The organism is Paraburkholderia phenoliruptrix (assembly GCF_902859825.1).
GTDB classification, from domain to species: domain Bacteria; phylum Pseudomonadota; class Gammaproteobacteria; order Burkholderiales; family Burkholderiaceae; genus Paraburkholderia; species Paraburkholderia phenoliruptrix.
This window is the reverse complement of record NZ_CADIKB010000003.1, coordinates 284,427-340,917: the sequence shown is the minus strand read 5'-3', so window position 1 is coordinate 340,917 and position 56,491 is coordinate 284,427. Positions and strand designations below refer to the sequence as shown.

Sequence of the window (56,491 nt, the reverse complement as noted above, 5' to 3'; positions counted from 1 at the left end):
GGCGATGTCGTCAACTGGCTTGGCGACGCCGCTGCGACCCTGCCGTCACGATCGGTCGTCATCACTGTCGACGACGGCCACCGCTCCGTTTTCGATCAGCTGCTGCCCATTGCCCAGCGCGAGCACCTGGCGGTTACGCTCTTCGTCTATCCGTCCGCGATTTCGAACGCGCAGTACGCTCTCACCTGGAACCAGTTGCGCACGCTCAGGGAATCCGGCCTGTTCGACGTTCAATCGCACACCTACTGGCATCCGAACTTCAATATCGAGCGGCGTCGCCGGACATCCGCGGATTTTCGGCAGTTCGTGCGTATGCAATTGGAGACGTCGCGCCGGCGCATCGAGACGCAATTGGGTGGCAAGGTCACGATGCTCGCGTGGCCGTTCGGCATCTACGACGAGGAATTGATGACGCTCGCCGCCGAAGAGGGCTACGTGGCTGGCTTTTCTCTGGAAGCGCGAAGCGTTGACCGGCATTCCCGTATGCTGGCGCTGCCGCGCTTTCTGATCGTCGATTCACATGGCGTAGCCGGCCTCGCCGCCCTGCTCGGCGAACCCGCGCCGCCCCCCAACGGCAACCCAGGCGGCAACTGATCATGGGCCATATTCCGCTTCCGGCTGCTCTCGCGCTCGCGTTGACCGCTCTGCTGACGAGCCTGCCGTGCAGCGCGGCGACCGGCAGGGTCGTCGACGAGCTTTCGGGAAAGCCGGTTCCGCATGCGCTCGTGACGAGTACCGCTGGCGTGCAACATGCAGACGAAAACGGCAACTTTGAGTTCGAGCCGTCCGGCGCCGGCATCGCCGCGCGCGCACCCGGCTACCTGCGCACGAGCACGCGCACGAGCGGCGAGACGCCGCTCAGGCTCAAACTCACGCCGTTTCGGCCGAAAGCCGTGTATCTGTCGGTCTACGGCGTCACGAGCCCCATGTTGCGAGACGAAGCGCTCGCGCTCACGCAGACCACGGCGATTAACGCGTTAGTGATCGACATGAAAGGCGACCGCGGTCTCACGCCCTATCGCAGCCCGGCGCGCGAGGCGGCTGGCGCGTTCGCGCAGATCAAGGACAAAACCCCCATGGAGCGCGATTTGCCGGCGCTGCTCGCGAGCCTGCATCGCCGCCACCTTTATCTGATCGCGCGAATCGTCGTGTTCAAGGACGACCCGCTGGCCGACGCACACCCCGGCTGGACCGTACGCGATGCAAACGGCGCACCCTGGCGCGACCGCGAGCATCTGCAGTGGATGGATCCGTTTTCGCGCGACGTCTGGGCACACAACCTCGATGTCGCCGAAGAGGCCGCGCAAATGGGCTTCGACGAGATCCAGTTCGACTACGTGCGCTTCCCGGATGCAAGCGGCCTGCGCTTCTCGCAGGCCAACACGCGGGCCAATCGCACCGCCGCCATCGTGGGCTTCCTGCAGGCCGCGCGTGCGCGCCTTGCGCCCTACAACGTGTTCGTTGCGGCGGACATTTTCGGCTATGTCTGCTGGAACCTCGACGACACGGCCATTGGCCAGCAGATCGAACTGCTCGGCGCGTCGCTCGATTACATTTCGCCCATGCTGTATCCGTCCGGGTTCACCTGGGGCTTGCCGGGCTGCACGAACCCGGTTTCCGACCCGGGCCAGATCGTGCGCCGTTCGCTTGCGGAGGCGGCCGAGCGGACAGGCCTGCCGGGCGTGCGGTTTCGCCCCTGGCTGCAGGCGTTTCGCGACTATGCGTTCGATCATCGCGAATTCGATGCCGCCGAGATTCGCGCCCAGACTGCCGCGGCCGAAGCCGCCGGCAGCGACGGCTGGATGCTCTGGAATCCGCGCAATCGCTACGACCCCACGGACCTGCCGCGATGAGACCGCCGCTCGCGCGAAGCGTCTTTGCGCTCGGACTAGCGGTGGTGCTCATGCACACACCGTTGCGCGCGCAGGCTGCTCCGCTCGACACCGCCATAGAGACCGAGCTGCGCCATATCGTTCTCGGACAGATCGAGGCCGGCCGTCTGCCGGGCGCAGTCGTGATCGCCGGCACCGCACACGAGGTGCAGTATCGCGAAGCGTTCGGCCTACGCATGACAGAACCGCACGAAGAAGCGATGACCGTCGACACGGTTTTCGATCTCGCTTCGTTGACGAAGGTAATCGCGACCACAACCGCCGTTCTCCAACTCTCCGAAGCGGGCCGCATCGACCTCGACGCGCCTGTCATGCGCTACTGGCCGCAATTCGCCGCGAACGGTAAAGAGACGGTGACCGTGCGCCAATTGCTCGCGCACACGTCGGGCCTGCAGGCGGATCTCGCCGCGCGTCCCGCGCGCGGGGGCCGCGCGGGCGTACTGCGCGCAATCGCCCAGCAGCGTTTGCAGGCGGCGCCCGGCGAACGGGTGATCTACAGCGACCTGAACTTTGCCGCGCTCGGCGAGCTGGTCGAACGGATAACCGGGGAGCAGCTCGACGAATACTGCCGCGCGCATATTTTCGGCCCGCTGCGCATGCACGACACGGGTTTCCTACCCGACGCCCGGCATGCGGCTCGCAGCGCGGCCACGACGGCGGGGCGTGCGGGCATGCGCCAAGGCAACGTGCACGATCCGTTGGCGAGCTGGATGCAAGGCGTGGCCGGCAATGCGGGGCTTTTTTCCACCGCCGGCGATCTGGCGCGGTTCGCGCAGATGCTGCTCGACGGCGGCGCCGCCCCGGCCGCACCCGACGCGCCGGCCGTTCGCGTGCTCTCGCCTGCCAGCATCGAGGCGCTGACCGCCCCCGCCTCTCCTCTCGCGACGCCGCCATGGCGAAGCCTCGGCTGGGCGCTCGCCAGTCCGTTGACGGCGAACCGCGATCGGCTGCCGCCCATCGGCATGATCGAACACACGGGCTATACGGGCACGGGTATCTGGATCGATTTCGTCACGCGCCGTTTCGTCGTCATATTGACGAACCGCGTTCATCCGGACGATAGCGGCGACGCCCGGCCGCTGCGAGCGCAAATCATCGCCGCAATGGCAAGCCTGGCGCCGCCGATCGGCGCCGCCGGGATTGCCGGCGCGCTGCCCGGCGCGACGGCTGCGTTGGCCTCGGTCAGCCGCCTGCCGGTTGCCACGGGACCGGTCAGAAGCGGTCTCGACGTGCTCGAGGACCAGCAGTTCGCCCCGCTCGCCGGCCTGCGTATCGGTCTTGTGACCAACAGAACCGGTTTCGACGCAACCGGAACCCGCACCGTCGACGTGCTCGCGCACGCGCCACGCGTCACGCTCGTCGCGCTGTTTTCGCCGGAGCACGGTTTGAACGGCGATGTCGACGAACAGGTGAGCGATTCGCGCGACGCAGCCACCGGACTCATCGTGCACAGTCTCTATGGCAGCACGCAGCGCTTCCCGCCGGACGCGCTCGAGGACATCGACGCACTCGTGTACGACATCCAGGACGCGGGCGCGCGCTTCTTTACCTACGAAACGACGCTCGGCTACGCGCTGGAGGCCGCGGCCGCGCGTGGCATTCCGCTTTTCGTGCTCGACCGGCCTGATCCGCTTGGCGCCGACCGCTTCGGCGGTCCGGTGCTCGACTCCGGGCACGAGTCGTTCACCGGCTACTACCCGCTGCCGCTCGAGCCGGGCATGACGGTCGGCGAACTGGCGGCGCTCTTCAATCGCGAGCGGCATATCGGCGCGGACTTGCGCGTGATTCCCATGACCGGCTACCGGCGCTCGATGCGTTTCGCGGACACCGGTCTCGGCTTTGTGCCCCTGTCGCCCAATTTACGAACATTGGCGCAACTCGACCTGTACCCGGAAGTGGCGATGCTCGAAGGCGCGAATCTCAGTGTAGGACGCGGCACGGCCGCGCCGTTCGAGCTCATCGGCGCACCGTGGATCGACGGCGAACGTCTTGCTGCGGGCCTGAACGCACTCGATACCGGTGTGCGCTTCGCGGCAGCGGACTTCGTGCCGACCGAGTCGAGCTGGCACGGCCGCCTGTGTCACGGCGTCCAGATCGTGCCCGGGCCGCATGCGCCGGCGCCGCACGCGGGCCGCCTCGGGCTCGCGCTCGCCGCGACGTTGCGCGCGCTCTACCCGATGCACTTCGATGTCGCGGCGACACGCGACGCCATCGGCTCGCGCGCCGTCTGGCAGGCACTCCGCGACGGCGCTGGGCTCGATCAGCTGGACGCGCTGGCCGTCGAAGAAAGCCAGCGCTTCGCGCCGTTGCGCGACAAGTACCTGCGCTATTGATCAAGCTCAACGAGTCCCGCCTCCCTCCGCCCACAATGAATCGATAGACGGGCAGCGGCAGCCACGCTCCGTTTTCCGTTTTCTTCAACGAGCAGATGAGGAGAGACGACATGGCGGAGCACCTCTGCGAACTTTGCGGCGTCCGGCCGGCGACCATCCGCGTCGCGGTCATTCAAGGCGGCCGCAAAAAGCAACTCGACGTGTGCGATTACCACTACGCGCAACTCACACGCCATCAGCGGCAGATATCGCCGCTCGAATCGCTGTTCCGCGGCGGATTGTTCGACGGTCTGCTCGATGCGGGCACGAACGGACGGTACACCGGACGCGCCGCCGTGCCACCCGAGGCACCTGTCAGTAAAGGGATCGACCTGCAACAGCATTTCAGCGAGCAGGCAAAAGAGATTCTGCAACGGGCCGCCGAGCGAGCCGTGCAATTCGGCCGCCGCGAAGTGGACACCGAGCACGTGCTGTACGAGCTCGCGGACACCGAAGCCGTTCAGCGGATTCTCGCGTCGCTCAAAATTTCGGCGGCCGACCTTCGTCGATATGTCGAGACCCATGCGCCCAGGGGCGATAGCGCGCAAAAGATTCCCGAGGGCGGCGACATCTCGGTTTCTCCGCGGCTGAAGAGCGCGCTGGAGCGCGCCGTCATCGCGTCGCGCGAATTCGGGCAGAACTACGTCGGCCCCGAACATATTTTGACCGGCCTGGCGGAGGTTATCGACAGCTTCGCCGGCGATCTGTTGATGAAGTATGGTCTGTCGCCGCACCAGCTGCGCCAGCAGACATTGCGCGCGGCAGGCCAGGAAGATGCCGTGCAGGCCCCGAGCGACACGCCGCAGCTCGACAAGTACAGCCGCGATGTCACGCGGCTCGCGCGCGAAGGCAAGCTCGATCCGGTCATTGGACGCTCGAAGGAAACCGAGACGCTGGCCGAAGTGCTCGCGCGGCGCAAGAAGAACAACCCCGTGCTGATCGGCGAACCTGGCGTGGGCAAGACCGCGATCGTCGAAGGCCTTGCGCTGCGCATGATCAGCGGCGATGTGCCCGAAACGTTGCGCGACAAACGCCTCATCGAGCTCAACGTGAATTCGCTCGTCGCGGGCTCGAAGTACCGCGGCGAGTTCGAGGAACGCGTGAAGCAGGTCATGGATGAAATCGCCGCGCATAGGGACGAGCTGGTTCTCTTCGTTGACGAGGTGCACACCATCGTGGGCGCGGGCCAGGGCGGCGGCGAAGGCGGGCTGGATATCGCCAATGTGTTCAAGCCGCCGATGGCGCGCGGCGAACTGAATCTGATCGGTGCGACCACGCTCGCCGAGTACCAGAAGTACATCGAAAAGGACGCCGCGCTGGAACGGCGCTTTCAGCCCGTGCTTGTCGGCGAGCCGAGCGTCGAGCAGACCATCGGCATTCTGCGCGGGCTTCGCGATCGCCTGGAGGCGCACCATAAGGTCACCATTCTCGACGAAGCCTGTGTCGCCGCCGCCGAACTGTCCGACCGCTATGTCACCGGGCGCTTCCTGCCCGACAAGGCGATCGACCTGATCGACCAGGCGGCCGCCCGCGAGCACCTGTCCTCGACTTCACGGCCTGCCGAGGTGCTCGAACTGGAAGCGGAAATCGCGCAGATGGGCCGCGAGCAGGAGTATGCGGCGTCGCACAAGCAGTTCGAACGCGCCAAGGCGCTGGGCGAACAGATGACGGGCAAGCAAAGCCGGCTAAACGACGCAACGCTTGAATGGAAGCGGCGCGTGAGCACCAGCAGCGCCGAAGTGACGCGGACCCTCGTCGCTGAGATCGTCGCGAAAATGACGGGCATTCCGGTCGCCGATCTCACTCAGGAAGAAAAGGAAAAGCTCCTGCATATGGAGGCTCGCCTGCACAAGCGCGTGATCGGTCAGGAAGAAGCAATCGGCGCGGTAAGCGACGCGGTGCGCCGCAGCCGCGCGGGCTTGCAGGGCGGCCACCAGCCGCTTGCGGTGTTCCTGTTCCTCGGTCCGACCGGCGTCGGCAAAACCGAACTGGCCAAGGCGCTCGCCGAAGTCGTGTTCGGCGACGAAGACGCCATTGTGCGCATCGACATGAGCGAATACATGGAGCGGCATGCGGTGGCGCGGCTCATCGGCGCGCCGCCCGGCTATGTAGGCTACGACGAAGGCGGCCAGCTGACCGAGCGCGTGCGGCGCCGCCCGCATAGCGTGATTCTGCTCGACGAGATCGAGAAGGCGCACCCGGACGTCTACAACGTGCTGCTGCAGGTATTCGACGACGGCCGCTTGACCGACGGCAAGGGCCGGGTGGTGGATTTCTCCAACACGCTGATCATCGCCACCAGCAATCTGGCCTCGGAGGTGATCATGGGAACCTCGCGCAGCCGGCCCGGCTTCATGTCGGCAGGCAACGGCGGCAAAGCCGGAAAAGCCGCCGCGAACCGGCAGCCGGACGCTATACGCGAAGGCGTCATGACGGTCTTGCGCTCGCACTTCCGGCCCGAATTTCTCAATCGCATCGACGAAATCATCATCTTCGAGTCGTTGAGCGCGGATCAGATCCGCTCGATCGTGCGTTTGCAACTAGACCAGGTGGCACGCGTCGCGAAGAGCCAGGACATCGAGATCGCGTTCGATCCGAGCATCGTCGAACATCTGGCGACCGAGGCCTACCGGCCCGAGTATGGCGCGCGCGAGTTGCGGCGCCGCATCCGCCAGGTCATCGAAAATCCGCTCGCCAGGCAGATGCTCGACGGCGCGGTCCGCGAGGGAAACCGGGTCGAGTGCCGTTTCGACGGCGACGCAAACGCCGCAGTGTTCGAGCTTCGCGAAGCGTCGCAGCACGAAGCGACCGATCCATCGCGATCGCAAGAGGGTGCACGAGACAACGGCGCGGACGACGCGAGGCCCGCTGCCAGGCCTGCCCGCAAGCGTGCAGGCCCGCCACGCAAACGTCCGGAGTCCGGGGGCCACGGCGGAAGTCGAGCCGCTGGTTGACGCCCGATGATCCAGATCAACTCCAGCGTCCCTCGCGGGTGAGCTAATCGACGTATTCGCACGAGTGGTGAGGTCCGTCATGAAAAATCTGGCCGATTCATTTCCGGCATCGTCCGTACCCAAGCCGGCCGAGCAGCCAAGTCATGTTGCGGCAAAACCGCTGCGGCTCGGCTTGCTGACGGCGCTCGTCATCGGCTCGATGATCGGCAGCGGGGTGTTTTCCCTTCCGCAAAACATGGCCTCGGGCGCGGGCGCCGCCGCGGTGCTGATCGGCTGGCTGATCACCGGCGTGGGCATGCTGATGCTTGCCTTCGTCTACCAAACGCTGACTACGCGCAAGCCGCAACTCGACAACGGCATCTACGCCTACGCGCAGGCGAGCGCCGGTGACTTCGTCGGCTTCAATTCGGCGTGGGGCTACTGGGTCAGCGCGTGGATCGGCAACGTCGGCTATCTGGTGATCGTATTCGGCACGCTTGGCTACTTCTTCCCTGTATTCGGCGACGGCAATACGCGTGCTGCGGTGCTGGGAGCGTCGATCGTGCTGTGGACCATGCACGCGGTGATTCTGCGCGGCGTGCGCAGCGCAGCCGTGCTGAACGCCATCACGACGATCGCCAAGGTCATCCCGCTCCTGCTGTTCGTCGCACTCGCTGCGTTGGCATTCCGGAGCCATGTCATCGCGCAGGATTTCTGGGGCAATGCCAGGCTCGGCAGTGTGTTTGCGCAGGTCCGGAGCACGATGCTCATCACGGTGTGGGTGTTCATCGGTATCGAAGGGGCGAATGTGTTCTCGGCCCGCGCGCAGCGGCGCGAAGATGTCGGGCGCGCAACCCTGCTCGGTTTCAGCGTCGTTCTGCTTCTCCTGATGGCCGTTTCTCTGCTCTCGCTCGGCATCGTCTCGCAAGGCGAACTCGCCGCGATGAAAAATCCGTCGATGGCCGGCGTACTGCAAAAGGCGGTCGGCGCCTGGGGCGCGGTGCTCATCAGCCTCGGTCTGCTGGTGTCGGTGGGCGGGGCATTGCTCGCGTGGACGCTGCTCGCCGCCGAAACGCTCTTCACGCCGGCAAGCGGCGGCGTGATGCCCAGGTTCCTCGCCCGTTCGAACAGCCGTGGCGTACCTGCTAACGCGCTGTGGGTCACAAATGGACTGGTGCAGCTGTTCCTCGTCATCACGCTCGTCTCCAACGCGACCTATCAGGCGCTGATCTCGCTCGCCACCTCGATGATCCTCGTGCCGTATCTGTTCTCCGCGGTGTACGCGACGCGCATCGCGATGCGTGGCGAAGGCTACGCGCCAACCGATGGTGCGCGATCGCGCGACATGGCGATCGGCGCCGCGGCAACCGTTTATTGCTGCTGGCTGCTGTATGCGGCCGGGCCCAAATATCTGCTGCTCTCGGCACTGCTGTATGCACCGGGCGTGCTGCTGTACGGCTGGGCCAAACGCGAGCGCGGCGCGCGAATGTTCAAGCCGTTCGAAATAGCCATCCTCGTCGCACTGGTTGCGCTCGCCGCGACTGCCGGGTGGCTCCTCGCAACCGGCGCGCTCGCTATCTGATGCGCCGACTTTCCGGAGAACCACAATGACACCCGGCGTCTATTCGGAAATCGGCACGCTGCGCAAGGTGATGGTGTGCCGCCCAGGTCTTGCGCAGTCCCGGCTGACACCGGGAAATTGCCGCGAATTGCTGTTCGACGACGTGCTGTGGGTGTCGCAGGCCAAGACGGATCACTACGCATTTGTGAACACGATGCAGGAACACGGCGTCGAGGTATTCGACATGCACGACCTGCTCGCCGACATCCTGCACTCGCGGGAAGCGCGGCATTGGGTGCTGGCGCGAAAGCTGGCGGCCGGCGCCGTGGATGCCGAACTCGCCTTGCAACTGAAAGTCTGGCTCGACCAGATACCCGCCGCGGAGCTGGCCGAGCGGCTGATCGGCGGAATCGTGCGCGCCGAACTGCCTTTCGAGCCAGACGGGCTGCTCGCGCAATGCACGCCGCCGTCGGGCTTCATCCTCGCGCCGCTACCGAACACGCTATTTACCCGCGACAGCAGTTGCTGGATCAACGACGGCCTCGTGCTCGGCTCCATGTACTGGCCGGCAAGGCGCGGGGAGACGCTGCTCGCCGCCGCCATCTACCGGTTCCACCCGCTTTTTAGCGGCGGCGTGCGCATCTGGTGGGGCGGTCCCGACGTGGACCACGGCGGAGCGACGCTCGAAGGCGGCGATGTAATGCCGCTGTCTCGCGACGTCGTGCTGATCGGCATGGGCGAACGAACGTCGCCGCAAGGCGTTGCACAACTTGCGCGTACGTTGCTCGCGCGTGAATCGGTCAAGCAGGTGATCGCCGCGCAACTTCCGCGCTCTCGCGGCGCAATGCATCTGGACACCGTATTGACGTTCTGCGATCGCGACCTGGTGACGATCTTCCCCGAAGTCGTCGACGCGATCCGCTGTACGAGTCTGCGCCCCGGCCGGTTGCCCGGCGAACTCGACGTGCGGTTCGAAAAGGCCCCTTTTCTCGAGGTCGTGGCAAGGGCGCTCGGCATTGCGAAGCTGCGCACGGTGGCCACCGGCGGAGACGCCTGGGAGTCCGAACGCGAGCAATGGGACGACGGCAACAACGTGATCGCACTCGCACCGGGCGTCGTGGCCGCTTATAACCGCAATGTGTACACCAACACGCTTTTGCGCAAGGCCGGCGTGGAAGTCATCACGATCCCGAGTGCGGAACTCGGCCGCGGGCGCGGCGGCGGCCACTGCATGACCTGTCCCATCGAACGTGGCCCCGTGTGACGCACCACAGGCGTAACACCGCCGCTAACCTCAGGAGAATTCGCGCATGGCATTCAATCTACGCAACCGCAGCCTGCTGAACATGCAGGACTTCACACCGCGCGACATCCGTTTTCTGCTCGATCTGGCCGCGGAACTCAAGCGTGCGAAGTACGCGGGCAACGAAGTGCCACGACTGCGCGGCAAGAACGTCGCATTGATTTTCGAAAAGACCTCGACGCGCACGCGCTGCGCCTTCGAGGTCGCGGTGCACGACCAGGGCGGGCACGTCACGTACATCGATTCCTCGAGCTCGCAGCTCGGCCGCAAGGAGTCGCTCAAGGACACCGCGCGCGTGCTCGGACGCCTCTACGACGGCATCGAATACCGCGGCTTTCATCAAAGCGTGGTGGAAGACCTCGCGGCCTATTCGCACGTGCCGGTCTGGAACGGCCTGACAGACGAATTTCACCCTACCCAGGTGCTCGCCGATCTGCTGACGATGCAGGAATTCGGCGAAAAGCCGCTGCATGAGCTGTCGTTCTGCTATCTCGGCGATGCGCGTTTCAATATGGGCAACTCGCTCCTTGTGGGCGGCGCGCAAATGGGCATGGATGTGCGCATCGCGGCGCCGCGCGAATTGTGGCCGCACGACGAACTCGTGGAAGAAATGCGCCACCTCGCCGAACGCACCGGCGCGAGACTCACGCTCACCGACGAACCTTATGAAGCCGTGAGCGGCGCGGATTTCGTCTATACCGACGTTTGGGTGTCGATGGGCGAGCCCGTCGACACATGGCGGCAACGCATCGATCTACTGCTGCCCTATCAGGCCAATGCGAGGCTGATGCAGGCGACCGGCAAGCCGCGCACACGCTTCATGCATTGCCTGCCCGCCTATCACAACCTCGAGACGGAAACGGCGCGCATGATTCACGAACGTTTCGACCTGTCCGAACTCGAGGTGAGCGACGAAGTGTTCGAATCGAACGCGTCGATCGTTTTCTCCCAGGCAGAAAACCGCATGCACACGATCAAGGCCGTGCTGGTGGCCACCCTTGCTTAGGCGGTACCGATGCGCGTGCTGATTGCGCTCGGTGGCAACGCACTGCTTCGCCGAGGCGAGCCCCTGACGATGGCGCGCCAGATCGCCAATGTTCGCCGCGCCGCCCTCCAGATTTCCAAGCTCGCGGACCGCAACGAGCTGGTCGTCGCGCATGGCAATGGGCCGCAGGTCGGGCTGCTTGCGATGCAGGCCGCCGCAGCACATCCGCAAGACACAGCGCCGCTCGACGTGCTCGACGCCGAGTCGGAAGGCATGATCGGCTACCTGCTCGAGCAGGAACTGGCGAATGCTTTGCCGGCGACGCGCCAGGTAGCGACATTGCTGACGCGTGTGGAAGTGGATGCCCACGATCCGGCTTTCGCTCATCCCACGAAGCCGATCGGTCCGGTGTATACGCAGGCGCAAGCGGAAGCGCTCGCGAGGCGCCACGGCTGGTCGATCGCGCCGGACGGAGCGGGCTACAGGCGGGTCGTCGCGTCGCCGAAACCCCTGGCGATCGAGGCGCTGAAGCCGATTCAATGGCTGCTGGAGCACGACGCGATTGTCATCGCAGCCGGAGGCGGCGGCATTCCCGTGCTACGCGGGCCGGACGGGCAAAAGCGCAGCGGCGTGGAAGCGGTGATCGACAAGGACCTGTGCAGCGCGCTACTGGCCGCGAGGCTCGGCGCCGACCTGCTGCTGATCGCGACCGATGTAGAGGCCGTCTATGTGGACTGGCATACGCCGCGTGAACACGCGCTGTGCAGGACTTCGGCCGCCGCGCTGCGACGGCTCGAATTTCCCGCCGGCTCGATGGGCCCCAAGGTCGAAGCTGCGTGTGATTTTGTCGAGCGCACGGGCCAGCGCGCCGTGATCGGCTCACTGGAACAGATCGAGGCCATGGCAGGCGGCTCGGCCGGCACGCAGATCACACCCTGAAGATTACGCCCTGACGCGCCCGGCACTGTTCTGCCTTCCCTTGGCATGCGAGAGCGGGTGCGTCAATTGCGCGGCGCGCTTACCTTCGACAGTTCGCCTCGCAACTCGCCCGTAACGCCCGGCGCCTGACGGCGCTTCAATATTGAACCTGGGAGTGCTCAGCACTGAACCGGACATGGCGGCGCCTGCCCGGGACAACTCCCTGCATTCGCTGCGGTGGCGGACGCCTTTCGGTAGAATCTCTTTTCGATTCACACATTCGTCCATTTCCGGAGGCAGATGTGCCAGGCTTACTTCCTGATGTCGACCGCGAGGGACTCCTCGAATATTCGGTCGTGTACACCGACCGTTCGATCAACCATATGTCGCAACTCTTTCAAGGAGTCGTACGCGATATTTCCGGCGCACTGAAAACCGTCTACAACGCGAAGTCGGCCGTTATCGTGCCGGGCAGCGGCACTTTCGGCATGGAAGCCGTTGCCCGTCAGTTTGCGACGGGCAGAAAGTGTCTCGTGATCCGCAATGGCTGGTTCAGCTTCCGCTGGTCGCAGATTTTCGACATGGGTGGCATTCCGTCGGAATCCATTGTATTGAAGGCGCGCCCGGTAGAAGCTGGAAGGCAGGCCGCGTATGCACCGGCGCCGATCGAAGAAGTGGTCGCGGCGATCAGGGAAAACAAGCCGGATCTGGTTTTTGCGCCACATGTCGAAACGGCATCCGGAATGATGCTGCCTGATGCCTACTTGCGCGCAGTGGCCGACGCGGTGCATGCCGTCGGCGGCATGTTTGTGCTGGATTGCATCGCCTCCGGCACGGTGTGGGTCGACATGCAGGCCACCGGTGTCGATGTCCTGATCAGTGCGCCGCAAAAGGGTTGGAGTGCGTCGCCCTGCTGCGCGCTGGTCATGCTGAGCCCGCTCGCCCGTGAAAGAATCGACGCAACGACCAGCACCAGTTTCGCCTGCGACCTTCGCAAATGGCTGCAGATCGTGGAAGCCTACGAGAACGGCGGCTTTGCCTACCACGCCACGATGCCCACGGACAGCCTCGCGACATTGCGCGACGTCATTAAGGAAACCGAATCATATGGCTTCGACAAAGTCAGACTGGAGCAGCTCGAACTCGGCAAGCGCGTTCGCTCGCTATTGACTGGAAAAGGCTTTAGAAGCGTGGCGGCCGAAGGTTTCCAGGCTCCCGGCGTCGTGGTCAGCTACACGGACGACGACGGCATACGAACCGGCAAGAAGTTCGCCGATGCCGGCTTGCAGATTGCGCCTGGCGTTCCGCTCGAATGCGACGAACCTGAGGACTTCAAAACTTTCCGCATCGGCCTTTTCGGCCTCGACAAACTGCATGACATCGACGGCGCGGTGGCGAGGTTGGCCAAGGCGTTGGAGAGGATCGTCTAGCGCGACGACAGTCATGCCCCGCTCCGCCCATCAGCAAGACGGGCGAGCGGGCATGCGCCTCATTCGGGACGGATCATTCCAAGCGCGTCGTCGCGCGACAAGGGCGCATCGGCTGAGAGCAGCCGCATCGTCGTGCCCTTGAACAGTTCAGCCACGCCGCCGACATCGCTCTTATGGGTAATCGTGTTCAACAGCAGTTTCAGCACGACCTAAAAGAACCGGCAGGTGGGCGGCGCTCATTTCTCACCTGAAAACGCCGGCGGCGTCGGCTGTGCTCGAAAAGACGGGACTGGATCCCGTCCAGCCCACGAAGTGAAACCTGACCGGGCCGCAAGCCCGCGCGGCGCAAAAGCTTAGCTAGCCGAAGTTGTCCGGATAGAGTTCCGCGCTCATGTCGAGATTGCCGGTTCGCGCGTAGATCAGCGGCTCGCCACGGGCGTCCACTATCGCGCCATCCACGACCCGGCCTGTCACCAGGCGGTGGTCTCCCGCCTCGAATTCGTTCACCACCTCGCATTCGAAGTGAGCGAGCGCATCGGGCAGGAGTGGCGCTCCGGTCTTGCCGGCTCGCCACGGTACGGTCGCGAGTTTGTCGACGCTACGCCCCGACTGCGTGCCGAAGTGCTTCGCAAGCGGCTGTTGGTCCGCTCGCAACACATTAATGGCGAACACGCGACCGTTCCGCAGGAGTTTGTACGACTCGTGCTCCGGGCCGATCGCGATCGCCACGAGCAACGGCGAGAACGAAACCTGCATGATCGAACTGGCGGTAAACGCATTACGGCGTTCGCCGTCCGCCACGCCGACCACATAAACGCCAGCCGTCAGGTGCCTGAAAAGATCTGCGATGCGCTTGCTCATCGTGAGTCCTGGGTGAGTCATGCCATGAATCCCGCCGTGAATCCTTGTGTCGGCGCAAAGCCTGTTTCATCATAGCGCCGCCGATCGTGCCGCGCCACGCACTCGTCGGGAACGGGACTTGCGGCGCGGACAGGTTCAAATCACTTTCGGCTCTTCATCATGAAAGACTCCAATCTCAGCAACCGGTTTCACTCGAAAGTAGTCGTTGTCACAGGCGCCGGCTCGGGTATCGGCGAAGGCACGGCGCGTCGCTTCGCGGCAGAAGGCGCATCTGTCGTGCTGGCCGGGCGCACTCGCGAGAAGCTCGAGCGGGTCGCGCGCGATCTGGACGGTGAGCGCACGCTCGTCCATCCTTGCGACGTCTCCAGTTACGAGGCGGCCGCGCAACTTATGGACGCAACGCTCGCGCGTTTCGGTCATCTCGATGTGCTCGTGAACAACGCGGGCGTTGCACCGACGGGCCGCATCGACGAAGCCTCGCTCGACGACTGGCGTGCGATCATGTCGACCGACCTCGACGGCGTTTTCTATTGCAGCCGTGCGGCCATTCGCCATTTGATCCAGACGCGCGGCTCCATTGTGAATGTTTCGTCGGTGTCCGGACTGGGCGGCGATTGGGGCATGAGCTTCTACAACGCGGCCAAGGGCGCGGTCACCAATTTCACGCGCGCGCTGGCCCTCGACCACGGCCGCGACGGCGTGCGTGTCAACGCGGTCTGCCCGAGCCTCACGGCGACCGACCTGACGCAAGACATGTTGAGCGACGAGAAACTCATGGCCAAATTTCGTGAGCGCATTCCGCTCGGTCGCGCAGCCGAGCCCGACGACATTGCAGCGGTCATCGCGTTTCTCGCGAGCGACGACGCGCGTTTCGTGACCGGCGTGAATCTTCCCGTCGACGGAGGCCTCAGCGCCTCCAACGGTCAACCGCCACAGGCATGAGGGCAACGCGTGCTCGGCCCGCTCGATGAAACGCTGAAGCGCGCCGCCCGGCGCTATCGCCTGCCAGCCGATGCCGGCGCATTTCCGCCGGCGCCCGGGGCCAGTCCGTCGACAGTGCTCGCGGTCGTCATCGAGCGGGCCCGCGAAGCGTTGGCTCGCGGCGAAGCACCCGAGCCAACGCTAAAGGGAATGTTCGTTGCAGCGCTCGCGCAGCTGATCCGCGAAGCGATGCGCAAAGAATCAGGCGACCCTGTGTTCCAGGCCATGGCGTATCGCCATCGCGCGGCCGAGGTGCGCGAGTATGCGTCGCTGTCCGCGCATGCCGAGCGGGACCGCCGGGCGATTCATGCCGCCGTGAATGCCGTCGCTCATCCGGCGAAACAGCAACGCATGCCACCGGGGCCGCAACGTGAGGCGTTGGCCCTACTGCATGCGAGCGCGGCCTCAGAAGCGTGGCCCGACTTTTATGCCGTGCTGCAGCGTCTTTCCGTGGCGCAATCCACGAGCCCGCTTTCCTTCGATCACACCGTGAGGCAATTACTCGACAGTGCGGAGCTGGCGCGTTTGCTGCGTCTCGTGACCCTCGCGTCCGATGCGCGCGTGCGCGAATATCAGTCGCTGTGGGACCGGCATGGTCCTCGTCCCCAAAGCGCCTCGGCGCTCGCTCACGGCGTTGCATCGAAACAGCGCGGCGCCGAAGTCGAAGCGTTAGCCGCAGAGGCGCTCGAGCGACTCGCGCAGCGACTGAATGAAGCCGAGGGCGCGCTTGCATCGTATCGTGTCGTCAACTCGATGCGTGTTCCCGCCGCGCTGCCTGCGAGTCACGAGCGCGCCAAAACCGAGTGGGACGCGGTGCTGCTCAGGCGTGCCAACACGGCCAAAGAAAACGCGTGGGACGTCTGCCTGCTGGTAGAGGCAAAAGCCTCCGTGGACGCGGCCTCAACTGACTTTCCGCGTCTTTTGCGCGGCCTCGAACTGCTCGCTCACGCCGACGCAAACACCGCCTATCCGTTTCGCACGCAGCAAGGCACGGTGAGTTTGCACGGCGCTTCGCTGCGCGCCCTGCGAACCGACGAAGCGCGTCTTGCGGGAACCGTCCTCTATTGCTGCGCCGCGCCTGCAGAAGCGACGCCGCGTCTGCTCAGTGCCGCTGGCCGCATGCAACTGTTGTCGGCAGAGGCCAGTCTCGTGTTCGCCAACGCGCTAGCCGCCGAGCACCACGCCGATTCCAGCGACCTCGAGCCGGTCTGGCAGCAACTGCTGGAATCGCCCAAATGGCGGGCTCTGCTGAAGCAGTATCCGACGCTGTGCCGGGTTCGCGAGCTAATGGTGCATGCCGACGATCTGCTGTCGGCGGTCACGACGACGACAGGTCACTGTTAGGCGCGTGCGCTGCCAACAGAGTTGCATTTGCTTACATCACAGGCAGCACATAGTATCCGTAACCGATAGCGGCAGTTCGGTGTTCGAGTTGCATGGCGAACCCCGTGCAATTCTTAGCATTCCAGATCACTGGCGAACTGTTTGCGTTGACCACACACATACCGCTTCGCGTGCATCGCGTGAAATGGGTAGATGCGAGCCGCGGTATCGGCCACATGAAGCTCAATGCGCCTCAGCACCAGCGCCTGAATGCCGGTGCGTGTGCCGGAAATGGTGCGACAGGTGCAACAGATGAGGACCCGTCGCGGATCTGCTGGAGGACCGACCATGCGTGCACTCGACATCATGACGACGGCCGTCGTCACCGCCACACCGGACATGACCATTTATGACGCGGCACGGCTATTCGTGGACAACCATATCAGCGGCATGCCCGTCCTCGACGCCAACGGTAAGGTAGTCGGCATCGTGAGCCAGGGCGATCTCCTGCATCGTGTCGAAAACGGCACTCGCCACGGCAAGCGCCGATGGTGGCTCGAATTCCTGCTTTCGTCGCCACGCGAGCAGGCCGCACGATATGTGAAAGAGCACGGGCATAACGTGGGCGACGTCATGTGCACTCAGGTCATCACGATTGCAGACGACATGCCGCTCGACCAGGTCGCGGACCTCATGGAGCGCCGCCATCTCAAGCGCGTGCCGGTGCTGAAAGACGGCAAGCTCGTCGGAATCGTGAGCCGCTCCAACCTGATCCGTGCGCTTGCCAGCGTGCCGCCTATGGCGGATACCGCTTCGCACGACGACGCGAGCTTGCGCGACGCAATCGTCCTCGAAATGCATGGGCAACGCTGGGGATTGACGAAGCACAGCGTGCTCGTCAAGGACGGCGTGGCGCATCTGTGGGGCGTGATCGAGTCAGAGGAAGAGCAGCGCGCGATCCGTATCGCCGCGGAGAGCGTGCCGGGCGTCAAGCGCGTGGAAAGTCACCTGGAGCTGCCGAGCGTCATTCCGACGATGTAGACCGTGTCGCGTACTGCTGCGCCAGGCAGCGCGATGCAGCTACCTGTCGCATCGCTCTCTAGCAGGCGGACCGGCGGCTGCGGCGTAGCAACCGCGCCGGCCGCCGGCTCACCTCAGATCGACCGTCACGAAGCTTCGTGCGTGACTGCGCTGCACCAGCAACGCCGCCTTCTTGCCCGCGTTTGCCGCAAGCGACGCGAGTTCGTCCTGCGACGCGACGAGCGTGCCGTTTAACGACAGCACGACGTCGCCGGGCTTGATACCGGCAGCGGCCGCTGTGCCGGACGCGTCGTCGACCATCAGACCTTGAGGCAGGTCCATGCTGCGCCGCTCTTCATCCGTCAAAGGATGCATGGCGAGACCGAGACGATCGAGCGCGTGGCGCTGGCGCGAGCCGGCGTCGGAGCGGGAGCCGGCAACCCCGCCCGTACCTGCGTTCACCAGCTGCGTATCCGGCCCGGCAGCCACCATCACCGTCATCGGCTTGCGATCGCGAATCAGCTTGAGCGGCACGCTCTTTCGGCTCTGCGACGCCGCGTCCGCCGCGCTCAGATCAGCCGCGTGGTCGACCGGTTTATCCGCGAACTGGACGATCACGTCACCCGTTTTCAGATTGCTCGTCGCGGCGGGACTGCCCGGATCCACCGAGGTGACGAGCGCGCCGGCCACGCGCGGCAAACCGAAGGCGCCGGCCAGATTCGCATCGACGTCCTGCACCCGGATGCCCAGATTGCTGTGCGCGACGTCTTGCGCGTTCTGTTGCTGAGCCTGCTGGTCCGGCCCGCTCTGCAACTGCGAACGCAGCTTATCCGCCAAATTGATCGGGATGGCGAACGTCAGGCTCTGCAGGCGATCACTGTCGACATACACCTGCACGTCGATGCCGACCACCTCGCCTGCGCGGTTGAACACGGGGCCGCCGGAATTGTCCGGGTTCAGCGACACGTCCGTCTGGAAGAACGGAAACGTGCTGCCATCAGCAAGGGTTCGCGATGTCGCGCTGACCAGGCCCGCGGTGACCGTGTTCTGGTAGCTGTCCGGTGAGCCGATGGTCAGCACCTGTTCGCCGACGCGCACGCGCGTGGAGTCGCCGAGCTTGACGGTGGGCAGTTTCGTCGCGTCGATCTGCAGCAGCGCAATGTCGCTTTGCGCATCGACGGCGAGTATTTTTGCCTTGAACTCGCGCCGATCGGTGAGCCGCACGGTCACATCGTCCGACTGACCGACGACATGCGCGGTGGTCACGATAAGACCGTTCGGGCTGACGATAAAGCCTGATCCGACGCCGGACATCGCGCGCAACCCCGTGCCCTCTCTATCTTGCGATTGCGGCACGGCCTCCTTGAAGAACGCCGCGATCGGATCGTCGCCGCCGATCGCGTCCGAGGCAACAGCCGACGCGGGCGCTGCGTTCACGGATGCGTCCACCGGCACAGTCGCACGAATATTTACGACGGCCGGCCCATAGCGCTCGACGATCTGCGGAAAGTCGAGCGGCGCGGCCATGCTTGCCGCCGCAGCGCGCTTTGCTTTCACCGGTGCGACGACGGACGCCGACGGCACCGCAGAGGCTGGCGCAGCCGCGGCACCGGCTGTCTGCGCAGCGGCGATCGCAGCCGCGTAGGCAAAAGAAGAACCCGCCAGACCTGCCATGGCCAGCGCGAGATAAAAGCAGACGCGACACCGCCTCGAGCGGGTCGATTGAATGAGCTTGGACACAGCGCACCTCCCTTATGCCTTGCACTGTGAAAAGTTTTTTCGCGCACGTGGTCGCGCCGAGCGTCTCAAGGCGCCCGCGCATCGCCATGCGGTCGACTTCATGAAGTTCGTCGTTGTTCTATTTATAGGGAAGCCTCGCGCGAATTGCAGCGAGTACAAATCCTGGCGTGCATCAAAAACGCGTCGTCGCGTGTGAAAGCCTGCACAGTCATGGCTTGCCGGCAGATTACGCAAACTGCGTAATAGCGGCGGCGTCCGCGTCCGGGAACAACGAATGCTTCGCACGAGTGAATTCCTGCCGAGCCGGGTAATGAAAAAACTGCTCGAAATCTGCCTTGGCGTCGTGACGGGCGTCGGCGGCTTTCTGGAGATGGGGTCGCTCTCGACAGCCGTGCAAGGCGGAGCCGCATTCCGCTTCCAGCTGGGCTGGCCGATTCTCGTCGGCACGCTGTGCCTTGTCTTTCTCACTGAAATGGCAGGCCGCTTCGCCGCGGTGAGCGGGCATACGATCGCCGACGGCATTCGCGACCGCTTCGGCGTGAAGTTCTTCCTCTTGCCGCTCATCGCGGTGGTCGTCGTCAACGCGCTGGTCCTGTCCGCAGAGATTGGCGGTGTGAGTGTCGCGCTCGAAATGGCGACTGGCCTGAAACACGCATGGTGGGCGTTCCCCGTCGCGTTGCTTGCGTGGTTCGTGCTGTGGCGCAGTACATTCGGCGTCATCGAAAAAGGTGCGTCGCTTCTCGGCCTCGTCACGTTGAGCTTTGTCGCCGCAGCGATCGTACTCAAGCCGGACTGGCAGCAGGTGGCTCGCGGCCTCGTGCCCAGCATGCCGCACCACGACCCGGCGAACTACTGGTTCACCGTGGTCAGCATCCTCGGCGCATCGATCACGCCTTCGCTGTACCTGTTCTATTCGTCGGGCGCTGTGGAGGATCACTGGGACCGTGGCTACCTCGGCGCAAACCGCGCCATTGCCGGCTTGGGCATGGCATTCGGCGGCGGAATTTCGCTGGCCGTCCTGATTGCCGCTGCCGCCGTTTTTCCGGCCCACGGCATCACGCGGGTGGACGACTACCGGCAGTTGCCGCTCACGCTCGTCGCGGTCTTCGGCTTCTGGGGTTTCGTATTGTTCGTCGCCTCGCTCGCTTTCGCCTGTTTCGGCGCGACGCTGGAGATTGCTCTCGAACAGGCGTATTTCATTGCACAGGGATTCGGCTGGAACTGGGGCAAAAATCGCAAGCCGCGCGAAGACCCCGGCTTCAGCCTCGTCTACACATGCGCGCTTGCAATCAGTGCGGTTCCGATTGCGGCGGGCGTCGATCCGCTGAAACTGACAGTATTTTCGATGGCGCTCAGTGCGATCAGCCTGCCGCTCACCGTGGTTCCGTTTCTCGTGCTGATGAACGACGAGAGCTATATGGGACGTCACGGCAACGGCGCATTTTCCAATGTGGTGGTCACCGCGATCGTCGCACTGAGTTTCGTGCTGGCTATCGTGTCGTTGCCGCTGCAGATAGCCGGAGGCACATGATGGATCTCGTGCGAGACGTGCTCGACAAACAACTGGTGGATCGGCATGGAACGAAGATGGGCCGGGTGGATGGCATCGTCGTCGAACTGCGCCCGGGCCGGCCGCCGGAAGTGATCGCGCTGGAGACAGGCCCGCTCACGCTTGCGCGGCGTATTGCCGGGCGCTTCGCGACCTGGATGGCTCGTCTCGCCACCTGGGCCGGCGGCGCACAGTACGTCGAGCCGTGCCGCATTCCGTGGAAGCGCGTGTCCCGCATTGAAATCGACATCGGCGTGGACGCCGATGTGGCCGACACGCCGCTCGGCAAGCGCCAGGCCTGGCTGCGAGAGCACATTGTCGCGCGCATTCCGGGTTCGCAGCGATGACGCAACTGAACATCGAACTGCTGCTCGGCCGCGAGGTGCGGTCTCGCGACGGCAAGCGACTCGGGCACATCGAGGCGATCCATGCCGTGCGCGACGGCGAGTCATGGATTATCAGCGAATTCCATATCGGGCCGGACGCGTTGCTGGAACGTCTTGCGGTGGGGCTGCTGCCGCGGCGGCTGCGCGAAATGCTCCAGCACAGGCGCGACCCACGGCGCCATCGCCTTGCATGGGATCAGATGGACCTATCGGACGCTCGACACCCGCGGCTGACTTGCGACGAAGCCAGCCTCCAGAAAGCACACGCACAAGCCGGTGAAAAATAGCGCGGGGAGGCTGGAACTTCCGTTCAGGATCGGCGCTGTGTGAAGAGGCCATGCACGCCGACAGCCAGCCGGCGTGCATGGCCGCGGCTCAGGCGCGCAGCGCCTTCGCGAGGTCGGCGAGGCGATAGGGCTTCTGCACGAAGATCAGATCGCCAAGGCCGCTTTTTTCGTCGCGCAACGGAGCCGCCGAATAGCCCGACGTCAGCACGACCCTGATTGCCGGATACTGCGAGCGAATGAGGCGCGCCAGTTCGAGCCCGCTGATGCCGTGCGCCATTGTGATGTCGGTAAAGACGACGCCGATGTCGGTGCGCTCCTTGAGAATCTCGGCCGCCTCCGACGCACTGCTCGCGGGCACCACCTCGTAGCCGATGCTCATCAGCAGTTCCGACGCGACACCGAGCACGTCCGGTTCGTCATCGACAAGCAGCACCGTCTCATGCCTTGCAACAAGGGGCACACTGACCGCAGCCGCGGGTTGCGCAAGCGGCAGGTACAGATCGACCTTTGTGCCCTTGCCAGGCTGGCTGGAGAGGTGCACGTCGCCGCCCGACTGGGTGATGAAGCCATACACCTGGCTCAGCCCGAGCCCGGTGCCCTTGCCCGGCTGCTTGGTGGTGAAAAACGGCTCGAACGCCTGCGCCAGCACCTCGCTGGACATGCCCGAACCGGTATCCGACACCGAGATGCGCACGTAGGGCCCCACCGGCAGCGCCGGGGCCATGTCCAGATCCGATTGGACCGTCTCGGTGGCGATCGTGACAACGCCGCCAGTCGGCATGGCGTCGACTGCGTTGACAACGAGATTGAGCAGCGCGGCCTCGAAACGCGCCGCGTCGACGAGAGCGAAGGCCTCGCCGGGCTGCAGGGCCAACTCCACGTGCGTGCTGCGGTTACCTGCACGCGAGAGCATCGGCGCAAATTCGCGTATCAGTGCATTGAGCTCGTACACCTGCGCCTGCAAGGGCTGCTGGCGCGCGAACGAAAGCAGTTGCTGGGTGAGCGACGCGCCGCGGTCGATAGCCCGCCGCATGCCCTCGATCATCTTCTTGTCGATCGCCGTGCGCGAGTGGATCGCAAGCACCTCGAGACCGTTGGAGATCACCGCCAGCAGGTTGTTGAAGTCGTGCGCGACACCGCCCGTGAGGCGCCCGATCGCCTCCATTTTCTGCGCCTGGAACAGCGCGGCGTTGGCCTTTTCGAGCGCGGCCGCCGCTTCCTTGCGCTCGGTGATGTCGCGCGTCACCTTTGCGAATCCGACGAGGGTACCGGCTTCGTCGCGAATCGCATCCACCACGACGTGCGCCCAGAAGCGGCTACCGTCCTTGCGAACTCGCCATCCTTCGCGTTCGGCGCGGCCCTCTCTGGCCGCCGTGGCAAGTATCAAAGCCGGTGCGCCGGCCGCCTTGTCTTCATCGGTATAAAAACGCGAGAAATGTTCGCCGACGATCTCCGACTGCCGATACCCTTTGATCCGCTCCGCGCCGACGTTCCAGCTCGTCACGACACCTGCCGGCGACAGCATGAAAATTGCGTAGTCAGTCACGCCCTGAACGAGGATCCGGAACTGCTCCTCGGTTTCGCGCGTCGCGTCCTGTCTGTTGTCCATCTGACTCATATCAGGCTGTTCCGGTGTGAGGTGAAAAAATGCACTTCGAGGGCCTATTTTAGGCCTCACATTCCGCGGTCAGGCCGGCGGCACCCGTGCGCGTCAGTTGGCGGGCGCACGAAAGACCGTCCGGCCTCCCCGAGGCATGCGCTGCGGCCGGCTCTCCGGCGCGCCGTCATGCGTCCAGTTGGGCTGTCTCGTCGCTACTGGACATCGCACTTTCGGAAGCCGCACCGCGGGCTCGTGCGCGTCGCATGACATGCGGCGCGCACGGCTTCACGGGGCGCTCGCGCGTGGCAAGGGTGACCCGGGAAGGAGCCACCGTCCCGACTCTCCACTCCGAAATGGCGACTCCTACGCGCAAAAATGGCAACAGCGGCTAGTCGACGTCGCTGTATGTAGTAAACGTAACCCGGCTGAGCGAGGCGGTTCTTTCCGTACGGCTCGTCGGTCGTCTGGGTCGTCATGGGAATCTTGTCCCACAGCAGTGCCCTGCCCGCCATCTGTTCCCTGTCGACGTCTGGATGCGTTGCCTTGTATTGATTGAGGAACTGCTCGAAGGGCGACAGATAGAACCCTGCGTTAGTGACGGAATGCGCGTTGGGCGAACGGTTGAAAAATTTCATGCGACGTGCTCCTGACTCGTCATGCACCGGCCTCATGCGCCGCTAACGGCATGCCACCCGCTGCGGGAAGCCGGCTCGCGCGCTGGTCGATGCAGCGCACTGCGACGGGCGCTAGCGCGGCCCGTTGCGCTGCGCCGCCGCGACGCGCAGACCATCATCGCGCAAGCCCCGTTCCCGGAGGCGGTATCCGGCTATCTGGCCAAAGCCGCCATTTGCACCTCCCTAAGGGAACACGTCATGGAGCGAGCGCGCGTGCCTGCGTCACTCTTTTTCCGGCATGGCCGATGAGTGATGGCTCGTAATCAGCCACTGTCTCCCATCCCAGCGATAAGTGTACGTATAGCGGGCCTTGACCACGGCCCCGCTTCTCGCGAACGTGAAGGTGTAAAGTCCGGCGTCCACGGCCGAGTTGCATCCGAGTTCGATAAAGCGGAAATCGATCTTTCCCGACGGGCGATCTTGCAGGAAATGATGGAAGTAGTCCTCTTTCTCGGCCACCGTCAGGCGAGGCTGGTTGGAGACGGTAGCAAGAAGAATGGACCGCTCGGCATAATTGGCGACGACCTTGTGAGGATCGCCGGTTTGCAGGGACTGATTCCATCTATCGAACAGTGCGGCGATCTCTTCGTTCGTGGTCGCTTTGCAACTGGAACCGGCGGGCAACGACGCGCTGTTCGATACGCCCTGCTCGGCAGCGCATCCGGCGAACGCCAGCGCGAGAGCGGCAACGGTCAATGACTTCAAGCGGCACCTCCCCGATCGTGGGTGGAGAAATGCGTTCGCGTCCGATCTTGCCTGCGAGTCCAGAAGCGCGACGGCGCGAGGGCAATGAAACGATCCCACTTCAACAAGCAGGGATACCGTCGTCTGTGCGCTGGCGCACATTGCGCAGGGCTCTCGCGGCTGCCACGCGCCGCGCCGTTACACGAAAAAGCCCGGCTTGCGCCGGGCCGGAAATTCGCGCGTTCGCACGCGAAGGCAGAAGTAGTCAGCGTCTTTCTGATTGCCTTGCGCTACGCCCCGCTACTGGGCATCCGTAAACCCCTCCCGCTTCATCACCGCAATACTCGCGTCGAAGCGCGCTCCTTCGCCGCCGAGCGCAACGGTCGCCTGTTTCGCGGCGTCGAGCAGCGCCGTCAGCGCCGCGGTAAAGGCCGACGCCATGTCGAAGCGCGCTTTCGGTCCGGACAAGGCGAGCGCGCCGATCAGCTGCCCCGTCGCGCCGAAAACAGGCACGGAGACAGACGCCGTCTCGGGATCGCGCTCGCCGTGCGACACCGCCCACAGCCGCTCGCGGATAGTGTGGCCGCGCGGGTCGTCGACATCGCTGAACGCGAGCAGCACTTTGCCCGACGCGCCCTTGTTGATTGGAAACTCCTCGCCGATGCGAATGGACACACGCACGGCCCGCGCCGGTTCCACCCGAAACAGCACGAGCCGCTGATCGCCCTGCCTCACATAAAGCGACGCCGTCTCGCCGAGCTCGCGGCTCAGCCGCTGAAGAATCGGCTCGATCACGGGCCCGACCTCGAACGAGCGCTGATAAAGCGCCGCAAGGCGCAGCGGCTGCGGGCCGATGGCGTATTGCCCGTCGTCCAGCCGGCGAATGAATCCGCCGTGCTCCAGCGCGCCGAGAAGCCGCAACAGCGTGCTCTTGTACAAGTTCGTGCGGCGCGAAAGCTCTGCGAGCGAGAGCCGGTTATCCCCGGGTCCGAATGCATTGAGGATCGCGAAGGCGCGATCCAGCACTGCCACGCCGCTCGAGCCTTCGTCCGCTGTTGACGGGTCCGTACCCGTCGATGTTTCTATGTCGTGAGCCACGCTGCTACCTGTCCGTCGCCTGAGAGCAGACACTCTATCGTTCTACTGTGCAGAACGCAAGTTCCACACAATCATCGACCAAAACGGGTTTACCCCGGTTTTCTGATGGCACAGCCGGTCCTATAGTTCTGTTTAACAGAACGATGTTCTTTCACACAGAACATACATTGGAGCCGCCACTCATGTCAGCACCCCAGATTCTCGTCAGCGAAGTCGGTCCGCGCGACGGCCTGCAGAGCATCAAAACCGTCATGCCGACAGACGCCAAACTTCGCTGGATTTCCGCGCTCGCGGCCGCCGGCCTGAGGGAAATCGAGGTCGGCTCCTTCGTGCCCGCCCGATTGCTGCCGCAAATGGCCGACATTCGCGAAGTCGTCGCGCATGCACTGGCCATTCCCGGTCTGCACGTGGCGGTGCTGGCGCCGAATCTGCGCGGATCGCAAAGCGCATTCGAATCGGGCGTGCACAAGGTGACCCTGCCGGTCTCGGTGACGAACGAGCACTCCATGGCCAACATCCGCAAGACAACGGAGCAGATGATCGACGAAGTGCGCGAGATTGTCGCGCTACGCAACGCGCGCTTTCCGCACGTGCAAATCGAGGCCGGCGTATCGGTTGCATTCGGCTGCACGATTGCCGGGGCAGTCAGCGGCGACCGGACCTTGCGCATGTGCACCGCGATGGCCGAATGCGGCGTGGACGAAGTGGGCTTGTCGGATACCAGCGGCTACGCGAATCCCGCTCAGGTGCGCACATTATTCAGGCGACTGCGAGCCGAACTCGGCGACAAGGCAGGCGGCGCGCACTTTCACAATACGCGCGGCCAGGGTCTTGCGAACGTCGTCGCCGCACTCGATGCAGGCGTCACGACAATCGACGCGAGCCAGGCAGGTCTTGGCGGCTGCCCCTATGCACCGGGCGCAACCGGCAACATCGTGACGGAAGACCTCGCGTTTGTGCTCGAATCAATGGGCTACGACACCGGCATCGACATCGACGCGCTGGTCGCCGCGCGAGCCATTCTCGCCGAAGCGCTGCCCGGCGAGGCCCTGTACGGCCACGTGCAGGACGCAGGACTGCCCAAGGGATTCCGCTATGCGGACGGCCGCGCGCCAAGCGCGCCGCAGCCGGAAGGATGCCTGCTGGGAGTCGCGCAATGAGCGGGACCGACGCCAATCAATCACTGCCCTACAGCGGCGTGCGTGTGATCGAGATGACTCACATGGTGATGGGCCCGACCTGCGGCATGGTGCTCGCGGATCTCGGCGCGGAAGTCATCAAGGTCGAGCCGATGACGGGCGACAGCACGCGCGCGCTGCGCGGTTCGGGCGCGGGCTTTTTCGGCACCTTCAACCGCAACAAGAAAAGTATTGCCGTCGACGTAAGAGATCCGCGCGGGCTCGAGATCGTGCACAAGCTCGTCGCGCACGCCGACATCTTCAGCGAGAACTTCAAGAGCGGCACGATGGAGAAGCTCGGCCTCGGCTACGCGGCACTGTCGACGCTCAACCCGCGGCTCATCTACGTCTCGCATAAAGGCTTTTTGCCGGGTCCTTACGATCACCGGACCGCGCTCGACGAAGTCGTGCAGATGATGGGCGGTCTCGCCTACATGACGGGCCCCGAGGGACGGCCGCTGCGCGCAGGCACGAGCGTCAACGACATCATGGGCGGCATGTTCGGCGCAATCGGTGCGATGGCCGCGCTCGCGCAACGCGAGCGCACGGGTAAGGGGCAGGAGGTGCAGAGCGCGCTCTTCGAGAACAATGTGTTCCTCGTGGCCCAGCACATGATGCAATACGCGGTGACGGGCCAGGCCGCCGCGCCGATGCCGAGCCGCGTCTCCGCCTGGGCGGTATACGACGTGTTCTCCGTAAAGAACGGCGAGCAGATTTTTCTGGCTGTCGTCTCCGACACGCAATGGGCGCTCTTCTGCGATGCATTCGGCCTCACCGAACTGAAGTCCGACGAGCGCATAGCGACGAACAACCAGCGTGTCGAGGCAAGGGAATGGCTTCTGCCGAGTTTGCGCCGGCACATGGAAGCATTCACCGCCGCAGAAATCAGCGCGGTATTCGAGCGCATCGGACTGCCGTATGCGCCTATCACGAAGCCGCAGGAGCTGTTCGACGATCCGCATCTGCTTGCTACCGGCGGCCTCGCGAACGTCACGTTGCCGCCGGACGCCAGCGGCGCCGGTCAAGCCGTGGAGACACGAACGGCGCTGCTCCCGCTCACGCTCGGCGGCGAGCGCCTGCGGCTGCGCGCCGCGCCGCCGGCACTCGGTCAGGACACGGACTCGCTGCTGCGCCAACTCGGCTATTCGGAGAACGAAACGAAACAGCTCGTCGATGCAGGTGTCGTCCGCTGCCAGGCGCCGCCGGTGGGCGACCCGTCGAGCCCCTCGGCCAACGAGCTTGCCAGCGCCTGAGCGCAACGGCTTTCAAAAAATGCGGCAGAGCGGCTGCCATGCCGCCGACTCGCCAGCCAATTGTCTGGAGACGACAATGACCTCCCTCTCTTCTTCCGGTATGACCGTAGAGATATCTGCCACGCTCGAACAGCAGGCAGTCAGAAAAGCCGCGTGGCGCTTCATTCCGCTTCTCGCCCTCGCGTACTTCTTCAACTATCTGGACCGCACGAGCGTCGGCTTTGCGGCGCTCACCATGAACCGCGATCTCGGCCTGAGCGCGACGCAGTTCGGCTGGGGCGCCGGCATCATGTTCGCCGGGTATTGCCTGTGCGAAGTGCCGAGCAATCTCGCGCTGTATCGCTTCGGCGCGCGCCGCTGGCTCGCCCGCATCATGATCACGTGGGGTTTGATGGCCGCCGCCACGGCGCTTGCAGTCGGGCCGACCAGCTTCTACGCGATCCGGCTACTGCTCGGGATCGGCGAGGCAGGCTTCTTTCCCGGCGTGATCTTCTTTCTCGCGGTGTGGTTTCCGCCCAGTTACCGGACACGGGTGCTCGCGTGGTTCACGGTCTCGACGCCGCTCTCGTCGCTCGTCGGCGGTCCGCTCTCGTCATGGCTGCTGCACATGGACGGCGTACTCGGGCTCGCCGGCTGGAAGTGGATGTTCATTGTCGAAGGCCTTCCGGCATGTCTGCTCGGTTATCTGGTGTTGAAGCTCCTCGCGGATAAACCCGCCGATGCGCAATGGCTGTCCACCGACGAACGCTTCGCACTACAAACGGCCTTCGACCGGGAAGGCTCGTCGGCGCAGAAAAAGAAGGACTTTCGCGCCGCGCTGAAAGATGCCCGCGTCTACATGCTCGCCATGATTTCGTTTGGCTTCACGATGGGCTCGTACGGCATCGGCATCAGGCTTCCCCAGATGCTCAAGGCGCACGGCATGAGCGTCACGCAGACCGGCTGGATTTCCGCCGTGCCCTACTTCTTCGCGACCATTGCGCTGCTGTGGTGGGCCAAGCGTGTGGACAGCCGCGGCGGCCACGTTGCGAACCTCGCGGCGGGCCTCTTCATCGGCGCGCTCGCGCTCGCCGTGTCGACCTACTTCCATCAGCTCTTGCCGGCGATGGTCGGCATCACGCTCGCGCTGATCGGCACCATTGCCGGGCGGACCATCTTCTACACGCTGCCCGCCCGCTTCCTGTCCGGCGAGGCGGCCGCCGGCGGGCTCGCGGTCATCAACTCCATCGGCGCGCTGGGCGGATTTGCGGGACCGTACCTCGTCGGCTACCTGAAGGACAGCTTCGGCACCTTCACCGCGGGCATGTTCGGTCTTGCCGTGGTGCTCGGCATCACCACGTTACTTACGCTTTCCCTGTATTTTTTCAATCGAGGTGAACGATGAGCACCCCGCTTCGCTCGCCGATGCGCAGACGGATCGTTCGCGCCGCGGCCGCAACACTCGCCATGCCGACCCTCGCCCCGACGCAGGCATTCGCAAAGGAAGAGACGCGCGCCATGAAGCCGACCAGCAACTACCTGCCCATTCGCTCCGACTGGCTCGCCTCCGGCACGGAAGCGGCTCTCGAACCGCAGATGCCGATCATCGACGCGCATCATCACTTTTACGACCGCCCGGGCTGGACCTACTTGCTCGACGAATACCTCGCCGATGCACAATCGGGGCATAACATTACGGCGTCCGTGTACATGCAGGCGCTCACTCATTACCGGGAGTCGGGGCCGGACGAGTTGCGGCCCGTGGGTGAGACTGCCTATGTCACGCGCGCGACGGCCTCCTCGCAGACGGGCAAGCCGCGTGTCGCGCAAGGCATTGTCGGCTACGCGGACATGCGTCGCGGCGCGGCAGTGCGCGAGGTGCTCGAAGCGCATCTCGAGGCCGCGGACGGCCGCTTTCGCGGGGTCCGTCATCTCGTCACGTGGGACGCGGACCCGACTCTCGTCAACCCGCTTTCGGCCGCGCCGCGCGGGCTGCTCCTGGATCGCAACTACCGCGCAGGCGTGGCGCAGCTCGGGCCACTAGGCCTTTCCTACGATGCGTGGCTCTTTTTTCCTCAGCTCCCCGAACTGTTCGATCTTGCCAAGGCCTACCCCGACACGCCGGTCATCATCAATCATTGCGGCGGCATTGTGCGGATTGCGAGTTACGAGGACCGGCGCAAGGAGGTGTTCGACAGCTGGTCGCAGTCCATGCGCGAGCTTGCGCAGTTGCCGAATGTCTACGTGAAGGTCGGCGGCCTCGGCATGCGGATCAACGGATTCGATTTCGAAAAGGGCGACTTGCCGCCGTCATCGGAGCAGTTGGCACAAGCGTGGAAACCCTGGATGCACACTTGCATCGAAACGTTCGGCGCCGAGCGCTGCATGTTTGAAAGCAACTTTCCTGTCGATAAGGGTTCCTATCCTTTCAGCAACGGCTGGAATGCATTCAAGCGCCTGACCGCCCAGGCAAGCCCGGGAGAACGCGAAGCACTGTTCCGCGGGACGGTTGCAAAAGTCTACCGCCTCGCATAGTTCACGCGAGATTTCCATGCTTGCCGCGAGGGACACCGGGGCATTCGTCACCGGCCGGCGCCCTTGCGGCAGCCGCCTCTTTCACTCTTCCGGTTTGCCGCCAATCGTGTTGCCTTGCCTCCACGCGCGTTTTCCCGCCTCCGACAATTCGCCGCAGCTATGGCTTTCATCGGGCATGGTGCCCGGCACGGCCATCTCGCCGCCTGGTTGCTCCTGCGCGGCGACGGGCTTGCCCTTACGCACGGCGACGCGCTCGTCGTGGGACTTGCCTGCGTAGTTTTCCATTTGGTCTCTCCAAAGCCGGTTGTCGCGCAACGCGCGTTCCCGACGGCAGGCTCGCCGATCTCCGCCGGCCCGGAAAAGCGGGTCACACCCGCGATGACGGCGATGAAGACGCGAGCCACAACACCGCGGCCGACCCGTATCCCTGATAATCTGAGCGTCCTGGCCCGCGGCGCGACACTCTCGCGCGCGCCGCATTGCCGTCCACCGAAAAACGATGCCGCCCCTGTTTCGCCGCTTACTGCTGCTTTACCATGCGCTGCGCTACGGCGCGCGCCTGATCTGGCTCGCCGCGCCGCCCGAGTGCAAGCTCCACTGGATGATCGAACTGGTCGGCCGCGTGCATGCGTCGGCGGACAGCGCGCGCAGCGTGCACGGCCTGCTGCCGGCGCTCGGACCGCTGGCCGGCCGCTTCGCGACCACGCTCGTCGAGCATCCGGAATTGGCGAACGCGACGTTGCACGACGCCATCGACGCAATCGATCACCTCGAAGCGCCGCTGCCGCCGCGCGAGTCCGAGGAAGCGTTGGCGCGCGCGTTCGGCCGCCCGCTCGCCACGCTGTTCAGCGCGGTGGACCCGGTCCCGGTGCAAAGCGGTTTCGCCGAACAGACGCATTTCGCGCGGCTCATCGCGCCGATCAACGGTCATCGCGAGGTGGCGATCAAGCTGCTGCGCGCCGGCCAGCTGCAGCAGATCGGCGACGAACTCGCGCTATTGCGCTGGGTCGCGCGCTGGCTCGAAAAGCTGTCGGGCACGGCGCGCCGTCTGCGGCTGCGCTCGCTCGCCCAAACCTTTACCGACGACCTCCTGCGCCGCTTCGATCTGCGCGCCGAAGCGGCCAACCTGAGCCAGACCGGCCACCATTTCGAAGGCGACTCGCGCCTCGTCGTGCCGGACGTGATCTGGGACCTGTGCACGAACCATGCGTTGACCGTGCAGCGCATCACCACCTTGCCGGCAAGCGACCTGAGCGGCCTGCGTGCACATCACGTGAAACTGGCGCCGCTCGCCGCGCATATTGTCGAAGTGGTGACCGAACAGGCCTTCGAGCATGGCTTCTTCCATGCCACGCTCGACGCGCGGCGCGTACGCGTGAGCATCGATCCGGATTCCCTCGGGCGTCTCGTGCTGGCCGAGTTCTCCATCATGTCGAGCCTGTCGACCGGCGAGCGCGAGTTCTTCGTGCACGGCGCGACCGCGCTGTTCGAGCAGGACTACGGCCGCCTCGCGCAATTGCATAAAGACGCCGGGCACGTGCCGCACGACACCCGCGCCGAGCTGCTCGAAGCGGAATTGCGCACGCGTGCGGAAGCGCACTTCGCCGCGGCCCCGCAAGACCGCTCGGCGGGCTCGCTGTTCCACCATCTGCTGTACGCGGTGCACCCCTTCGACGGCGCGGTGGCGAGCAGCCTTGCCACCGCGCAGCGCTCCCTCGAGCAGGCGGAGATGCTGGCGCGCGCGCTCCATCCGGGTGTCGACACATGGAATATTGCGCGGCGCGTCCTCGGGGATATCGCGCGGCGCGACATCGATCATCGCGGCTGGTTCAAGCGCATTTCGCGCGAGCTGCCGCATCTTGCGCACATGCTGCCGCGGGTGCCGCAACTGGCGGTGCGCTACTTGCAACACGAGCACGATCGCGCGCGCACGCCGGGGCAGAACGCGCAACTGCTTGCCGAACTCGGCCGCGAATATCGACGCACGCGCGCGCTGTTGTGGGCATGCGTGCTCTGCGGCGGAATGGTCGGCGCGGGCACGGTGTTGCTGATGCGCTGAACGGCTGACGCAATGCGGCGGCGTGTGCAGTCCGCCAAGCAGTCTGTCAAGCAGTCTGTCGATCAGTCCGCCGTGTCGGACCCCGCCGGCACCTTCGCATGCGCCTTCGCACCCGGCGCCGGTGCCCACGCGGGACGAGCGCTGCGCTCAGAATCCACCACGACGATGTAGCGGCCTGCCCACGGCACGATTTCCCGATCGCTCTTCAACACCCACAGCGATCTGCCTGAATCGACGAGCGCCGCATATTCCGCGTCGAGAATGCCGTAGTGATCCAGAAACGTGTTCAGCGACGCGGGAATCCGTACGCAGCCTTTCGAATGACGCACGCCGAGCAGCGGCTCGAGGCGCTCGGGATCGGTGGCGTGCATCTGGAAGCGCATCTGCGACACGCCGCCCTTGCCCCAGCCGCGCTCGGCCTGCGCCCAGCCGAGATCGAAGATGCGCATGTCGCGCTTGCCGTAGCCGCGGATGTGGTTCTCGTTCTCCGTGCCTTCGGAGCGGAAATCCATGTTGGCGGGCGTATGTTCGAAGACGCCGAGCGGCGTCACGAAATGATCGAACTCGCCGGGCCGGCCGGTGGACACGGGCGACGCGCCGATCATCCGCCACGCGTCGGCGGGCGTCGCGCGAAAGTAGATGAGGAGCGCCTGCACGTTGGCGTTGCGGTCGACCATCACGACGTATTCACCCGACAGCTGGCCGAGCGCGTGCTCGCGCAACGCCGCCTGGAGACGGCCGGCGTACGCCCTCTGCTCGCCGGCCGGCACGTTGAGCCGGCGGGTGACCTGCCGCACGAACACATCGTGCAGCGCCAGCGCGCGGCGCGGGTCCACGACGCCGGCCGCGTCGGGTGCGGCGACCGTGAGCCTGCCGGACGAGCCGACGGACGGAGCAGCGCCGGAAGAAGCCGCCCCGCTCGCCGCCGCGGGGGAAGTGACGGCGAGACTCGCGCAAGCCGGCACAACGAGCGCGGCGAAGCAAAGGAAACGCGCGAGCGCTGAAGCCGGTGCGCGCGCGAGGAGGCGCAACGCATCCACGCCTGCGCAAGGCTGGCGCGGCCGTCGCAATGCGCATTGCATAAGGAAGCTCATTCGCCGCGCGATTCGTGTGGAAGCCAGGCAGTTCAATACAGGCGGGCGAGGCCGCTCGAAGTCGTTCATCGCGGGTTCGCACTGATGTGATTATTATGGGCTGCTCGCAGGTCGATGCGGCGCTCGGAACCGGAGATGTTACGCAGCGCATGGCGATCTGTCGATTGCGCTCAGGCGGGTCCGCTACGTGCTCACGTGGCGGCAGACCTGTGTCAGATACTGCATCCGCGATGCAAGGAGCAACAGCACCATGAAGCAGACCGATCCGACCGCGCTTCAGGCAGACATCGCAGCGGAAATGCATCTCACCGCCGGGTTCGACGCCCACTCGGAGATCGAGCGTCGAGTGTCTTTTCTCGCGAACTACCTGCGTGGCAATGGCCTGACGAGCTACGTGCTCGGCATCAGCGGCGGGGTGGATTCGACGACGGCCGGGCGGCTCGCCCAACTGGCCGTCGAGCGTCTGCGCGGCGAACGCTACGATGCCCGCTTCATCGCGATACGCCTGCCGCACGGCGCGCAGAAAGACGAGGCGGACGCGCAGCAGGCGCTCGCCTTCATTCGCGCGGACGAGACGCTGACCATCGACATCAAGCCGGCCGCCGACGCCATGCTCGCGTCGCTGCACCAAAGCGGCCTGCCGTTTGCCGACGACGCGCAGGAAGACTTCGTGCACGGCAATATCAAAGCGCGGCAAAGAATGATCGCGCAGTACGCCGTGGCCAGCACGCGCACGGGCGTCGTGATCGGCACGGACCACGCCGCCGAATCGCTGATGGGCTTTTTTACCAAGTTCGGCGACGGCGGCGCCGACGTGCTGCCGCTCGCTGGACTCAACAAGCGCCGCGTGCGCGCGGTCGCGAAGGCGCTAGGCGCGTCCGACGCGCTCGCCTACAAGGTGCCGACAGCGGACCTCGAAGCGTTGCGTCCGCAACGACCGGACGAAGATGCCTACGGCGTTCCGTACGAGACGATCGACGACTTTCTCGAAGGCAAGCCGGTCAGCGACGAGGCGCGCACTATCATCTTGCGTTTCTATCATGCGACGCGGCATAAACGGGCGCTGCCGTACACGCCGTTCGACTGGCCGCAGCCGGCAGCGGGGGAATGAGGCGTTGGGCTTGGGGCTTGGGGCTTGGGGCTTGGGGCTTGGGGCTTGGGGCTTGGGGCTTGGGGCTTGGGGCTTGGGGCTTGGGGCTTGGGGCGTTGGGGCGTTGGGGCTTCGGACCTCTCGGCTGCTGAGCGCCGGGCCCCCGCCCTCGGCCCCGATAGTGGCGCCTAGTGAGCCGGCGGCGGGTCGTCGGTGAACAGATCGGCGCTTGCCTCCAGCGCCACGCCGCCTAGGTGCTTGCCGTGAATCTGCCGCGCGATGACTTCGCCGACATACGGCACTTGCGCGTCCAGTTCCACAGTCGCGTAGGCGCCGGGCTTGCCGGCGTCGATCACTTCGACGTTGCGCGCGTAATGCCCGAGCTCGCGCATAAGGAACTCGCGCACCTCCTGCTCGCTGCACGACGGGGCGATGTTGCGCACGATCAGGTTCATGCGGCCTACCCTCGACGGCTGCCGCGCCTGTCGGCGCGCACGCGCGCGGGGCGCAATCCCGCGCGCTCTTTAGCCCGTGCGACCGCCAGTTCGCGGATGAATGCGGCGCCCGCCGCGCCGAGCGCGGCCAATGACAGGTAGAAAGCAATCATTTGGAATCTCCGTATTTCGGTGGGCCCGCCCGCGCCCTGCGCGAGGGTAGTCACCGGCAATCGTACATGCGATGCGACGCGGCGTCAGAACGGCAAACATGCATTCGAGGAGGATCACTGCACTGTACCCGAACCACGCGATGTCCGTTCGTCAGCGAGGCTCCCTGCCGGCCGATGCTGTCTGAGCGCTGCGGCGCCGCCGACTCGTTACACGCGGAGTCCGGCCGCAAGAAGCGGGCCTCGCGGCGCGCCGCCGTTCGTTGCACTCATGCCGTCGATGGAAAAACCGGACACAGCGGGCGAGCGTCAGTCGGCGTCCTGTACATTGGCCGCGCTGACCCACCACGCGTTCTTGCCCTGCGGCAATTCGACCAGGACCGCGGAGGGATCGTCCACGCCGTCGTCAGCGACTTCGCACACTGCGAGTCCGTCCGGCAGGTGTTTCACTTCGCCTGCGGACTGGAAAAGCGCGATGCGTTGTGCATTGAGCGGACGCAACTGGCGATACACGTCGAAGCTGATGGCGGCGGGCACGTCGCCGCGGATCCGCAGCGCTTCGGCCGTGCCGCAATGGGCGGACTCGGCGGCGAAGACAGGCACGCTGCCGGCTGCGCCCGCCAACGTCAGCGCGGCCAGAGTCGCGGCGGCAAGAGATGAATGGGACATGGTAATTCTCCGGGGAATGAGTGTGGTCGGCAATTGAACGCGGACGCGCGTTGCTGGAGCGTGAGAGCGCCGGAGCCAGTCGGCTCACGGCTCGGGACAGCACATTCACAGCCGCGCCGCGACCTTACGGAGACGTACTGCGCTCCGCTCGACGCCGGTTCTCCGCGCCGGTCGCGACGTCCAGCCGGCTGATGTCGCAGGACGCCTGGCTGAATCCCGAATAGACCACAGACCAGTCGCCGACGATCGCCGCCTGCGCTTCAGCGAGGCTCAGCTTGCCTTCGCAGACGCAGCGCTTGAGCATGACCGCCGCGCGCGCCTTGCGCCGCTCGCCCTGGCGTCCCGCCCAAGGCAGAAGGCCGAGGTTGGACGGCGCATCCGGCGAACCGCCGAGCACCACCGGCACCCGCCGATCGAGCGCGAAGTCCGCGCCGTCGTCGGCGTCGATGCCGCGCTCGGCGAGCATGCGGTCCCTATGCGCCATGAGTTCATCGAACGGCGGCGCCACCGCGCTCGCATAGCCCGGCCGGCATATCGTCTCGCGGATCGATTGCTGGGTCACGCGCTCGTCGAGCATGCCCGCGTGCTGTGCGTGCGCCGCGCAGACGTGCAACGCCGCGAGCGCGCTCAAACCCAGCAGAAGCGAAACATGCGCGCGCCGTAGCCTCACCGCCGGTGAATAGGGTCGAAAGATACTGCCGCTGTGGTCGCCGGAACAGCCGTTGCGACGCCTGTCTGCAATGCCTGCGTTCATTCGTCGGCGCGCCTCTCAAGGCGCGCAGTAGTTCAATTCGCAAGACAATTAAAACATATCCACGAGGCATGCGTAAAAAAAGCCCGGTTAAGCGCAGCTTCGGCGTGCGTCTTAACGGGCTTTCCACGAACTCCACGGCGACCCGCTGCCGCCGTGGATACCTGCCCTGCCCGCTAATGCGCGACCCGCGCCTGAAGCGCCCGAATCCGGCCAAGCGCTTCGGTGTTGGCCACCGCCGAGTCGTACATGTTCGCGAGATCGGCCTTCAGCGCCGTGCGCGACGCGCCGTCCAGATAAACCATGTGGCCCGACGGATAAAAGCGCGCCGACAGATTCTGCCGAACCTGCTGACTGAGCAGCGGCATCTGCTGCAAGTCGAGCACGGTCTGATAGAACGGCGTGACGAAATCGTAAAAGCCGTTTGCCGACAGCACCTTCAGATCGGGATTGAGCGCCATGACCGCGGCCAGGTCGCCGGCCGTATAAAGGATCACGTTGCCCTTGTCGTCCACGCCCTTCTGCGCGCCTGTCGGGTCGATGTGGCTGAAGTCCCAGAACTGGAACGCCTGATCGTTGAGGTCCGTGAAGGCCGAGTTCGACGTGTACTTCAGCTGCTCGTTCAGGTAGACGTTCCACATGGTCGTGTAGACGCCCGACACCGCGGTCATGGTCGGATCGTTGCCGCCCGAGTTCGGGTCGATCTTGCCGGCAATGCCGGTGCCGATGGCGGTGACGCGGCCGTCATACGCGCCGAGCACGAGACCTTGCGACTTCAGCAGCGTGGTCAGAAAGAGCGAGTTGCCTCGGCTGTCGTACGACGCAATGTCGAGGCTCCACGCAAGCAAGGTCGTCTTGTCGATGCCGGTGTATTCCGAGAGCTTTTCGACCGTCGCCGAATCCGTGGTTGGAAATTTGCGCAGCGCCGCAAGATAGTCCGTGCGCGCGAACTGGGCGACTTCTTCGACGAACGCGCCGAGATCCGTCGGCCGGGGCGCGACACCGAGCTTCTTGTGATACCACGCGTCGGCGGCGGCCGTGGGCAATGCGCCGACGGGATTGCCAGCCTGCGTATAGTCGAGAATCGACGACTGCAGCGTGATGCCGTTCAGGTCGACGCCGCCTTCGTGCAGCCGGTATGCGACGACGCAGCTGCGCGCCGTGCCGTACGACTCGCCGAACAGATACTTGGGCGAATTCCAGCGGTTGTTCTTCGTCAGAAAACGCTTGATGAACTGCGCAATGGAATCGGCGTCCTGATCGACGCCCCAGAAGTCGCGGTTCTTCTTCGGCGCGATCGCCGCCGAATAGCCGGTGCCGACCGGATTGATGAAAATCAGGTCGCTCCGGTCGAGCAGGCTGTCCGGATTGTCCTCGATCGTGTAGGGCGCGGGCGGCGTGAAGTTCGGCATCGACGTCTTGATGCGGCGCGGCCCGAACGAGCCGAGCAGCACGAACACCGCCGAAGAACCCGGCCCGCCGTTATAGAAGAACGTGAGCGGCCGGGTTTCCTCTTTCTGGTTGTCCTGCGTGAAGGCGACGTAGAACATGCGCGCCGCCGGCTCCGAACTGCTCGGGTCGACGATCACCAGATGGCCGACCGTCGCGGTGTAATCGATCTTCTTGCCGCCTATCGTGACCGAGTGATGCGTGATCGCCGCGCTCTCGTCGGTCGCGGTGACGGAATCGTCCGGCCCGTTACCGTAGGCGACCGGATCGAAGAAAGGTTGATCGGCCGCCTTGCGCTTGCCGTGAGGCGCGGCGGGTTTCGCGGAAGCTTCTGAATTGTGCGGCGACTGCGGACTAACGGACGCTGGCTCTGTGCTTGTCATGATCGCTCCATGGGTACGTTCACGTCTTGTGCCGGTACTGCAAGGGGTTGCCGGGCTGGTTGCCGACCTCCTTGCCGACCCTCCTGCCGACTATAGTGCGGCGGCCACCTTCTGACCATTGGGACTGCCGAGTCCCGTGCAGGCATCCCAGCCCGCGGATGCCGCGAAACTGCCGTTGTTGCCCTGCGTGATGTCGTTGCACGCGCCCGCCGCCTTGTACAGCTTCGGATTCACGAAGCCCGCGCTCGCGCCTCGGGCCGCGTTGATGCGGGCGATCAACCCTGCCCACAGCGGCGCGACGGCGCTCGTGCCGCCCACCACCGTTTGCGTGCCCGCGACGAGCACCGTGTAGCCCGTGAGCGGCGAAGCGTCGCCGGCGACATCCGGCACGCCGCGCTTCGCGAGCGGCTTTTTGCCGCCCGCCGACGACACCACCGAGAGGCCATCCTGCCACGCGGGCAGCGCAAACGCGGCGCTGACGCCACCGCCGCCCGCGCCGCCTTGCGGCCCGTCGTTCCAGACCACCTCGTGCGTGATCGCGCTGCCCGACGCGCTCAGGCTCGTGCCGCCGCACGCGAGCACATAGGGACTCGACGCCGGAAAATCCACGTGATTGCCGCCGCCGGCGCCGTCGCTCGACCCGCTGTCGCCCGACGCCGCGCACACCGTCACGCCGAGCGCCGCCGCGCTTTGCAGCACGCTGTTGAACGCCGCCAGCGACTGGCTCGTCCAGATCGACTCCGGACCGCCCCAGCTGATGGAAATCACCGACGGTTTGTTGACCGTATCGTGCACCGCGCGGCTCACCGCGTCGATAAAACCGGCATCGCTGTTCGGCGCGAAATACACCGCAATCGTGGCGCCCGGCACGATTGCGCCGACAATCTCGATGTCGAGCGTGACTTCGCCGTCGGGCCCGTTGGGATCGCCGGTCGGTTCGTTGCGCGCCTGATCGACGCTCACGGACTTGACCGTGGGCGCGGGCACGCCGAGGCTCGCGAAATAGGATTTGAGATCCGCCGGATCGTAGCCGCCGCCCAGCTCGATAATGCCGACGCACTGCCCGCCGCCGTCGCCTTGCGGAAACTGGTAGAGCGAGGCCAGTTCCAGCGGCGTGAACGAAGCCTGGTGCGTTCGGGCGGCGCTAAACGGCGGCCGGATGCGAAAGTGCGGCCGCGCCTGAGGGCGGTTGTCGAGCCCGAGCACCGCCTCGACAACGCCATGCAGATCGTCCGGCACGTTGACCGCGCCGGTACGGCCGCGGAATTCCCCGGCCGTATGGTGCTCATATTTGTCGAGCCGGACTTCGAATGCGCTCTGGAATTGCGCGACGGTGCCGGACAGCAACACCGAGCGCGCGGCCGCGTCCTCACGCACCACCGTCAGTCCATGCGCGGCGGCAAATGCCTTGACTTTGGCGATGTCGCCGGGCGCGGCGCCATAGTCTTTGGCCAATGCCTCGCGCGACAGCGGTTGCACGTTGGGGTCGCCGGCCTCGATGCGGCTCATGAGCGCGTCGAACTGCGCCTGCTGCTGGCGGCGCAGCATGACGAAAACCTCGATCTTCTCCGCGGGATCGCAGGCTCCGATCAATTTCGAACCTTGTTCTACCGTTCGCTCGCTTCCGGGCAGCGGGTGCTTGGTGGCCATGTATCGGTTCTCCTCCTGGCATGACGGCGCCGGCTGCGACGCGGAGCGGCGCGGGCGCCCCATCCACTCGCTGACCGACGACAGCTATTACAAGGTGCTGCGCGCACGACTGCGCAAACCTTCGGACCCATGCATTCGACCACAGTTCCGGCATGCGCGGCAGTCGGCCGAATGGCTAATGCGGCGGCCGTCTCATGCACAGTCCGCAGCGCTCCGCTATGATGCTGCAGCGGCCATTGCGCCGTTACATTGCCTCGCGCGCGTCGTGCGCGCACGATCGAAGAATCCGAGGAACCCCATGTCAATTTCGATGTATCAAGCATCACTGCCCGTGCTGATCCGCGGCCTCGCCAATCTGCAAGCCATCCTCGGGAAGGCTCAGGCGCACGCCGCCGCGAAGCAGATCGAACCGTCGGTCTTCACGAACGCCCGCCTCGCGCCGGACATGTTGCCGCTCGTGCGTCAGGTGTATATCGCGAGCGATACCGCGAAGGGCTGCGCCGCGCGGCTGGCGGGCGTGGAAGCGCCCAAATACGAAGACGTCGAGCAGACCTTCGACGAGCTGCATGCCCGCCTTCAAAAGACGATCGACTATCTGAAGGAATTCAGCCCGCAGCAGATCGACGGATCCGAGGAACGCGCGATCACGCTGAAAATGCGCACCGGCCCGATCGAGTTCACGGGCCAGTCGTATCTGCTCGGTTTCGTGCTGCCGAACTTCTTCTTCCACGTGACCACGGCGTACGACATCTTGCGCCATAACGGGGTGGAACTCGGCAAGCTCGACTATCTCGGCGGGCTCAAGTAAGCGCAGCCGTCACACGCGCGGCTGGAAGGCGATGATCGCCATGCCGGCCAGCGTCACCGCGACGCCGGCCGCGTCCCAGAGCGTCGGGCGCACCTTGTCGACGCACCACAGCCAGGCAATCGCCACCGCCACATACACGCCGCCGTACGCCGCATACACGCGGCCGGCGGCGGTGCCGTGCAGCGTGAGCAGCCAGGCAAAGAGCGCGAGGCTGAGCGCGCCCGGCAGAAGCAGCCAGAGTGGGCCGCCCTCCTTCAGCCAGCGCCACGGCAAATAGCAGCCGAGAATTTCGGCAACGGCGGTAATCGCGTAAAGCAGCAGGGTTTTCATCGGCGATAAGTCATGTGTGTTCCTGGTGTGGCCGCGCGCGACGGCGCGCGCGCAGGCCGGCGCGCTATCGCCCTTATTAACACAATCACCTGGCGCACGAGTCGAGGCTGTGCGACAGTCGCGGCACGTCTCACCCGTTCACGACCCCTTTGCCCGACATGAGCACTGCATCGCCCTGCATCGACATCTGCAAATTCGACAGCGAAACCGGCTACTGCATCGGCTGCCTGCGCACGCGCGACGAATGCAAAAGCTGGAAGAAGATGAAAGACAAGCACCGCAAAAAAATTATCGACGACCGCTCGCGCCGCGAGCGCAAGCTGAACCAATAGCGCCGCCCCATGCTATCGGCACGGCCAGCCCGGCCACGCGCTCAATCGAGCGACAGCCGCACTGCAAAGCCGATCAGCGCCGCGGAGAAAGTCCAGCGCTGCAGCGTCTGCGCAAGCGGATGCGCGCGCACCCATTGCGCAATGCGCGCGGCGCCGACCGCATAGGCAAGGTCGAAGCACATGCCGACGGCAAGCAGCACCGAACCGAGCTCGATCATCTGCAACGAGACCGGTCCCGCCTCCGGCCGCAGGAACTGCGGCAACAGCACGGAGCAGAACAGCAGCGCCTTCGGGTTCAGCAGATTGGTCAACAAGCCTTTGACGAACGCAGCCCGCAACTGGCGCACGCCCGCGCCGAAAGCGTGCCCGGTCGAGCCGGCTTCATCGGCCGACTCAGCGCGCTTTGCGCCGGCGTCGGGCAGCGCAAACACAGGCGAACGGAAAATCTGAATGCCGACCCACGCGAGATAAACCGCGCCGCCGTAACGCACGACGTCGTAGAGCCAGGGCGCGTTGCGAAGCAGCGCGGCCGCGCCGCAAGCCGACAGCGTCACGTGGGTCGCGCGCGCCACGCCGAGCCCGCACGCGGCCGCGAACCCGCTGCGCACGCCGCGCCCGATACTCGTTTGCAGGATCAGCGCCATGTCCGGGCCGGGTATCGCGTAGACGACCAGCAGCGCGGCGATATAGACAGCGAGCAAGTGTGCGGAAATCATGTGAGCCTCCTTGTTTCAGGGCTCTATGTTGCTATCGTCGGCGGAGGGTTTGTTGGCGAATTTCCGGTCTCATGGAACCAGAAATGGAGGAATGCGCTAATATGGCCGCGTTTTCGACCGATTTTCGCCACGACACCCAAAGCGCCCGCCCATGTCAACCGACCTCGACAAGATCGACCGCGCGATTCTCGCCGCGCTCCAGAAAGACGGCCGCATGTCCAATGCGAAGCTCGCCGAACTCGTGGGCCTGAGCGAAACGCCTTGCGCGCGGCGCCTGAAGCGCCTCGAAAACGACGGCTACATCGGCCAGTACCGCGCCGTGCTCGCGCGCCCGGCGCTCGGTTTCGGCGTGGTCGCTTTCGTGCTTGTGCGCTTTGCCGTGCACGACAAGGATCTCGCCAACCGCTTCGAGCGCGAGGTGCAGGCCATCCCGCGCATCATCGCGTGTCATAACGTGTCGGGCAGCGCGGACTATATCCTGCAAGTGGTGGCGCGCGACCTCGACGACTACGGCACGTTCATGCGCGACCAGATGCGCAGCCTGCCGGGCGTGACGTCGGTGGAGTCGGCGTTATCGTTGCGCGAAGTGAAGGCCGACGGCGGCTTGCCGCTGTTGTGAGCGCGAACGTGGCATAGTCACGCCATTTCACGCGGCGCGAGCCGCATCGACGAACACGGAGTTCCCATGGACAACATCGATCACGAAAAAGCGCGCGCAGAAGAAACGGCCGCCATGGAGCGCGTCCTGACCGCGACGCAGCGGGTGAAAAGCGCCTTTGCGTCGTTGCAGTCGCAGTTCCCGCCGGCCGGCAGCGGCAAGCCCTCGCAATTCGCGCTGCAGACCTTCGACGCCGCGCTGCAGGAACTCGAAGACGCCCAGGCCGCGTTCGACGAACTGCTGGGCGAGCTGCTCGACGGCAATCGCTGAAGGCGGCGCCGGCGCCCCGCTTATCGCACGCGTTGCCGCCAGCCGCTCAGCTGGCGCGCGTTTCGATCACCGGCTCGCACAGAATCGGAAAATTGACCGAGTTTGCGATGTAGCACTTCTCGTGCGCCGCGTGATGCAGACGCCGCGCCGTTTCCACGTCGGCACCGGCCTGAACGACCACGCGCGGGCGCAGCACGATCTGCGAGAAGCGGCCCTGCTGCGGGCTGTCGCGCATGGTTCCTTCGGCGTCGTCGCGATAATCCACCACGACGATGCCCGCGTCCGAGCAAAGGTGCAGATACCATAGTTTGTGACAGGCCGACGCCGAGGCGACGAGCAGGTCTTCCGGGTTCCAACGGCTCGCGTCGCCGAGAAATGCGGCGTCGGACGAGCCGGAAATGGCCGGCTTGCTTCCCGAAGCGATCACATGATCGCGGCCGTAGTCGCGATAGCCGGAGGTGCCGCTGCCGCGATTGCCCGTCCACTGCACGGAAACCTTGTAGTTGTGCTCGCCGTATGCCATGCGCGCTTCCTGTAGTCGAATGAACCGGTGGATGGAACAACTATTTTAAGCCGCCGACCCGGGCTCAGGCGACAGACCGCGGCCGACCCGGGCCGACCCGCCGCGCACGCACGTCTGCCTAGCGCGGCACCGCGGACCTGCCGCTCAGGTTGGGCACTCGCGGGTCGGGGTTCTGATTCAGGCTCGTGCCGTTCGCGCGCATATTATTGGGCACGCGGCTTGCGCCGAGCCCGAGGCCCGTGCCGCCGGCCGGGCCGCTGCCCAGCGCGCCGCCAGGCGTCGCAAGTCCCGGCGTGGGGCTGAGCGTCGAGCCGATCGCGCCCGTGCCGCCCGCCGCGTTTCCACTCGAAGGCGCTGCGCTCAAGCCGCCATTGCCCGCGCGGTTGCCGCCTGTCTGCGCGCACGCCAATCCGCTCACGCCGGACAGACACGCCGTGATCATGACCGCCGCCGCAAGACGGCCAGTTGCGATATTCATTGCTCCACTCCGTCAGATAACGCGCTGCTCACCCGGTATGACGAGCCGGCGCGGGCTTCGTTCACGCTCGTAACAGGTTCTGTCCGCGTCGGCGCTCGCGCGGCTTGCCACCGTGGCAGGTCGTACAAATGCTTACAAACGCGCGCGGGCGGAGCGTGCACCGGACGCTTCGCGCGAGCGTTATTGCAGGCATCTACCCGCGGAGTCCGCCATGAACACGAACGTCACAACCAGCACTTCCCCGCGCAGCCGTATCCATCCGTTGATCGCCGGCGCGGCCGTCGCCGTCATCCTCGCAAGCGCGACGGGGATCGCCGCCATGACCGGCTTGTTGCCCACTTCGCATGCGGTGACCGAGCCGTCGCCCGCACCGTCGACAGTGGCCGCCCAAACCGCAAGCGGGGCGCTCAGTGCGACGCAGGCGCCGCGGGCGCAGGAAGCCGCGACGCAGGCACCGCAGCCGGCCATCGCGCAAACGGCACAACAGCCGGTCCCGCACGCAGCGCCTGTCAGGCCGCCGGTTCATCGCACGCATAGCGGCGGCACGGCCGCGCCGCGATATGCCGGCAATGACGGCTACCAGACGGCCAACGAACCCGCCGCGGCGCGGCCGGTCCCCGCGGACCCGTATAGCGGCGAAGTGGTCGCCATCAACACGGTGCAGTCGCCCGAGCCGACCACCGGTCTCGGTGCGCTCGGCGGCGCGGTTGCCGGCGGCCTGGTCGGCAACCAGATCGGCGGCGGACGCGGCAAGATCCTGACCACCATCGCGGGTGCGGTGGGCGGCGGGCTGGCAGGCAACGGCATCGAACACGCGGTACGCAAGCAGACCACCTACCAGGTTCAGGTGCGCATGCAGGACGGCAGCTACCGCAACTTCGACTATCAGACGCAACCGCCCGTGCAGATCGGCGAACGCGTGCACGTCTCGGGCGACACGCTCACGGCTTCCTGACCGTTTGACGGCTCTCGCGCGACCCGGCGTATGGACCGGCGTATGGACCGGCGTATGAACCGGGCTACCACCGGCGCGCGAGAAATGAGACTGAGCGAGCCATAGAACTGCTGCGTGCGCGTTATGATCGGTCGTCACGCCAAAAACGGCGCCCAAACGGCTGATCGCGCACGATGGAGCAAGCGTACGTCCACCTCCTGCATCTACTGGCCGGTCATCCGGAATGGATGCTCACGGTCGTGTTTCTCGCGGCCTTTCTCGAGGCGGTTGCCGTCATCGGCACGTTCATTCCCGGCAGTACCGCGATGTTCCTCGCGGGCGCGCTCACCGGCACCGGCTCGCTCGGCCTCGGCTGGGTGCTCGCGTGGGCGATAGCGGGCGCCATCGCCGGCGACGGCTTGAGCTTCTGGCTCGGCAGCCGCTACAAGAGCCGGATCGTCAGGCTCTGGCCGTTCTCCCGTCATCCCGAAGTCCTCGACGCCGGTTACCGGTTTTTCCGCAAGCACGGCGCGAAGAGCGTGGTGCTCGCGCGTTTCGTCGGGCCCTTGCGCGCGATCGTGCCGGTCGTCGCCGGCATGCTCGGCATGCCGCCCGTGCGCTTTTACGCGATGAACGTGCTGTCCGCGCTGCTGTGGGCGCCGGCGCATATCCTGCCAGGCGTCGTGTTCGGCGCGTCGGTGCTGCTCGCCGGCGCGGTGTCGTTCAGGCTCGTTGTGATTCTCGCGCTGCTCGTGGCGAGCATCTGGCTCAGCTATCGCGCAGCGGCACTCCTGCTTTCGCATGCCCACGCGTGGTCGAATGCGGCCGGCCGTCATCTCGGCAGTTGGGCGTGCCGCCACCCTGGCCCGCTTGGCCGTGCCGCGCGCAGGCTGCTCGACCCCGAAGCACCGGACGCGACGAGCATCCTCGTCGCCTCGGTGATCGTGCTCGCGTGCGGCGCACTCTTTTTCGGGATTCTCGAAGACGTGATCACGGGCGATCCCATCACGCATGTCGACCAGTCCGTCTATCGCTTCATGCAATCGGTGCGTACGCCGTGGGGCGACGCCGTGCTCGCCGGCCTCGCGACGCTCGGCAGCACCGGCACGCTCGCCGCGCTGATCGTCGCGGTCACGCTGTGGATGACGTGGGAGCGGCGCTGGCGCACCATCGGCTACTGGCTGGCGGCCGTGGTCTTTTCGCAGATGCTGATCTTCGCCCTGCAACTGGCGATGCAGCGCGCCGCGCCCAACGGGCTAATGACGCAGGCCTACGTGTTTCCGAGCAATCACGTGGCGGCCGCCGTCATCGTGTACGGCTTCCTCGCCTTTCTGCTCGCGAGGCGGGTCGGCATGCTCGAAGGGGTCTTCGTCGTCACGGTGACGACCCTCGTCGTGATCCTCGTTGCGCTCGCGGGCGTGTACTTCGGCGGTTACTGGCTGTCGGACGCGATCGGCGGCGCGGCGCTCGCCTATATGTGGGTCGCCATTGTCGCGCTCAGTGCGATCGTGCGGCACCCCGAGCCGCCGCCCGCGCGCCGCTGGATGCCGGCCATCATGCTGGGGGTCGTGCTCGCGAGCGTGGGCGTGCAATCCGGTCTCGGGATGATGGCCGCTCCGCCCGGCGCCGCCGCTGCGTTGCCGCTCGCGCACGTCACGCAGCAACAGTGGACCCATTCGGTGTGGAAGCAACTGCCCTGCTATCGCTCGGACATGGGCGGGGACCGCAAGGAGCCGCTCACGCTGCAATGGGTCTCTGACGGCGAATCGCTGCGCCGCCAACTGCGCGACGAAGGATGGCTGGAGGGCACCGATCTGTCCGCGCATAGCCTGCTCTCGCTCGCCTCGCCGGATGTGCCCGCCACCGCATTGCCCGTGTTGCCTAAGCTGAACAACGGCGTGCCCTCGTCGCTCGTTTTCATGCGGCCGGGCGGCACGCGCAACCAGCGCGACGTGCTGCGCTTCTGGCCGAGCGGCTATGCAGTCGACAACGGCACGTCCGCCATGCCGCTGTGGGTCGGCTCGATCGCACATGAACGGCTCTCGCGGGCCTCGTGGCCGCTGAACCTCGTGCGCGTCGACAGGCAGTTCTCTTCGTATGAGACCGGCGTGAAGCCAGGCGGCAACTCAGGCGTCACCGTGGTCGCGACAGAAAGCTGTCACGGAGTGCCGGTGTCGCTGCTTGCCTCCGTGGCGCAGTAACTCACGTTGCTCGAGCATCGCGCCGACAGTCTGACTGGCTCCGATCGCCTCGCCTTTGCTCGACGTTTGCGGGCTCTGCCGCGTCACTGCCTTCATAGCGCGTGCTATTGGACCGTGTAGCCCTTGCCTTGCATGCACGCGCCGTACGCACGCCAATAGGTGTTCATCGCCGATTGCTGCGAAGCCTCGGCAGCCTGCGCCTGTGCCGCGTGCTGTTGACGGCTGCGCGCCCCGCCGGCGAGCGCGCCCGCGGCCGCTCCCACTGCGGCGCCGTGACCCGCGTCATTGCCGCTCACGTCGCCGACGATCGCGCCGGCCGCCGCCCCGCGCGCCGCGCCTCTGACGCGTGCGCCGGTCGGGCCCGGTGGTGGCGCGGGCGTCTGCGCGACGACAGCCGGATCGATGCCGGTGCTCTGCTTCGCCCAGGCGTAACACGCACCGTCATCCGACAGTTGCTGCTGTTGGCTTTGTCCATGTGCGGGATAGGTTGCCGGTTTTTGAGCGTAAGCAAGCACGCTCGCGCTTGCCAGGACCACTGCGGCGAATCGCTTCATTTGATGCCTTTATTCAGTAAAGCTGATCTTTTGGATATTGCTGCCTAAGCACTATCTAAGCACTATCTAAGCACTATCTAAGCACTATCTAAGCACTATCTAAGCGCCACCCAAGCGCTGCCTGCGCAGCCAATACGCCACGCATACTACTTAACAGGTTTGCCGCAACGGAGCCCCATACAACTAAACGCGAACAGCTTTACTTAACACCGCGGACATCGATTCCTGCGCTACGATGCGGGTCATCAAGCCCCTCTCGCCTTGAAGATAGGAAAGCTCATGGCCAAAAGCAAGACGATGATTAGGTATACATACGTTTTTTCCAAACACTATTTGATCGCCCTAAAGTCATTTTTTGGGACGTTGTCTTAGGTGATCTTTTCGCCGACTTCAACCCGAATTTGTTCTATTCAGGCATTGCAATTCCGCATGAAAAAGAGCTAATAATCTCGCCATTGAAGGGGATAGAGGTTCCAATAAAAGCCCGACCCAGCGCCTCCAGATATTCCGTTCGGACACGCGTCATTTCGTAGTCCGATGTTTATCATGCCGCGCCCCCCGGGCCACGCACCACGCTCATGCGGGCGCGCAACGAGGGTTGGCGCCCGCCCTCACCCCTACGAGACATGCAACTTCGACACACGGAGATTTCATCGTGAAACGCTCAGGCGCAAACCAGAGGGCAACGCTTATTGCGCTTGCCGTGCTGGCCGGCTTGCCGGCCGTGCTCGATGCCGCGAGTCCCGCGGCTCAGGCACAGACCGCCGCCAGGATATCCAATCAGCAGCTGGATTCGTTAAGCGCGCCTATCGCGCTCTATCCCGACGCGCTGCTCGCGCAGGTGCTGATGGCCTCAACCTTTCCGCAGGACATCGCAGCCGCCGCGGCGTGGTCGCGCGCCCATCCGAACACGAAAGGCGACGACGCGGTGAGAGCGGTCGCAGGCGAATCGTGGGACCCGAGCGTGCAGTCGCTGGTGGCGTTTCCGCAGGTGCTCGCCACCGTGGCGTCCAAGCCCGACTGGGTCGCGCAACTCGGCAATGCCTTTCTCGCGCAGCCAAACGACGTGATGGACTCGGTCCAGCGTTTGCGCAGACAGGCGCAGCAAACCGGCAATCTGAAGACGAGCGAGCAGCAAAAGGTCATCGTCGAAGAGAGCACCATCCAGATCGTGCCGGCCAACCCGCAGGTCGTCTATGTGCCCACATATAACCCGACGGTGGTCTACGGAACGTGGCCCTACCCCGCCTATCCGCCGGTCTATGTGCCGCCGCCTCCGGGCTATGCGGCCGCGAGCGGACTCGCCGCCGGCCTCGCGTTCGGCGTTGGCGTGGCCATCACCAGCGCGCTGTGGAGCGACGTCAACTGGAACAACCACAGCGTCAACATCAATGTGAACCGGTACAACAACATCAACGTGAACCGGCGCCTCGACGTGAACAGCAACACGGCACGATGGAACCGCGACACGACGTTCAACCGCAACGCATCCGCCAATCTGGGCAGTGCGCAGCGCGACGCGTACCGCGGGCGTGACGTCTCGGCCTCTCGTGCGCAGGCACAGCAGGCGTTGCAGAGCCGCACTGGCCAGAATCTGGGCGGCAACGCTAGCGAGCGCCTGCAAAGCATTCAGCACGGCGGCACGAACGGTGGAAACGTTCGGGCGAGCGCGCAAAACCTGAATCGCGACAACGCGCTGCGCGGCGCCGGCAACGGCGCAGCCGCGCGGCAGGACATTCAGCGCGGGCAGGCGAGCCGCGAGGCGCAGGGTAGCAGCGCGCGCAATGGCTTCAGCGCAGGCGGCGGACAGGAGCGCGGGAGCTCGGGCGGAGGCGGCACTCCGGAGCGCGGGCGTTTCGGCACCAGTGGGGCACAGGAGCGCGGCGGTCTCGGCACCGGCGGCGCACAGCCACGCAACGCGCTCGGCCCAGCCGCAGCACAGCCACATGGCGGCCTCGGCGCGGGCGGCGGCGGCCAGCGCCATCTGGGCCGCCAACGTTGAACGACATCCAGGAGCCGCTCATGAACCGCATTCAATCGATTCGCGCTAGCGTCGCGAAAGTCACTGCTTTGCCTTTGTCGCGTCACCTCGCCCGCACCACGGTTGCGCTTTCGGCACTCCTTGCCTGCACTGCACCGGCGCACGCTCAGGCCGTCTACCCGACGCCGGACGCCGCCGTCGCCGCATTCGTCGACGCGCTCGCCACCAACGACCAAGCGGCGATGCAACAGGTGCTCGGCAAGTACTACAACCGCTTCATTCCGTCGAAGGACGTCGGCGAGGAAGACATCTACGAGTTCCTGGGCGCATGGGCTGCCGGCCATCGGATTATCGACGACGCCGCGCCGCTGCACGGCCGCCCGAGCAAGCATCTGTCGGTCGGCACGAGCGGCTGGACGCTGCCCATTCCGCTCGTGCAGGCAGCAGACGGCTGGCGCTTCGATCCCGCCGCAGGCAGCGACGAAATTCTCACACGGCGAATCGGCCGCAACGAGCACGCGGCGATCCAGACCTCGCTTGCTTATCTCGATGCGCAACGGGACTACCGCGCGTTGACCGGCCACTTCGCGCAGCGCCTCATCAGCGCGCCGGGCAAACGCGACGGACTCTACTGGCCCACCGCGTCCGGTGAAGCGCAAAGCCCGCTCGGCCCGCTCGCAGCCGCGATGCCGAAAATCGGTTCAGTCAGCAAGCAGGGCTATCACGGCTATCACTTCCGTATTCTGACCGCACAGGGTCCGCACGCGAAAGGCGGGCCGCTGGATTACCTGGAAAACGGCAAGCTGGCGAAAGGCTATGGCCTCGTTGCCTGGCCCGCCGAATACGGCAAGACCGGCGTGATGAGTTTTATCGTTAATCAGGACGGCCAGGTTTATCAAAAGAACCTCGGCTACGAATCATCGCGAAGAGCCGCTGCACTCAGAGCGTTCGATCCGGATCGTTCGTGGCAGGCCGTCGAGCCATGAATGATCGCGAGTGATGCAACGCACGGCGATGGCGGCAGTGCGCCGCAGTCATCGCCGAACCAGATGCCGACGTTCCTATGAATCACGACAACCTGATTGCCTGCCACGAGTGCGACGCGCTGTTCCGCAAGCCGCGGGCGCGCGGCAAGTCGTGCGCGTATTGCCGGCGCTGCGGCGCGGTCCTGTCTCGCGGCATGGCGCGCCCGCTCGACGGCATATGCGCCCTTACGCTTGCATCATTGTTCACGTTTGTCATCGCGCTGGGCTCGCCTCTCCTCGAACTGGAAACGGGCGGCATCACCTCGCGCACGAGCCTCCTGGGCGCGCTCGTCGCGCTGTGGAATCAGGACATGCAACTCGTCGCCGCAATGGTGTTCTGTTCGACCGTGCTGTTTCCGCTGACCGAGTTCGCAGCGCTGCTGTACCTGCTGGTCGCGGTTCGTCAGGGCTATGTACCGCCCGCCTTCAATCGCATTTTGCGCGCGATCCGGTTCGTGCGGCCGTGGGGCATGATCGAAGTGTTCATGCTCGGCGTGCTCGTCACCATCGTGAAGATGGTGAGCCTCGCGCACGTCGTGCCCGGCGCGGCGCTGTTCGCATTCGGTGCGCTCACGCTGCTTCTGGTGCTCGTCGTGATGTTCGATCCCCGCACGCTCTGGGACCTCGCCGATGAAATCCACACGCGTCGCGCCGCACCTCCTGGCGGCATCCGCAGCAACTCTCGGCAGACTGTCGCGCCGCGCGGTCCATGGCGCAACCAGCGTCCTGCGCGATGAAGACACTGACCGCCTCCCACGCCGGGCTGCTCGTCTGTCACTCCTGCGCGCGCGTCGCACCGCGCGCGGCCGGCCGCGGCGCGCAGTCCTGCACGCGTTGCGGCGCCCGCCTGCACGCCCGCCATCCCGCCAGTCTGTCGCGTACCTGGGCCCTGCTGATCTCGGCTGCCATTCTCTATGTACCGGCCAATCTGCTGCCGGTCATGCATACGTCGTCGCTGGTCGGTTCGGAAGACGACACGATCATCAGCGGCGTCATCTATTTCTGGACCTCCGGGTCGTGGCCGCTCGCCATTGTCGTATTCGTCGCGAGCATTCTTGTGCCGATGCTCAAGCTGAGCGTCCTCGCGTTACTGGCCGTCACCGCGCAGCGCCGTTCGACATGGCGTCCCATGGAGCGCGTAAAGCTGTACCGGATGGTCGAGCGCATCGGCCGCTGGTCGATGCTCGACGTGTTCGTGATCACGCTGACCGTCGCCCTGGTGCGCTTCGAGTCGCTTGCGGTCATCACCGCGGGCCCCGGAGCGCTCGCCTTCGGTTGTGTAGTCATCCTGACTATGCTGGCTTCCATGCAATTCGACCCGCGACTGATCTGGGACAACGTCGAAGGCGCAAGCCCGCCCACGTCCAGCCCCGCTATAGAGCCACCCCATGAATAAGCGAGAAGACTCCCCCATGCTGGATGCACCCGATCCAGACGTCGAGCCGCGCCGCAGCTGGCTCCCCTCCCTCGTCTGGGCCGTGCCGCTGATCGCGGCGCTGATCGGCGTCGCACTTGTCGTCAAGTCGATCACCGAACGCGGCCCGGTGGTCACGATCAGTTTCAACAATGCCGAAGGTCTCGAGCCGGGCAAGACCCAGGTCAAGTACAAAGACGTCGTGGTCGGCTCGGTCAAAGCGATCACGCTCTCAAAAGATCATTCGCACGTGGAGGTGGCGGTGCAATTGAGCAAGCAGGCCGACGACTTCGCGGTGAAGGACACGCGCTTCTGGGTGGTACGTCCGCGAATCGGCGCAAGCGGCGTCAGCGGAATCGGCACGCTGCTTTCGGGGGCTTATATCGGCGTGGACGCCGGCCGCTCGAACGACGCACAGAACGCGTTTGTCGGTCTGGAAGCGCCCCCGCCCGTCACCGGCGACCAGAAGGGCCGTCGCTTCACGCTGCATGGCGAGTCCCTCGGCTCTATCGACATCGGCTCGCCCATCTTTTACCGACGCATGCAGGTTGGTCAGGTGTACGGACTTTCTCTCGACAAGGACGGTAAAGGCGTCACGATGCAGGTGTTCGTGGCCGCGCCATATGATCAGTACGTCGGCACCAATTCGCGCTGGTGGCATGCAAGCGGCGTGAACGTGCGGCTCGATTCCAACGACTTCGTCGTCAATACGCAATCCGTCACGTCCATCCTGATTGGCGGTCTCTCGTTCCGCGCGCCGCCTGGTCAGGCGCCGGGACCGCAGGCAGCGGACCACACGAGCTTCCGCCTCGCGTCCGACGAAGCCGATGCGATGCGCGCCCCGGACGGCACGCCCGTGCGTGCGGTGATGAATTTCAATCAGTCGCTGCGCGGCTTGTCGGTGGGCGCCGCGGTGGATTTTCGCGGCATTGTGCTCGGCCAGGTGACGGACATCGGCGTCGACTACGATCCGGGGACCCATAGCTTTACGATGCCCGTCACGCTGGAACTGTATCCCGATCGCCTGAGGCGGCGCGCCCACGGCACACCGGTTCCCGAACGCGGCACGACCGAAAACCAGCAACTGCTGCGGCATCTCGTGGAGCGCGGCCTGCGCGGGCAGTTGCGCACCGGCAACCTGCTGACGGGCCAGTTGTATGTCGCGCTCGACATTTTCCCGAAGGCCGCGCCCGTCAGCTTCGACCCCGCCCGCGATCCGCTCGAACTGCCGACCATTGCCAATTCGCTCGACGCATTGCAAACGCAGATTGCCGACATCGCGAAGAAGCTGGAACGCATTCCGTTTGACCAGCTCGGCAACAACCTGAACAATTCGCTCAAGAACGCCGACAAGCTCTTTGCACAGTTGAGCACGGAAGTGATGCCGCAGGCGCGCGACACGCTTGCAGCGGCAAAGCAGACTTTCAGTTCCGCTGAGGCGACGCTCAGGCAGGACTCGCCGATGCAGTCCGACATGCATCAGGCGTTGCAGGAACTGACGCGCACGCTGCAGTCGCTCAATGCATTGGCCGATTATCTGGAGCGTCATCCGGAATCGCTCCTGCGCGGCAAAACAGGAGACAAGCCATGAGCGCCCATGCAAATCACGGGAAAGCGCCCCAGTTGCGCAATTCGCTCGCGGCGCTCGCCGTGTTCGCGGCGTGGGCCGGGTTGAGCGGATTGGCCCTGCTCAGCGCATGTTCGTCGCCGCCGAGCGGCTTTTACACGCTGGTCGGCGGTGTGCCGCCCAGTCATACCCGCAGCGCTGCGCCCCCGATGTTGATGATCGACGTCGCCACCGTCGACGTGCCCGCGCAAGTCGCGCGAACCGCGTTTGTCGTGCAGGCCGACGCGAATCGCGTCAATGTACTGGAGCAGACCCGCTGGGCTTCGTTGCCCGCCGACGAAATCCGTCTGGCGCTCTCGCAGGAACTCGCAGAGCGGCTCGATACGCTCGACGTCTCGCGTTCTCCGCGCCCCGCGGGTGTGCCGATATATCGCGTCCACGTGAGCGTGCAGCGTTTCGAATCGTGGCCGGGCTCGCACGCGCTGATCGACGCGGTGTGGAGCGTGCGAGCATTGTCAGAAGATGCGGCGCTGACATGCCGCAGCGTCGTGAGCGAATCGGTCGGCGCGGGCAACGACGCGCTCGTGGCCGGGCACCGGAAAGCGCTTCAACAGATCTCGGCGGATATTGCCGGCGGCATCCGCGCGCTCGACGCCGCGGCGCGCGCCCATCGCCTCGCGCCTCGTCAAGCGCCCATCCCATGTGTTGCGCAGTAAGGCCTCAAGGGAAAAAGAACCCTCTTCGCTCTGGCAATGCCCGTCAAGGCAGCACGCTCGCTCCCTTGAGAAAAAATTCTCACCGGCAACGATGGTGCACTGCAGTGTGATCTCCCGATTCGCCCATGCTAAAAAAGAACCGTGCGTTAAAGGCTTCGGAGACACCCGCTGCAGCGTAGTGCAGAATGTCTCCAACACCCTGATCCACGCTGAATTCATGCTGAATTTGCGCGGGTTTCGCCCGGAGGCTTCTCATGCCCTACGTTCCGTCCACGAGACATATCGATCGTATATGCAACGTCATCGAAGGACGGACGCAGCGTCCCGGCGCAGACGGCAAGCGGCTCGCGTCGTCGTATAGGCGTTCGCTCGAGCAATATCATCTCGATCCGGGCGCAACCGCCGGCCCGCGCATCCTCACGGTGCCGGAACTGCGCGACGTGCAGCATCGCGAGGAATCGTTTCTGCGCGCCTCGGGGCAATGTCTGTCGCGCCTGCATGAGATGGTGCGCGAAGCGGACTACTGTGTGATGCTGACCGATGCACAGGGCGTGACGATCGACTACCGCGTCGACAAGGATCGCCGCCACGACTTCAAGCGCGCGGGACTGTATCTCGGCTCGTGCTGGTCGGAAAGCGAGGAAGGAACTTGCGGCGTCGCGACCGTGCTGCTCGACGGACAGCCGATCACCGTGCATAGAAGCGATCATTTTCGCGCGGCCTTCACCACGCTCACGTGCAGCGCGTCGCCTATCTTCGGTTTGCACGGCGAGTTACTCGGCGTGCTGGATGCGTCCGCCGTGCGCTCTCCCGACGATCGCGAAAGCCAGCGGCTCGTCAATCACATCGTGCGGCAAAGTGCGCTGCTGATCGAAGACGCTTACTTCCTGAACGCCGCCGCCGATTGCTGGGTACTGCTCGCGCATCGCAACCGGCATTACGTGGAAGCGCAGCCGGAAATTCTGATCGCCATAGACGCATGCGGCCACGTCGTTGCTGCGAACCGGCGGGCGCGCGAATGTCTGCCGGCCCTGCATGCGTTGCCCCGTCACGTTTCGGAGCTTTTCGACGTGGCGCCCGAGCGCCTGTTCGATGCGAAGTCGAGCCGCGGTCTTGTGTCACTGAGGGTGAATGAAACCGGCTCGCCGCTCTATGCGCGGGTGCGTCCACCGTCGGCCGCGCGCATCTCGAGACGCAGCAGCGCCACGCCGGACGAGCGAAGCGCCACGAGCGGCAACACCGTGCCGCACGACACGCCGGTCATGTCAGAGAGCGACGCGCTCGAGCGCAGCCGTATCGTCGACGCGATGAACAATGCGAAGTGGCGTACCGACGTGGCCGCGCAAGCGCTCGGCGTATCGCGCGCGACCTTGTACCGACGCATCGCGAAGCTGCGCATCCTGCCGCCGCACAAATGCTAGCGGCGCGGTAGCGATTCCTTGAGCGGGCACAGAACCCGCATTCCCACCGAAGTTTAACTATCCGTTTCGTATGGAGGAGCAACCATGTCTGCCAACACCGCGAATCAGGCCATATCCAATGTGCTGGAAAGCCTCGAAGCCGCGTTGAAACGCCGCGACACGCAGGCTGCCGTCGACCTGTTTCAGCCCGAGTGCTACTGGCGCGACCTCGTCGCGTTCACCTGGAACATCAAGACGCTCGAAGGTCGCGAGCAGATTGCCGCGATGCTGGA

55 protein-coding genes (2 of these 55 only partly in view) are annotated in these 56,491 nt (G+C 65.0%); 35 read left to right on the top strand and 20 right to left on the bottom strand.

The genetic code is table 11. From position 1 onward, the window contains the following. From HV711_RS06160 to HV711_RS06120, 9 genes are all read left to right on the top strand, one after another. Nucleotides 1-594 carry the 3' portion of a polysaccharide deacetylase family protein gene (locus HV711_RS06160; RefSeq protein ID WP_035477292.1) on the top strand. 246 nt of this gene lie to the left of the window's left edge, so 594 of the gene's 840 nt are visible here — the last part of the coding sequence; its start codon lies beyond the left edge, outside the window; it ends in the stop codon at nt 592-594. A 2-nt stretch (nt 595-596) separates the two neighbouring features. Further along, entirely contained in the window at nt 597-1,853 is a 1,257-nt protein-coding gene (locus HV711_RS06155; protein WP_035477295.1) for a putative glycoside hydrolase, read from the top strand. Beyond that, nucleotides 1,850-4,225 (top strand): serine hydrolase, encoded by a 2,376-nt coding sequence (locus HV711_RS06150; RefSeq protein ID WP_035477298.1) that lies wholly within the window; start codon nt 1,850-1,852, stop codon nt 4,223-4,225. The genes HV711_RS06155 and HV711_RS06150 overlap by 4 nt, the downstream gene beginning before the upstream one ends. Nucleotides 4,226-4,335: 110 nt before the next feature. Then, on the top strand, nt 4,336-7,218 hold the full coding sequence (locus tag HV711_RS06145; RefSeq protein ID WP_035477301.1) for an ATP-dependent Clp protease ATP-binding subunit: 2,883 nt from the start codon (nt 4,336-4,338) through the stop codon (nt 7,216-7,218). A 79-nt stretch (nt 7,219-7,297) separates the two neighbouring features. Further along, complete coding sequence (gene arcD, locus HV711_RS06140; RefSeq protein WP_035477304.1) at nt 7,298-8,779, top strand: arginine-ornithine antiporter; 1,482 nt, start codon at nt 7,298-7,300, stop codon at nt 8,777-8,779. Nucleotides 8,780-8,804: 25 nt separating this feature from the next. Continuing rightward, on the top strand, nt 8,805-10,022 hold the full coding sequence (locus HV711_RS06135; RefSeq protein WP_035477307.1) for an arginine deiminase: 1,218 nt from the start codon (nt 8,805-8,807) through the stop codon (nt 10,020-10,022). 46 nt (nt 10,023-10,068) lie between these two features. Beyond that, on the top strand, nt 10,069-11,067 hold the full coding sequence (gene argF / locus HV711_RS06130; protein WP_035477310.1) for an ornithine carbamoyltransferase: 999 nt from the start codon (nt 10,069-10,071) through the stop codon (nt 11,065-11,067). A gap of 9 nt (nt 11,068-11,076) precedes the next feature. Beyond that, a complete protein-coding gene (arcC, locus tag HV711_RS06125; protein ID WP_035477312.1) occupies nt 11,077-11,985 on the top strand; it encodes a carbamate kinase in 909 nt (302 codons plus the stop codon). Between the two features lie 281 nt (nt 11,986-12,266). After that, nucleotides 12,267-13,394, top strand: coding sequence for an aminotransferase class V-fold PLP-dependent enzyme (locus HV711_RS06120; protein ID WP_035477314.1), 1,128 nt, complete (start codon nt 12,267-12,269; stop codon nt 13,392-13,394). 59 nt (nt 13,395-13,453) lie between these two features. Here the strand turns inward: HV711_RS06120 and HV711_RS06115 are convergent, their stop codons facing one another. Continuing rightward, nucleotides 13,454-13,600 (bottom strand): hypothetical protein, encoded by a 147-nt coding sequence (locus HV711_RS06115; RefSeq protein ID WP_156946564.1) that lies wholly within the window; start codon nt 13,598-13,600, stop codon nt 13,454-13,456. A 151-nt stretch (nt 13,601-13,751) separates the two neighbouring features. Next, entirely contained in the window at nt 13,752-14,255 is a 504-nt protein-coding gene (locus HV711_RS06110) for a flavin reductase family protein (RefSeq protein ID WP_035477316.1), read from the bottom strand. A 159-nt stretch (nt 14,256-14,414) separates the two neighbouring features. On the opposite strand from HV711_RS06110, the gene budC reads away from it, so the two are divergent. The 3 genes from budC (at nt 14,415) to HV711_RS06095 (ending at nt 17,600) form a co-directional block, all read left to right on the top strand. Beyond that, nucleotides 14,415-15,197: a meso-2,3-butanediol dehydrogenase gene (budC, locus tag HV711_RS06105; protein WP_028360097.1), complete on the top strand. Its 783-nt coding sequence runs from the start codon at nt 14,415-14,417 to the stop codon at nt 15,195-15,197. Nucleotides 15,198-15,206: 9 nt separating this feature from the next. Then, a complete protein-coding gene (locus tag HV711_RS06100) occupies nt 15,207-16,580 on the top strand; it encodes a hypothetical protein (protein ID WP_035477318.1) in 1,374 nt (457 codons plus the stop codon). A 327-nt stretch (nt 16,581-16,907) separates the two neighbouring features. After that, on the top strand, nt 16,908-17,600 hold the full coding sequence (locus HV711_RS06095) for a CBS domain-containing protein (protein ID WP_014973203.1): 693 nt from the start codon (nt 16,908-16,910) through the stop codon (nt 17,598-17,600). Nucleotides 17,601-17,708: 108 nt separating this feature from the next. Here HV711_RS06095 and HV711_RS06090 read toward each other — a convergent pair whose 3' ends face one another. Then, nucleotides 17,709-19,253, bottom strand: coding sequence for a trypsin-like peptidase domain-containing protein (locus tag HV711_RS06090; protein WP_082201370.1), 1,545 nt, complete (start codon nt 19,251-19,253; stop codon nt 17,709-17,711). 376 nt (nt 19,254-19,629) lie between these two features. On the opposite strand from HV711_RS06090, the gene HV711_RS06085 reads away from it, so the two are divergent. Genes HV711_RS06085 through HV711_RS06075 form a run of 3 tightly spaced genes read left to right on the top strand, consistent with a single transcriptional unit; the run spans nt 19,630 to nt 21,541 of the window. Continuing rightward, nucleotides 19,630-20,850 carry an NRAMP family divalent metal transporter gene (locus tag HV711_RS06085; RefSeq protein ID WP_035477323.1) on the top strand — a complete coding sequence of 407 codons (1,221 nt, stop codon included), beginning with the start codon at nt 19,630-19,632 and terminating at the stop codon, nt 20,848-20,850. Continuing rightward, nucleotides 20,847-21,215 carry a hypothetical protein gene (locus HV711_RS06080; RefSeq protein ID WP_157097429.1) on the top strand — a complete coding sequence of 123 codons (369 nt, stop codon included), beginning with the start codon at nt 20,847-20,849 and terminating at the stop codon, nt 21,213-21,215. Before HV711_RS06085 ends, HV711_RS06080 begins: the two co-directional genes overlap by 4 nt. Next, a complete protein-coding gene (locus HV711_RS06075) occupies nt 21,212-21,541 on the top strand; it encodes a hypothetical protein (RefSeq protein WP_013591964.1) in 330 nt (109 codons plus the stop codon). Before HV711_RS06080 ends, HV711_RS06075 begins: the two co-directional genes overlap by 4 nt. A gap of 88 nt (nt 21,542-21,629) precedes the next feature. Here HV711_RS06075 and HV711_RS06070 read toward each other — a convergent pair whose 3' ends face one another. The 4 genes from HV711_RS06070 to HV711_RS06055 all read right to left on the bottom strand — a co-directional run bounded on the left by HV711_RS06070 (nt 21,630) and on the right by HV711_RS06055 (nt 25,597). Further along, complete coding sequence (locus HV711_RS06070; RefSeq protein ID WP_035477325.1) at nt 21,630-23,159, bottom strand: PAS domain-containing hybrid sensor histidine kinase/response regulator family protein; 1,530 nt, start codon at nt 23,157-23,159, stop codon at nt 21,630-21,632. A gap of 194 nt (nt 23,160-23,353) precedes the next feature. Then, a complete protein-coding gene (locus HV711_RS33410; RefSeq protein WP_035477327.1) occupies nt 23,354-23,776 on the bottom strand; it encodes a DUF3460 family protein in 423 nt (140 codons plus the stop codon). Nucleotides 23,777-24,037: 261 nt separating this feature from the next. Beyond that, complete coding sequence (locus HV711_RS06060; protein WP_028360103.1) at nt 24,038-24,520, bottom strand: SgcJ/EcaC family oxidoreductase; 483 nt, start codon at nt 24,518-24,520, stop codon at nt 24,038-24,040. A gap of 279 nt (nt 24,521-24,799) precedes the next feature. Then, the gene (locus HV711_RS06055) at nt 24,800-25,597 is read right to left on the bottom strand and encodes an IclR family transcriptional regulator (RefSeq protein ID WP_013591959.1); all 798 of its coding nucleotides are present in this window, start codon (nt 25,595-25,597) and stop codon (nt 24,800-24,802) included. 182 nt (nt 25,598-25,779) lie between these two features. Here HV711_RS06055 and HV711_RS06050 point away from each other — a divergent pair, with 182 nt between their 5' ends. The 4 genes from HV711_RS06050 to HV711_RS06035 all read left to right on the top strand — a co-directional run bounded on the left by HV711_RS06050 (nt 25,780) and on the right by HV711_RS06035 (nt 30,542). Next, nucleotides 25,780-26,757: a hydroxymethylglutaryl-CoA lyase gene (locus HV711_RS06050; RefSeq protein WP_028360104.1), complete on the top strand. Its 978-nt coding sequence runs from the start codon at nt 25,780-25,782 to the stop codon at nt 26,755-26,757. After that, nucleotides 26,754-28,028 (top strand): CaiB/BaiF CoA transferase family protein, encoded by a 1,275-nt coding sequence (locus HV711_RS06045; protein ID WP_035477330.1) that lies wholly within the window; start codon nt 26,754-26,756, stop codon nt 28,026-28,028. The genes HV711_RS06050 and HV711_RS06045 overlap by 4 nt, the downstream gene beginning before the upstream one ends. 76 nt (nt 28,029-28,104) lie before the next feature. Further along, nucleotides 28,105-29,412 carry an MFS transporter gene (locus HV711_RS06040; RefSeq protein WP_035477332.1) on the top strand — a complete coding sequence of 436 codons (1,308 nt, stop codon included), beginning with the start codon at nt 28,105-28,107 and terminating at the stop codon, nt 29,410-29,412. Next, a complete protein-coding gene (locus HV711_RS06035) occupies nt 29,409-30,542 on the top strand; it encodes an amidohydrolase family protein (protein ID WP_035477335.1) in 1,134 nt (377 codons plus the stop codon). The genes HV711_RS06040 and HV711_RS06035 overlap by 4 nt, the downstream gene beginning before the upstream one ends. 81 nt (nt 30,543-30,623) lie before the next feature. Here HV711_RS06035 and HV711_RS06030 read toward each other — a convergent pair whose 3' ends face one another. Beyond that, nucleotides 30,624-30,827 (bottom strand): hypothetical protein, encoded by a 204-nt coding sequence (locus tag HV711_RS06030; RefSeq protein WP_035477337.1) that lies wholly within the window; start codon nt 30,825-30,827, stop codon nt 30,624-30,626. 214 nt (nt 30,828-31,041) lie between these two features. Between HV711_RS06030 and HV711_RS06025 the strand changes: the two genes are divergently transcribed. Then, entirely contained in the window at nt 31,042-32,601 is a 1,560-nt protein-coding gene (locus HV711_RS06025; RefSeq protein WP_035477339.1) for an ABC1 kinase family protein, read from the top strand. Between the two features lie 62 nt (nt 32,602-32,663). Here HV711_RS06025 and HV711_RS06020 read toward each other — a convergent pair whose 3' ends face one another. After that, a complete protein-coding gene (locus HV711_RS06020; protein WP_244142659.1) occupies nt 32,664-33,695 on the bottom strand; it encodes a L,D-transpeptidase in 1,032 nt (343 codons plus the stop codon). Nucleotides 33,696-33,945: 250 nt separating this feature from the next. Here HV711_RS06020 and nadE point away from each other — a divergent pair, with 250 nt between their 5' ends. After that, nucleotides 33,946-34,806: an NAD(+) synthase gene (gene nadE / locus HV711_RS06015; protein ID WP_175145021.1), complete on the top strand. Its 861-nt coding sequence runs from the start codon at nt 33,946-33,948 to the stop codon at nt 34,804-34,806. Between the two features lie 167 nt (nt 34,807-34,973). Here nadE and HV711_RS06010 read toward each other — a convergent pair whose 3' ends face one another. From HV711_RS06010 to HV711_RS05985, 6 genes are all read right to left on the bottom strand, one after another. Beyond that, on the bottom strand, nt 34,974-35,240 hold the full coding sequence (locus HV711_RS06010) for an RNA-binding protein (RefSeq protein ID WP_013591950.1): 267 nt from the start codon (nt 35,238-35,240) through the stop codon (nt 34,974-34,976). 5 nt (nt 35,241-35,245) lie between these two features. Then, nucleotides 35,246-35,392 (bottom strand): hypothetical protein, encoded by a 147-nt coding sequence (locus tag HV711_RS06005; RefSeq protein WP_013591949.1) that lies wholly within the window; start codon nt 35,390-35,392, stop codon nt 35,246-35,248. A 306-nt stretch (nt 35,393-35,698) separates the two neighbouring features. Further along, on the bottom strand, nt 35,699-36,058 hold the full coding sequence (locus tag HV711_RS06000; protein ID WP_013591948.1) for a hypothetical protein: 360 nt from the start codon (nt 36,056-36,058) through the stop codon (nt 35,699-35,701). 124 nt (nt 36,059-36,182) lie between these two features. Continuing rightward, a complete protein-coding gene (locus tag HV711_RS05995) occupies nt 36,183-36,812 on the bottom strand; it encodes a hypothetical protein (RefSeq protein ID WP_035478249.1) in 630 nt (209 codons plus the stop codon). A gap of 173 nt (nt 36,813-36,985) precedes the next feature. Further along, a complete protein-coding gene (locus HV711_RS05990) occupies nt 36,986-38,641 on the bottom strand; it encodes a S10 family peptidase (RefSeq protein ID WP_013591946.1) in 1,656 nt (551 codons plus the stop codon). A 90-nt stretch (nt 38,642-38,731) separates the two neighbouring features. Further along, nucleotides 38,732-40,291 carry a S53 family peptidase gene (locus tag HV711_RS05985; RefSeq protein ID WP_035478248.1) on the bottom strand — a complete coding sequence of 520 codons (1,560 nt, stop codon included), beginning with the start codon at nt 40,289-40,291 and terminating at the stop codon, nt 38,732-38,734. A gap of 298 nt (nt 40,292-40,589) precedes the next feature. Between HV711_RS05985 and HV711_RS05980 the strand changes: the two genes are divergently transcribed. Further along, nucleotides 40,590-41,099: a DUF1993 domain-containing protein gene (locus HV711_RS05980; protein WP_013591944.1), complete on the top strand. Its 510-nt coding sequence runs from the start codon at nt 40,590-40,592 to the stop codon at nt 41,097-41,099. A 9-nt stretch (nt 41,100-41,108) separates the two neighbouring features. Here the strand turns inward: HV711_RS05980 and HV711_RS05975 are convergent, their stop codons facing one another. After that, nucleotides 41,109-41,429: a YnfA family protein gene (locus HV711_RS05975; protein ID WP_013591943.1), complete on the bottom strand. Its 321-nt coding sequence runs from the start codon at nt 41,427-41,429 to the stop codon at nt 41,109-41,111. A gap of 158 nt (nt 41,430-41,587) precedes the next feature. Here HV711_RS05975 and HV711_RS05970 point away from each other — a divergent pair, with 158 nt between their 5' ends. Beyond that, nucleotides 41,588-41,761 (top strand): DUF1289 domain-containing protein, encoded by a 174-nt coding sequence (locus HV711_RS05970; protein WP_035478244.1) that lies wholly within the window; start codon nt 41,588-41,590, stop codon nt 41,759-41,761. 41 nt (nt 41,762-41,802) lie between these two features. On the opposite strand, the gene HV711_RS05965 is transcribed toward HV711_RS05970, so the two are convergent. Continuing rightward, the gene (locus tag HV711_RS05965; protein WP_013591942.1) at nt 41,803-42,477 is read right to left on the bottom strand and encodes a LysE family translocator; all 675 of its coding nucleotides are present in this window, start codon (nt 42,475-42,477) and stop codon (nt 41,803-41,805) included. 151 nt (nt 42,478-42,628) lie between these two features. On the opposite strand from HV711_RS05965, the gene HV711_RS05960 reads away from it, so the two are divergent. Together HV711_RS05960 and HV711_RS05955 are read left to right on the top strand one after the other, a co-directional pair. Beyond that, a complete protein-coding gene (locus HV711_RS05960) occupies nt 42,629-43,096 on the top strand; it encodes an Lrp/AsnC family transcriptional regulator (RefSeq protein ID WP_013591941.1) in 468 nt (155 codons plus the stop codon). A gap of 75 nt (nt 43,097-43,171) precedes the next feature. Next, entirely contained in the window at nt 43,172-43,405 is a 234-nt protein-coding gene (locus HV711_RS05955) for a hypothetical protein (RefSeq protein ID WP_028360116.1), read from the top strand. A gap of 46 nt (nt 43,406-43,451) precedes the next feature. Here HV711_RS05955 and HV711_RS05950 read toward each other — a convergent pair whose 3' ends face one another. Together HV711_RS05950 and HV711_RS05945 are read right to left on the bottom strand one after the other, a co-directional pair. Beyond that, the gene (locus HV711_RS05950) at nt 43,452-43,928 is read right to left on the bottom strand and encodes an OsmC family protein (RefSeq protein ID WP_028360117.1); all 477 of its coding nucleotides are present in this window, start codon (nt 43,926-43,928) and stop codon (nt 43,452-43,454) included. A 118-nt stretch (nt 43,929-44,046) separates the two neighbouring features. Continuing rightward, complete coding sequence (locus HV711_RS05945; RefSeq protein WP_035478242.1) at nt 44,047-44,406, bottom strand: hypothetical protein; 360 nt, start codon at nt 44,404-44,406, stop codon at nt 44,047-44,049. A 211-nt stretch (nt 44,407-44,617) separates the two neighbouring features. On the opposite strand from HV711_RS05945, the gene HV711_RS05940 reads away from it, so the two are divergent. Together HV711_RS05940 and HV711_RS05935 are read left to right on the top strand one after the other, a co-directional pair. Next, nucleotides 44,618-45,361, top strand: coding sequence for a glycine zipper 2TM domain-containing protein (locus HV711_RS05940; protein ID WP_035478240.1), 744 nt, complete (start codon nt 44,618-44,620; stop codon nt 45,359-45,361). Between the two features lie 173 nt (nt 45,362-45,534). Then, nucleotides 45,535-47,541: a bifunctional DedA family/phosphatase PAP2 family protein gene (locus HV711_RS05935; RefSeq protein WP_028360120.1), complete on the top strand. Its 2,007-nt coding sequence runs from the start codon at nt 45,535-45,537 to the stop codon at nt 47,539-47,541. Nucleotides 47,542-47,645: 104 nt separating this feature from the next. Here HV711_RS05935 and HV711_RS05930 read toward each other — a convergent pair whose 3' ends face one another. Continuing rightward, a complete protein-coding gene (locus tag HV711_RS05930) occupies nt 47,646-48,095 on the bottom strand; it encodes a glycine zipper domain-containing protein (RefSeq protein ID WP_013591935.1) in 450 nt (149 codons plus the stop codon). A gap of 655 nt (nt 48,096-48,750) precedes the next feature. Here HV711_RS05930 and HV711_RS05925 point away from each other — a divergent pair. The 8 genes from HV711_RS05925 to HV711_RS05890 form a co-directional block, all read left to right on the top strand. Further along, the gene (locus HV711_RS05925; RefSeq protein WP_028360121.1) at nt 48,751-50,097 is read left to right on the top strand and encodes a DUF3300 domain-containing protein; all 1,347 of its coding nucleotides are present in this window, start codon (nt 48,751-48,753) and stop codon (nt 50,095-50,097) included. A 20-nt stretch (nt 50,098-50,117) separates the two neighbouring features. After that, the gene (locus HV711_RS05920; protein WP_013591933.1) at nt 50,118-51,062 is read left to right on the top strand and encodes a DUF2950 domain-containing protein; all 945 of its coding nucleotides are present in this window, start codon (nt 50,118-50,120) and stop codon (nt 51,060-51,062) included. A gap of 77 nt (nt 51,063-51,139) precedes the next feature. Beyond that, nucleotides 51,140-51,838, top strand: a complete 699-nt coding sequence (locus HV711_RS05915; protein ID WP_035478237.1) for a paraquat-inducible protein A — start codon at nt 51,140-51,142, stop codon at nt 51,836-51,838. Further along, the gene (locus HV711_RS05910; protein WP_035478235.1) at nt 51,835-52,497 is read left to right on the top strand and encodes a paraquat-inducible protein A; all 663 of its coding nucleotides are present in this window, start codon (nt 51,835-51,837) and stop codon (nt 52,495-52,497) included. Before HV711_RS05915 ends, HV711_RS05910 begins: the two co-directional genes overlap by 4 nt. After that, nucleotides 52,490-54,106 carry a PqiB family protein gene (locus HV711_RS05905; RefSeq protein ID WP_035478233.1) on the top strand — a complete coding sequence of 539 codons (1,617 nt, stop codon included), beginning with the start codon at nt 52,490-52,492 and terminating at the stop codon, nt 54,104-54,106. The genes HV711_RS05910 and HV711_RS05905 overlap by 8 nt, the downstream gene beginning before the upstream one ends. After that, on the top strand, nt 54,103-54,798 hold the full coding sequence (locus HV711_RS05900) for a PqiC family protein (protein WP_028360125.1): 696 nt from the start codon (nt 54,103-54,105) through the stop codon (nt 54,796-54,798). The genes HV711_RS05905 and HV711_RS05900 overlap by 4 nt, the downstream gene beginning before the upstream one ends. A 254-nt stretch (nt 54,799-55,052) precedes the next feature. Next, complete coding sequence (locus tag HV711_RS05895; protein ID WP_028360126.1) at nt 55,053-56,219, top strand: sigma-54-dependent Fis family transcriptional regulator; 1,167 nt, start codon at nt 55,053-55,055, stop codon at nt 56,217-56,219. 84 nt (nt 56,220-56,303) lie between these two features. Continuing rightward, nucleotides 56,304-56,491 carry the 5' portion of an NAD(P)/FAD-dependent oxidoreductase gene (locus HV711_RS05890; protein ID WP_035478230.1) on the top strand. The gene runs 1,615 nt beyond the window's last position, so the window shows 188 of its 1,803 coding nt (coding positions 1-188); its start codon is at nt 56,304-56,306; its stop codon lies beyond the right edge, outside the window.

Bases quoted from the DNA above. Each gene is read 5' to 3' on its own strand.
- HV711_RS06145 (WP_035477301.1), top strand. From the start codon at position 4,336: ATGGCGGAGCACCTCTGCGAACTTTGCGGCGTCCGGCCGGCGACCATC.
- HV711_RS06025 (WP_035477339.1), top strand. From the start codon at position 31,042: ATGCCGCCCCTGTTTCGCCGCTTACTGCTGCTTTACCATGCGCTGCGC.
- HV711_RS06005 (WP_013591949.1), bottom strand. From the start codon at position 35,392: ATGATTGCTTTCTACCTGTCATTGGCCGCGCTCGGCGCGGCGGGCGCC.
- HV711_RS05905 (WP_035478233.1), top strand. From the start codon at position 52,490: ATGAATAAGCGAGAAGACTCCCCCATGCTGGATGCACCCGATCCAGAC.
- HV711_RS05985 (WP_035478248.1), bottom strand. From the start codon at position 40,291: ATGGCCACCAAGCACCCGCTGCCCGGAAGCGAGCGAACGGTAGAACAA.
- HV711_RS05965 (WP_013591942.1), bottom strand. From the start codon at position 42,477: ATGATTTCCGCACACTTGCTCGCTGTCTATATCGCCGCGCTGCTGGTC.
- arcC (WP_035477312.1), top strand. From the start codon at position 11,077: ATGCGCGTGCTGATTGCGCTCGGTGGCAACGCACTGCTTCGCCGAGGC.
- HV711_RS06035 (WP_035477335.1), top strand. From the start codon at position 29,409: ATGAGCACCCCGCTTCGCTCGCCGATGCGCAGACGGATCGTTCGCGCC.
- HV711_RS05990 (WP_013591946.1), bottom strand. From the start codon at position 38,641: ATGACAAGCACAGAGCCAGCGTCCGTTAGTCCGCAGTCGCCGCACAAT.
- HV711_RS05975 (WP_013591943.1), bottom strand. From the start codon at position 41,429: ATGAAAACCCTGCTGCTTTACGCGATTACCGCCGTTGCCGAAATTCTC.
- HV711_RS06010 (WP_013591950.1), bottom strand. From the start codon at position 35,240: ATGAACCTGATCGTGCGCAACATCGCCCCGTCGTGCAGCGAGCAGGAG.
- HV711_RS33410 (WP_035477327.1), bottom strand. From the start codon at position 23,776: ATGAAATTTTTCAACCGTTCGCCCAACGCGCATTCCGTCACTAACGCA.
- arcD (WP_035477304.1), top strand. From the start codon at position 7,298: ATGAAAAATCTGGCCGATTCATTTCCGGCATCGTCCGTACCCAAGCCG.
- HV711_RS06085 (WP_035477323.1), top strand. From the start codon at position 19,630: ATGAAAAAACTGCTCGAAATCTGCCTTGGCGTCGTGACGGGCGTCGGC.
- HV711_RS06040 (WP_035477332.1), top strand. From the start codon at position 28,105: ATGACCTCCCTCTCTTCTTCCGGTATGACCGTAGAGATATCTGCCACG.
- HV711_RS06070 (WP_035477325.1), bottom strand. From the start codon at position 23,159: ATGAGTCAGATGGACAACAGACAGGACGCGACGCGCGAAACCGAGGAG.
- HV711_RS05930 (WP_013591935.1), bottom strand. From the start codon at position 48,095: ATGAAGCGATTCGCCGCAGTGGTCCTGGCAAGCGCGAGCGTGCTTGCT.
- HV711_RS06150 (WP_035477298.1), top strand. From the start codon at position 1,850: ATGAGACCGCCGCTCGCGCGAAGCGTCTTTGCGCTCGGACTAGCGGTG.
- HV711_RS05920 (WP_013591933.1), top strand. From the start codon at position 50,118: ATGAACCGCATTCAATCGATTCGCGCTAGCGTCGCGAAAGTCACTGCT.
- HV711_RS05895 (WP_028360126.1), top strand. From the start codon at position 55,053: ATGCCCTACGTTCCGTCCACGAGACATATCGATCGTATATGCAACGTC.
- HV711_RS06110 (WP_035477316.1), bottom strand. From the start codon at position 14,255: ATGAGCAAGCGCATCGCAGATCTTTTCAGGCACCTGACGGCTGGCGTT.
- HV711_RS06050 (WP_028360104.1), top strand. From the start codon at position 25,780: ATGTCAGCACCCCAGATTCTCGTCAGCGAAGTCGGTCCGCGCGACGGC.
- HV711_RS05995 (WP_035478249.1), bottom strand. From the start codon at position 36,812: ATGAACGCAGGCATTGCAGACAGGCGTCGCAACGGCTGTTCCGGCGAC.
- HV711_RS06155 (WP_035477295.1), top strand. From the start codon at position 597: ATGGGCCATATTCCGCTTCCGGCTGCTCTCGCGCTCGCGTTGACCGCT.
- HV711_RS05970 (WP_035478244.1), top strand. From the start codon at position 41,588: ATGAGCACTGCATCGCCCTGCATCGACATCTGCAAATTCGACAGCGAA.
- argF (WP_035477310.1), top strand. From the start codon at position 10,069: ATGGCATTCAATCTACGCAACCGCAGCCTGCTGAACATGCAGGACTTC.
- HV711_RS05940 (WP_035478240.1), top strand. From the start codon at position 44,618: ATGAACACGAACGTCACAACCAGCACTTCCCCGCGCAGCCGTATCCAT.
- HV711_RS06090 (WP_082201370.1), bottom strand. From the start codon at position 19,253: ATGGCAGGTCTGGCGGGTTCTTCTTTTGCCTACGCGGCTGCGATCGCC.
- HV711_RS05950 (WP_028360117.1), bottom strand. From the start codon at position 43,928: ATGGCATACGGCGAGCACAACTACAAGGTTTCCGTGCAGTGGACGGGC.
- HV711_RS05910 (WP_035478235.1), top strand. From the start codon at position 51,835: ATGAAGACACTGACCGCCTCCCACGCCGGGCTGCTCGTCTGTCACTCC.
- HV711_RS05945 (WP_035478242.1), bottom strand. From the start codon at position 44,406: ATGAATATCGCAACTGGCCGTCTTGCGGCGGCGGTCATGATCACGGCG.
- HV711_RS05960 (WP_013591941.1), top strand. From the start codon at position 42,629: ATGTCAACCGACCTCGACAAGATCGACCGCGCGATTCTCGCCGCGCTC.
- HV711_RS06030 (WP_035477337.1), bottom strand. From the start codon at position 30,827: ATGGAAAACTACGCAGGCAAGTCCCACGACGAGCGCGTCGCCGTGCGT.
- HV711_RS06000 (WP_013591948.1), bottom strand. From the start codon at position 36,058: ATGTCCCATTCATCTCTTGCCGCCGCGACTCTGGCCGCGCTGACGTTG.
- budC (WP_028360097.1), top strand. From the start codon at position 14,415: ATGAAAGACTCCAATCTCAGCAACCGGTTTCACTCGAAAGTAGTCGTT.
- HV711_RS05980 (WP_013591944.1), top strand. From the start codon at position 40,590: ATGTCAATTTCGATGTATCAAGCATCACTGCCCGTGCTGATCCGCGGC.
- HV711_RS06095 (WP_014973203.1), top strand. From the start codon at position 16,908: ATGCGTGCACTCGACATCATGACGACGGCCGTCGTCACCGCCACACCG.
- nadE (WP_175145021.1), top strand. From the start codon at position 33,946: ATGAAGCAGACCGATCCGACCGCGCTTCAGGCAGACATCGCAGCGGAA.
- HV711_RS05900 (WP_028360125.1), top strand. From the start codon at position 54,103: ATGAGCGCCCATGCAAATCACGGGAAAGCGCCCCAGTTGCGCAATTCG.
- HV711_RS06045 (WP_035477330.1), top strand. From the start codon at position 26,754: ATGAGCGGGACCGACGCCAATCAATCACTGCCCTACAGCGGCGTGCGT.
- HV711_RS05915 (WP_035478237.1), top strand. From the start codon at position 51,140: ATGAATCACGACAACCTGATTGCCTGCCACGAGTGCGACGCGCTGTTC.
- HV711_RS06080 (WP_157097429.1), top strand. From the start codon at position 20,847: ATGATGGATCTCGTGCGAGACGTGCTCGACAAACAACTGGTGGATCGG.
- HV711_RS05935 (WP_028360120.1), top strand. From the start codon at position 45,535: ATGGAGCAAGCGTACGTCCACCTCCTGCATCTACTGGCCGGTCATCCG.
- HV711_RS06020 (WP_244142659.1), bottom strand. From the start codon at position 33,695: ATGAGCTTCCTTATGCAATGCGCATTGCGACGGCCGCGCCAGCCTTGC.
- HV711_RS06135 (WP_035477307.1), top strand. From the start codon at position 8,805: ATGACACCCGGCGTCTATTCGGAAATCGGCACGCTGCGCAAGGTGATG.
- HV711_RS06075 (WP_013591964.1), top strand. From the start codon at position 21,212: ATGACGCAACTGAACATCGAACTGCTGCTCGGCCGCGAGGTGCGGTCT.